Below are 57,020 nucleotides of genomic sequence, written 5' to 3'. Positions count from 1 at the left end.
ACCTGGAGGTGGTAGAGGAGCTGGGAGATCTCCTCGGCGGCGGCCTCGTCGGATTCGTACTCGGCGGCCATCCAGACCTCGGCGGCCTCCTCGACGACCTTCTTGCCGATCGTGTGGACGCCGGCCTGCACCAGCTCGGCGGTACGGGAGGTGGCGGGGTCGCCGGTGGCGGCCTTCTGCTGGAGCTCTGCGAACAGCTCCTCGAACGTCTTCTTGGACATGATGGTGACTACCCTACGCGGTCGCCCCGTCTCCTCAGCGCCAGGGCTCGGACACGGTGCGCAGGGTGGCGGCGGTGGCGACCGCGGCGGTGACCGCTTCGTGGCCCTTGTCCTCGGCCGAGCCCTCCAGGCCCGCGCGGTCCAGCGCCTGCTCCTCGGTGTCGCAGGTCAGCACGCCGAAGCCGACCGGTACGCCGGTGTCCACCGCGACCTGGGTCAGGCCCTGGGTGACGCCCTGGCAGACGTAGTCGAAGTGCGGGGTGCCGCCGCGGATGACCACACCGAGCGCGACCACCGCGTCGTAGCCGCGGCCGGCCAGGACCTTGGCGACGACCGGCAGCTCGAAGGTACCGGGCACCCGCAGCAGGGTGGGCTCGTCGATGCCGAGCTCGGTCAGCGCCCGCAGCGCGCCGTCGACCAGGCCGTCCATCACCCTTTCGTGCCACTGCGCGGCGATGACGGCCACCCGCAGGTCGCCACAGTTCTTCACGGTCAGTTCGGGTGCGCCCTTGCCGCTCACGGTTCTCCTTGTACGGGTGGTGGTGCCGGTTGGTGGTGATGTCGCAGGTGTTGCGGGGTTACTGGTTGTGGCAGGTGCCGGGGTGATCGGCATCGAGCCAGGGCAGGTCGTGGCCCATGCGGTCGCGCTTGGTGCGCAGGTACCGCAGGTTGTGCTCGCCGGCCTGGACGGGCATCGGCTCCCGGCCGGTGACCTTCAGGCCGTGCTGCACCAGGGCGGCGGTCTTGTCGGGGTTGTTGGTCATCAGGCGCAGTGAGCGCACGCCCAGGTCCTTCAGCATCTGCGCGCCGGCCGCGTAGTCGCGGGAGTCGGCGGGCAGGCCCAGTTCGAGGTTGGCGTCCAGGGTGTCCCGGCCGCGCTCCTGGAGTTCGTAGGCGCGCAGCTTGGACATCAGCCCGATGCCGCGGCCCTCGTGGCCGCGGAGGTAGATCACCACGCCGCGGCCGGCCTCGCTGACCCGCTGCAGCGACGCCTGCAGCTGGGGGCCGCAGTCGCAGCGCAGGGAGTGGAAGATGTCGCCGGTCAGGCACTCGGAGTGGACCCGGACCAGGACGTCCTCGCCGTCCCCGAGGTCGCCGGCGACCAATGCGATGTGCTCGACGCCGTCGACGGTGGAGCGGTAGCCGTACGCGGTGAACTCGCCGTGCGCGGTGGGCAGCCGGGTGGCGGCCTCGCGGCGGACGGTCGGCTCGGACGAACGGCGGTAGGCGATCAGGTCCTCGATGGAGATGATCGCCAGACCGTGCTTGCGGGCGAACGGGACGAGTTCGGGCAGTCGCAGCATCGCGCCGTCCTCGCCGGCGATCTCGACGATCGCGGCGGCCGGGCGCAGTCCGGCCAGCCGGGCGAGGTCGACGCCGGCCTCGGTGTGGCCGTTGCGGACGAGGACGCCGCCGGGCCGGGCGCGCAGCGGGAAGACGTGGCCGGGCCGGACGAAGTCGCCGGGGGTGGAGTCGCCGGAGGCCAGCAGGCGCAGGGTGGTGGCGCGGTCCGCGGCGGAGATCCCGGTGGAGACGCCGTGCGCGGCGGTGGCGTCGACGGAGACGGTGAAGGCGGTCCGCATCGACTCGGTGTTGTGGTCGACCATCTGCGGGAGTTCCAGCCGGTCCAGCTCCGGGCCCTCCATGGGCGCGCAGATCAGTCCGCGGCATTCGCTCATCATGAAGGCGACGACCTCGGGGGTGGCCTTCTCGGCGGCGATGACGAGGTCACCCTCGTTCTCGCGGTTCTCGTCGTCCACGACGACGACCGGGCGGCCGGCGGCGATGTCGGCGATGGCCCGCTCGACGGGGTCCAGCGCCAGTGCCTCGGCGTCCTCGTCGTACCAGCTCTGCAGTGCGGTCATGCCGCTGCTCCTTCCAGGACGGTGCGATCTGCGACGGCGCGCGAGCGCAGCCACCAGTCGCGCATGCCCCACACGACGAGGGCGAGGTAGACGACGTAGACGAGGCCGGAGAAGGCGAGGCCGCTGCTGAAGGCGAGCGGGACGCCGACCACGTCGACCAGCAGCCAGGCGAACCAGAACTCGACCAGGCCGCGGGCCTGGGCGACCATCGCGGCGAGCGTGCCGACGAAGATGTAGGCGTCCGGCCAGGGGTTCCAGGACAGTTGCGGGAAGAGGGTGAACAGGCCGCCGACGGCGGCGGTGCCCAGGGCGGTGCCGGCGAGCAGCACTGCGCGCTCGCGCCGGCCGGCGAAGCGTACGGCGATGGAGCCGTCCTGCGCCTGCCGGCGGCCGCGCTGCCACTGCCGCCAGCCCCACAACGCCACGCCGATGACGAGGAGTTGCTTGCCGACACCGCCGCTGAGGTGGGCCGACGCGTAGGCGGCGACGAGGATGAGGCCGGAGAGGAACTGGGCCGGCCAGGTCCATAGCGACCGCCGCCAGCCGAGCGCCAGGGCGGCCAGACCGATGGTGTTGCCGATCATGTCCGACCAGATGACGTGCTGGCCGAACGCCGTGAAGGCCACGCCGTTCAACGGGTCGAGGACGCTCACCGGTCCATCTCCTTGATCTCTTCGATGTCGTGGAGGTCCGCGGCGTCCGCGGAGCCGTGGCCCAGCAGCCGCTCGACGTACTTGGCGAGGACGTCGACCTCCAGGTTCACCGGGTCGCCGGCCTGCTTGATGCCGAGGGTGGTCAGCGCGAGGGTGGTCGGGATGAGGCTGATGGTGAAGTGGTCGTCGGCGGCCTCGACGACGGTGAGGCTGACGCCGTCGACGGTGATGGAGCCCTTCTCGACGACGTAGCGGGACAGCGCGGCCGGCAGCGCGATCTTGACGATCTCCCAGTGTTCGGCGGGGGTGCGCCCGACGATGGTGCCGGTGCCGTCGACGTGGCCCTGGACGAGGTGTCCGCCGAGCCGCCCGCCCAGCGCCATGGGGCGCTCCAGGTTGACCCGGGAGCCGGCGGTCAGCGCGCCGAGGCTGGAGCGGTTGAGCGTCTCGGCCATCACGTCGGCGGTGAATTCACCGTCGGCGGTCTCGACGACGGTCAGACAGACGCCGTTGACCGCGATCGAGTCGCCGTGCTTGGCGTCCTCGGTGACGACGGGGCCGCGCAGTCGGAAGCGGGAGGCATCGCCGAGGTCCTCGATGGCGACGACCTCTCCCAGTTCTTCGACGATTCCGGTGAACACTTCAGTTCTCCTCGGGGAGGGCGGGGCGAAGGGGCGTGGCGGTGATGCGCAGATCGGGGCCGAGCCGTTGGGTGTCGGTCACGTCGAGCCGCAACGCCTGGGTGAGAGTGGTGATTCCGGCGTCGCCGACGGCGGCCGGGCCGGCGCCGAGCAGCACCGGTGCGAGATAGCCGACGACCTTGTCGACGGCCCGGGCGGCGAGGAAGGCCCCGGCGAGCGTGGGCCCGCCTTCGAGCAGTACGGAGCGGACGTCCCGCTCGTACAGGGCCGCGAGCAGGGCGGGGATGGACAGTCCGGGCCCGCCGGCGGCGCGGGGCAGCCGGACGAGCGGGGCGAGACCTTCGAGGTGGCCGGCGTCGGCGTCCTCGGCGACCGCGATCAGGGTGGGTGCGGTGCCGTCCAGGACGCGGGCGCCGGGCCTGACGGCGGTGGCGCCGGAGTCGACGACGACCCGCAGCGGCTGGCTGATCTCGTCGTCGGTGAGCCCGCCGATCCGGGCGCCGAGCTGCGGGTCGTCGGCGCGGGCGGTGCCGGAGCCGACGATCACCGCGTCCGCGGCGGCCCGGAGGCGGTGCACGTCGGCGCGGGATGCGGCCGAGGAGATCCAGCGGCTGGTGCCGTCGGCGGCGGCGATCCGGCCGTCGAGGGTCGCGGCGTACTTCCACAGCACGAAGGGGCGGCCGCGCAGGACGGCGGTCAGCCAGGCCTCGTTGCCGGCCGCGGCCTCGTCGGCGAGCAGGCCGCCCTCGACGTCGAGGCCGGCCTCGGCCAGGGTGACGGCGCCGCCGGTGGCGGTCGGGGTGGGGTCGGAGACCGCGTAGACGACCCGGGCGATCCCGGCGTCGATGAGTGCCTGGGCGCAGGGGCCGGTGCGGCCGGTGTGGTTGCAGGGTTCGAGGGTGACCAGGGCGGTGCCGCCCCGGGCGCGTTCGCCCGCGGCGCGCAGTGCGTGGACCTCGGCGTGCGGGCCGCCGGCGCGCTGGTGCCAGCCCTCGCCGACGGTGTTGCCGTGGGCATCCAGGACGACGCAGCCGACCACGGGGTTGGGGCTGGTGTGCCCGAGGCCGCGGGCGGCGAGCTCGATGGCTCGGCGCATCGCCGCGGTCTCGACGGGGGCTGCGGTGGCCACCGGGTCCTCCTGCCTCTTCGGGCACGGACTCCGGGGCTGTCTGGACGACAGGAAGCGGAACGACGCAACGGGGGCACCGCGCCGGAAAAGGAAGCGCCCGCCCGGATATGACCGGAAGGCGCCGCCGACGGCGGTGTACCGAAGCTCGCCCGCCGCGCACTGCCTCCCATCCGGACTTTCACCGTCGGTGCAGGAATTTCACCTGCTCAACCGGCCGCTGGATGCGGACGGGTCGCGGACTGTTACCGCCGGTTCGGAATTACACCGACCCCGGAGTGCGCTGCTGCTCTTATGTCAGTACAGCTTCAGTCTGCCACGGCCGATCGTCGCCCATGCGGGCGAACCGCTGTGGGCTGTCTCACAGCGTCCGGCGCGCCGCGGCGTCACGAACGGCGGCGGCTGTTCCGTCTTGAGGGGACGGTACGCACCCGGGGACGCAGCTGTCCCCCCGCACGCAAGGACGGATCGACGATGGCGACAATTCTGGTGACCGGCGGTACCGGCACGCTCGGCCGGCCGCTGGTGGAGCGGCTGCTCCGCGACGGGCACGAGGTCCGCTCGGTGAGCCGGCGGCCGCACACCGGCACCGAACGGCCGCGGCTGCGGTCGTACGCGGTCGATCTGCGCGAGGGCACCGGACTGGACGTGGCCCTCGCGGACGTGGACGCCGTGGTGCACTGCGCCTCGACGCCGTCCGGTGGTGACCTGGAGGCGGCCCGGCCGCTGCTCGACGCGGTGACGGCGGCGGGGGTGCCGCATCTGGTCTACATCTCGATCGTCGGGGTGGACCGGGTGCCGCTCGGCTACTACCGGACCAAGCTCGCGGTGGAGCGGCTGATCGAGGACTCCGGCATCGGCTGGACGGTGCTGCGGACGACGCAGTTCCACGATCTGGTGCTCCAGATGGTCAAGGCGGGGGCCCGGTCGCCGGTGGTGCCGGTGCCGACCGGGATCCGGATGCAGCCGGTGGAGGTCCGCGAAGTGGCCGCGCGGCTGGCCGAGTTGGCGGCCGGGGAGCCCGCGGGGCGGGTCACGGACATGGGCGGGCCCGAGGTGCTCCAGGCGCGGGAGCTGGTGCGGGCGACGCTCGATGCGGGTGGGCGGCGCCGGCTGCTGATGCCGGTGCGGGTGCCGGGCAAGGTGGGCGATGCGCTGCGCCGGGGCGGGAACCTCACCCCGGAACACGCCGTGGGGGTGGGGACCTACGCGGAGTTCCTGGCGGAACGGGCGGGTGCCGGGGCGGCGCACTGAGCGCGGGCCGGGTCGCCCGCGGCGGGGCCGGGCCGGGCCGCGCGGAGCCGGGTGCGGCCCGGGTCCGTCCGGAGCGGGTTCAGCCCGCCGGGGCGAACAGCTCGTCCTGCGCCGCGTCCCGGGCGGCGAGGACCGCGCCGCGCAGGACCGCCCGGCCGCCGACCGCGCCGGCCCGTACGTCGGTGCGCAGCGGGGAGAGCCGGGCCAGCCGGCCGGCGACCCGGTCGGCGAGCGCGGCGCCGCCGGCCCGGCCGATCTCGCCGCCGAGGACGACGCAGCCGGGGTCGAGCACCGCGCAGACGGCCGCCGCGCCCAGCGCGACCCGGTCGGCCAGCGCGTCGAGGAAGGCGGTGCCGGCCTCGTCGGCGCCGCCTTCCTCGGCGGTGACCGCGGCGCGGACCAGGGCCTCGGCGGGCGGGGCGTCGGTGGGGTCGGGCCGGCCGGCCCCTTCGCCGGGCGGGGCGGTGAGGCCGTGCTCGGCCGCGAGGGCGCAGAGCGCCGCGGAGCCGGCGAGGGAGTGGAAGCCGCCGTCGCAGCCGGTGGCGGAGGGCAGGGCGCCGGTGCCGGGGACGGGGAGGAAGCCGATCTCGCCGGTGCCGCCCGAGGCGCCGCGCCGCAGTACGCCGTCCAGGACGACCGCGGCACCGGTGCCGTGGCCGAGCCAGAGCAGGACGAAGGTGTCGTGGTCGCGGGCCGCACCCTCGCGCTGTTCGGCGCGGGCGGCGAGGTTGACCTCGTTCTCCAGCAGGACCGGTGCGGCCGTCCGGGTGCGCAGTTCGCCGACCAGGGCGGCGTGCCAGGACGGGATCCCATCGGTGCCGCCGAGCCGGCCGGTGGCGGGGTCGACCAGGCCGGGCGCGCCGACCGCGAGGGTGTGCGGCCGGTCGGCGCCGGCCGCGGCGAGCGCCTCGTCGACCACGGCGAGGGCGGTGGCGACGGCCGCGTCGGGGGTGGCGTTTGCGCCGACGGGGGCGGTGCGTTCGGCGCGCACCCGGCCCAGGAGGTCGGCGACCGCGACCGTGACGCTGTGGGTGCGCAGGTCGAGGCCGACGAGGTGGGCCCGGTCGGCGACGATTCCGTAGAGCCGGGCGTTGGGTCCGCGCCGCTGTGCGCCGCTCTCCCCGACGACGGCGATCAGTCCGGCCTGCTGGAGGCGTTCGACGAGGTCGGCCACGGTCGGCCGGGACAGCCCGGTCAGCGACTTGAGCTGACCCGCCGTCAACGGGCCCTCGGACTGCAGGAGTTGGAGTGCCAGCCGGTCGTTGATCAGCCGGGCGGTGGCCGGGGAGGCGGTGCGGCCGGCGGCTGCCGCGCGCGGTGGATGCATGGCGGGATTCTGTCATCCGGCCGGGCCAACACCCTTATTATCAGGCAGGGTTCCTGATAATTTGCCGCCCATGGCTGGCACCGGCACCCCCGACGGTTCCCTCTCCCCCCTCTCCCCGCTCCCCTCGGACCGGCTGCGCCGCGCCCGTCGGTCCGTTGCGCTGGTCTTCCTCGTCCACGGCTCGGTCACCGGAAACTTCGCCACCCGCATCCCCTGGATCCAGGACCACACCGGCATCTCCGCCGGCCAGCTCGGCCTGGCCCTCGCCTTCCCGGCGATCGGCGCGTCGCTGGCCATGCCGCTGGCCGGCCGGATCAGCCACCGCTTCGGCGCCCGGACGGCACTGCGCGCACTGCTCGCGCTGTGGACCCTCTCGCTGGTCCTGCCCGCCCTCTCCCCCGGCCTGTCCGCGCTCTGCCCGGCGCTGCTGGTGTACGGCGCGGCCTCCGGCACGGCGGACGTCGCGATGAACGCCCTCGGCGTGGAGACCGAGGACCGGCTCGGGCGGCCCATCATGTCGGGGCTGCACGGGATGTGGAGCGCGGGCGCCCTGCTCGGCTCGGCGGCCGGCACCCTGGCCGCGCACGCCGGCTGGGACGCCCGGCTCCATCTGGCCGGTGCCGCACTGGTGTTGACCCTGCTGGGCGCGGCCGCCTGCCGGGGCGTGCTGGACCTGCACAGCGCCCCCGAGGAGCATCCGCCGCCGCGGTTCGCGCTGCCGCCGAAGTCGGCCCTGGTCATCGGGGCCGTCGGATTCTGCGCGGTGTTCGCGGAGGGCGCGGGGCTGGACTGGTCGGCGGTATACCTCCGCGACCGATTGGGCACGGACGCCGGCCTGGCGGCCGCCTCGACCACCGCCTTCTCCTGCACCATGGCGGCCGCGCGGCTGGCCGGCGACAAGGTGGTGGCCCGCTTCGGCGCGGTGCGCACGGTACGGGCCGGGGGCGTCCTGGCGGCGGCCGGCGGACTGCTGATCGTCGCGGCCCGCCACCCGGTGCCGGCGATGGCCGGGTTCGGGCTGATCGGCCTGGGCATCGCGGTGGTGGTCCCGCTGGCCTTCGCGGCCGCCGGGCGCAGCGGTCCGGCGCCGAGCCAGGCGATCGCGGGGGTCGCCACGATCACCTACACGTCCGGGCTGATCGCCCCGTCCGCGATCGGCGGGATCGCCCAGGCCAGTTCACTGACGGTCTCGTTCGCGCTGGTCACGGCGCTGGCCTGCGGTCTGGTCCTGGGCGCCCGGATGCTGCGGGTCCCGGCCCGTACGGCCTCGGGGAAGGCGCCCGCGGTGGCGGACGACCTGGAACGGTCCTGAGCCGGACCGGTCCCGGCCGCGGCCCGCACCCTGGTCCGGTGGATCAGGCCGCGTCCGCCGCCGTCTCCTGCTCGTCCCGTTCCGGCCGGAGCAGTTCCCCGGCGACCGCGCGGGCCCGGTCCGACCACGGCGTGGGCCGCAGCGTGGCGGAGTCGACCCGGACCAGGACGCGGTGGCCGTGGGCGTAGGTCTCGGTGCCGTCGGCCGAGCAGAGCCGGAAGCCGTAGGTGAGGCCGGTGCGGCCGAGGCGTTCGATCCACAGGTGGGCGGCGTAGTGGCCGGGGCGGGTGACCGGGCGCTCGTAGGAGACCCGCATCTCCTTGATGACGTTGCACATGTCGCCGGCCGCGGCCCAGTCGCCGTCGAAGCCGAAGCCCTGGGCGTGCCAGTACGCCGCCCAGGCGCGTTCCACCAGCAGCGGGTAGCGGGAGTTGTGGAGCATGCCCAGTGCGTCGAGGTCGTCGAAGTGGACGGTGACGGGGACGAGCCGGCCGTACGGGAGGGCGGCGGCCGGAAGGGATGCGACGGTCACGGTGTCGACGGTCACGGACGGGGCTCCTGGTGCTGTTGCGGACATGCCGACCCATCCTAAGCGGCTGCTCAGTATGGCTCGCCCGCCGGGTGCCCCTGGGCCCGGCGGCGCCGTGCGCCGCGTCTCACTCCCGTGACCGGAAGCTGGTCAGGGCGGCCGTCATGGCCCCGGCGAGCAGCAGCCCGAGCCAGCAGCCGGCGACCAGGAACGGGTGCTGGCCGGGGAAGCCCGGGCCGGGCTGGACGGGGTTGCCCCACAGGTGGCGGATGGCGTCGGCCACCGCGGTGACCGGGTTCCACTCCACCACCGGGCGGAGCCAGGCGGGCATGGCGGACGCCGAGAAGACCGCGTCCGAGAGGAAGGTGCAGACGACCAGGCCGAGGGCCGCGATCGAGTCGACCGACTCGATGTTGCCCACGGTCATCCCGAGCGCGATGCCCACCCATACGGTCGCGAGGATGAACAGGGCGGCGACGCCGAACCCGGCGAGGACCGACAGCGGGTCGCCGTGCACCCGCCATCCGATCGCCAGGCCGACGAGGCTGATCACCACCAGGACCCCGAGCCCGATCAGCAGGTCACCCAGCGCGTGCGCGGTCAGCACCGCCGCCCGGGAGATGGGCAGCGACCGGAAGCGGTCCATGAGGCCGGCCCGCCGGTCGAGGGCGACGCTGACCGCCGTGGGCCCCACACCGGCCAGGCCTACTTGCGCGGTGATGCCGGCCATCAGGTACTCCTGGTAGGCACCGCCGTGCGGGGAGACGATGGCGTTCTTGAACAGGTAGCCCACGGCGAGCAGCATCACCAGCGGATTCATCACGAGCCCCACCATGCGTCCGGGGGCCCGGCGCAGGTGGCGCAGGCGCCGGCCGGCCAGCGCGAAGGTCTCCCGGACGGCGCCGGCTGCGGCGGACGGTCCGGCTGGGGTGTCGGCGGTGAGGGTGCTCATGCCTGCCTTCCAGGGCGCCGCGACGCGAGGCGGCGCAGGTCGTCGTCGATGATCTTCCCGATCGCCGCTTGGGGCCCGGGGTGCATCAGGTACTCGTGCTCGTGCGGTACGTCGTGCCGGTGCACCGTGCCGGTCACGTGCTGCCGCCAGCGCCGGACGGCGTGCGTGGTGGCGGCCGCGGAGCGTTCGGCGGCGGCGACCACCAGCGTCATCGCGCCCCGGTGGCTGCCGGGCCGGAAACGGGTCGCCAGGTCGGCGTGGTGCCGCATGGTGGCCATCAGCCGCTCGACGTCCTCGGTGGCGAGCCGGGCGAACGTCCCCCCGTGCCGGCGGAGCGTCCGCGCGACGGACTCGGCGCCGCCGTCGGCCGCCCCGGCCGCGTCCTCGTGCCCGAGGTACGCGAGGAAGCGCACCAGGAGTTCCCGGTCGCCCGGCAGCGGCCCGTCGTGGGCGGGGTCGTGCGGGTAGGCGTCGAGGTTGGCCAGGTAGGCCACGCGTTCCCCGCCCTCCCGGAGCCGGACGGCCAGTTGGTGGGCGAGCAGGCCGCCGTAGGACCAGCCCATCAGGTGGTAGGGGCCCTCGGGCTGGATCCGGCGGATCAGCCGGAGGCAGTCGTCGGCCTGCGCCTCCAGGCCGGGCGGTGGCGCGCCACCGCTCGCCTGCGGGGCCTGGAGGCCGTACAGGGGGCGGGCCGGGTCGATGTGGGCGGCCAGGCCGAGGTACGGAAGGCTGAGGCCCAGTCCGCCGTGGAGGCACCACAAGGGCGGCAGCTCGCCCGTGGGCCGGATGGGCAGCAGGGGGGCGAACGGGTCCAGGCCGGCCGCGTCGAGTCCGCCGGCCGTCCACTGCTCCGCCAGGTGCCGGACCGTGCCGTGGCCCGCAGCCGCCGGGCCGCGGCCGGCCAGCGCGGCGAGGGCGGCGAGGGCGGCGACGGTGCGTGCGGTGAAGACCTCCGCGACGGCGACCCGCAGGCCGTCCTTGGCCAGCCGGGAGACCAGTTGGACGCTGCCGATGCTGTTGCCCCCGAGGGCGAAGAAGTCGTCCTCGGCGCCGACCCCGGCCACCCCCAGCACCTCGGCGAAGGCGTCGGCGACCAGCCGTTCGGTCCCGGGCGCGGGCGGCCGGGACGGCGTGCCGCGCCGCTCGGGCACCGGCAGCGCGGCGACGTCCAGCTTGCCGTGCACGGTCAGCGGCAGCTCCGCCAGGGGCACGAGGGCCGCGGGCACCAGGTGGCCGGGCAGCTTGCGGGCGAGCGCGGCACGCAGCGCCGCGAGGTCCGGTGCGGTGCCGGCCTCGGGCACCAGGTAGCCGACGAGCCTCAGGTCCCCGGGGCGGTCCTCACGTGCGACGACGGCCGCCTGGGCCACCCCGGGCTGCTCGGTCAATGCGCTCTCGATCTCGCCGGGTTCGACCCGGAAGCCGCGGATCTTGACCTGCTGGTCGGCCCGGCCCACGTAGTCCAGGTTGCCGTCGGGCAGCCACCGCACGAGGTCTCCGGTGCGGTACATGCGGGAGCCGGGCGGGCCGAAGGGGTCGGCGACGAAGCGTGCCGCGGTCAGCTCCGGGCGGTTGAGGTAGCCCACCGCGAGGCCCGTGCCGCCCACGTAGAGCTCTCCGGTGACGCCGGCCGGAACGGGGGACAGCGCGTCGTCGAGGACGTGGAGCCGGTGCCCGGCGACGGGGCGGCCGATCGGGGGGCGTCCCCCGTCGAGCCGCTCGCTGATCGAGCAGCAGACCGTGGTCTCGGTCGGGCCGAAGGCGTTGACCATCCGGGTGGTCCCGGCCCAGCGCTCGACGAGCTCCGGCGGGCAGGCCGAGCCGGCGACCGCGAGCAGCATGTCCTTCGGCAGCCGGGCGTCCGGCGGGAGGGAGGCGACCACGACCGGCGGGAGCACCGCGAGGTTGACCGCGTGCCGGCCGATCGTGTCGGCCAGCGGCTCGCCGGCCCGCCGGTCGTCGTCGGCCTGGACCAGGGTGCCGCCGCTGAACAGCGAGACGCACAGTTCCCACACGGCCGCGTCGAAGCCGAAGGACGCGAACTGCAGGGCCCTGGTGTGCGGGCCGAGCCCGAGGCGGGCCCGGTGGTCGCGGGCGAGGTCGGCGGCCGTGGCATGGCTGACGGCGACGCCCTTGGGCCGCCCGGTGGAACCGGAGGTGTAGATCACGTACGCGAGGTCCGCGGGGGTGAGCGGCCGGGTGCGCTCGTCGTCGGTCAGCGGCCGGGACGGGTGCGCGGCGACGGACGCCGCGGTCGCGGGGTCGTCGAGCACCACGGTCCGGTCGTCCGGCACGACGTCGCCGGGCAGCGCGCCCGACGCCCGCACCGCGGTGCAGGTGACCTGGAGCGCGGGCCGGGCGTCGGTCAGCATCTGCCTGATCCGCGCGGTGGGGTAGCCGGGGTCGACCGGGAGGTAGGCCGCGCCGGTCTTGAGCACCGCGAACAGCGCGACCACCAGGTCGGCCGAGCGGGGCAGCGCCAGGGCGACCAGGGTGCCCGGGCCGGCGCCGAGGTCCCGCAGACGGCGGGCCAGCCGGCCGGCCCGCTCGTCCAGTTCGCGGTAGCTCAGCCGGTCCCGGTCGGAGACGAACGCGGGGTGGCCGGGCTGCTGCCGCGCCCACTGTTCGAACAGGGCCGGCAGGGTGACGGGCGGGGGCGCGGGCCACCGCGGGTCGGCGCTCCACCGGTCCAGGATCTGCCGGCGTTCCCCGGGCGCCAGGACCGCGAGGGAGCTCAGCCGTTCCGCGGGCCGGGTGACCGCGGCGGTCAGCAGCCGGACGAAGCGCTCCGCGAGCCGTTCGGCGGTGGGGCGGGTGTACAGGTCGGTGGCGAACTCCAGCCGGCCGGTGAGGCCCGCCGGTCCGTCGGCGTCGTGCTCCTCGGCGATCTCGAAGGCGAGGTCGAACTTGACGCCGAGGCCCACCTCCACCGGGGCGCACTCCAGTCCGTCCAGGGAGAACCGCGTGCGCTCGGTGTTCTGGAGGATGAGCATGACCTGGAACAGGGACTGGCGGGCCAGGGAGCGGGTGGGGCCCAGCGCCTCCACCAGGCGCTCGAAGGGCAGGTCCTGGTGCGCGTAGGCACCGAGGTCCGTCTCCCTGACCCGGTGCAGCAGTTCGCCGAAGGTCGGGTTGCCGCTGGTGTCGGTGCGCAGCACGAGGGTGTTGACGAAGAAGCCGACCAGGTCGTGCAGGGCGGCGTCGGTGCGGCCCGCCACGGGGGTGCCGAGGGGGATGTCGGTGCCGGCGCCCAGCTTGGTGAGGGTGACGGCGAGGGCGGCCTGGAGCACCATGAACGGGCTGACGCCGGCGGAGACGGCCAGCGCGGCCAGCCGGCGGTGGGTCTCGGCGGGCACGGTGAAGCCGACCGCGTCACCGGCGTACCCGGCCACCTGCGGCCGCCGGTGGTCGGTGGGCAGCTCCAGCTCTTCGGGCATGCCGCGCAGGGCGGTGGTCCAGTGGTCGAGCTGCCGGTTCTGGAGGCTTCCGGGGTCGTCCTCGGCGCCGAGCAGGCGCCGCTGCCACAGCGTGAAGTCGGCGTAGGTCACCGGCAGTCCGGGAAGCTCGGGGGCCCGGCCGGCGGCCCGCGCCCGGTACGCCCGGGAGAGTTCGCCGGCGAGGACCTCCAGCGACCAGCCGTCGACGGCGATGTGGTGCATCACCAGCAGCAGCACGTGCCGGTCCGGTCCGAGCCGGAACAGCCGGGCGCGCAGCGGGAGTTCGGTGGCGAGGTCGAAGTCGGCCGCGCACTCGGCGGCGAGCCGGGCGGTCAGCTCCCGCTCGCCCCCGGTCACCTCGTACCGCGGCAGCTCCGGCCGGGCCGCGGCGGCGTCCACCACCACCTGGCCGGGGACGCCGGCCAGTTCGGGGTAGACGGTGCGGAGCACCTCGTGGCGGTCGGTGAGGTCGCCCAGGGCCGCGCGCAGCGCCCCGGTGTCCAGCGCGCCGGTGAGGCGGACCGCCGACGCCACGTGGTAGGCGCCGCCGCCGGGGGCGAGGCGGTTGAGGAACCACAGCCGCTGCTGCATGTGCGACAGCGGCACGAAGGACGGCCGTTCCTGCGGGCGCAGGGGTTCCCGGGCGGCCGGCGCGGCGGTGAGGTGGCCGGCGAGGGCGGCCGGCGTGCGGTGGTCGAAGAGGGCGCGGACCGACAGTTCGGCCCCGAGCGCGGCCCGGACCCGGCTGACCAGCCGGGTCGCCAGCAGGGAGTGGCCGCCCAGGACGAAGAAGTCGTCGTCCGGGCCGACGTCGGCGCAGCCCAGGGCGTCGGCGAACAGGCCCCGCAGGATGTCCAGCGCGGGGGTGCCGGTGGCCGGGAGGGGCCGGGCCCGGGGGGTGGCCGGCGGCTCCGGGAGCCGGGCGCGGTCGACCTTGCCGCTGGGGCCGAGCGGCAGCTCCTCCAGGCGGACGAAGACCGCCGGGACCATGTAGGAGGGCAGCGCGGCGGCGACTCCCTCGCGGATCCGCGCGGTGTCCGGGTCCGGGTCGGTGGTGACGAGGTGGGCGACCAGCCGTACGTCGTCCGCCCCGTAGGTGCGGGGCACCACCACGGCGTGGGTCACCCCGGGCTGTGCGACGAGGGCCGCCTCGATCTCGCCGGGTTCGATGCGGTGGCCGCGCACCTTGATCTGGTGGTCGGTCCGGCCGAGGTACTCCAGCTGCCCGTCGGCGTCCCAGCGGGCCAGGTCACCGGTGCGGTACATGCGGGTGCCGGGGGCGCCGTGCGGGTCGGCGACGAAGCGTTCGGCGGTCAGCGCGGGGCGCCCGAGGTAGCCGTCGGCCAGTTGGGAGCCGGCCAGGTAGAGCTCGCCCACGACGCCGGGCGGCACCGGTCGCAGCGCCGCGTCCAGGACGTAGCCGCGGGTGTTGGCCAGCGGGGTGCCGATGGGCGGGGTGCGGTCGACCGGTGCCCGTACCTCGTGGGCGGTGACGTAGACGGTGGCCTCGGTGGGTCCGTAGAAGTTGACGAGGGATCCGGCGTGCCGGAGCAGCCCCTCGGCGAGCGCCGCGCTCAGCGCCTCTCCCCCGGACAGCAGGCGCAGTCCGGCCAGGCAGGCGGGCTGCGAGGTCAGCAGCGCCTGCAACTGGCTGGGGGTGGCCTGCAGGACGGTCGCGCCGTGGGTCCGCACCGCCGCCGCGAGGGCCGCCGGGTCGCGGGTGGTGGCCCGGTCGGCGAGGACCAGGCCGCTGCCGGTCAGCAGCGGCAGGAAGAGTTCCAGCAGGGCGATGTCGAACCCGAAGGTGGTGGTCGCCAGGGTGCGGTCGTCCCCGGTCAGGGGCACTCTGCGCGGCACGTCGTGGAGGAAGTTGGCGAGGGCGCCGTGCGGGACCACGACGCCCTTGGGCCGGCCGGTCGAGCCCGAGGTGTACAGGAGGTAGGCGGGCAGGCCGGGGCGGAGCGGGCCGCCGCGCTCGGCGTCGGTGACCTCGCCGTCGGCGAGGGTGTCCAGCACGTCGTGGACGGCGGGCCGGTCCACCAGGACGGTGGGGCCCGGCCAGCCGATGGCGGCGGCCTCGGCGGTGGCGCTCAGCAGCACGGCGGGGCGGGCGTCGTCCAGCATGTACCGGATGCGGCTGCGCGGGTGGTCGGGGTCGACCGCGAGGAACGCGCCGCCGGCCTTGAGGACGGCGAGCACGGCGATCAGCAGGTCGTCGGTGCGGGGCATCGCCACGGCGACGACGGACCCCGGCCCGACACCGTGGTCGAGCAGGTGCCGGGCGAGCCGGTTGGCGCGACTCTCCAGCGCGCCCGCGGTCAGCGTCCCGTGGTCGCTGACCACGGCGACCCGGTCCGGATCCGCGGCGGCCCGCCGGGCGAGGGCGTCCGGCAGCAGCCGATCGGGGGCGGGCCGGGCGGTGTCGTTGTACCGGGTCAGTACGAGCTCGCGTTCGCCGGGTGTGAGGAGGTCGAGGCGGCCGGCCGGTTCGCCGGCGACGTCGGGGAGGCGCGCCAGCAGCCGGGTGGCGCGTGCCAGCAGCCGGTGGGCGGCCTGCCCGGTGAAGAGTCCGGGGTGGTGCTGCAGGCGCAGTTCGAGGCCGTCGCCGGGGAGGACGACCAGGCTCAGCGGGAACTCGGTGTCGTTGCGGATGTCGGAGGCGAGCAGGCGCAGGCCGGTCAGTTCGGTGAAGGCGTCCTCGCCGGTCCGCGGGTAGTTCTGGAACAGCACCGCGGTGTCCAGGAGGGTTCTGCCGCCGGCGAGTTGCTGGATGTCGGCCAGGCCGAGGTGCCGGTGCGGAAGCAGGTCCGCCTGCCGGTCCATGAAGGCGGTGAACAGGTCGGTCAGGGAGCGGGCCGGGTCGATCCGCAGCCGGGCGGGCAGGGTGTTGGCGAACATCCCGACCAGCGAGTCGACGCCGGGCAGCTCGGCCGGCCGGCCGGAGTCCACCACCCCGAAGGTGACGTCGTCCCGGCCGGTGAGCTGGCCGACGAGGAGTCCCCAACTGCCCTGGACCACCATGCCGGTGGTCAGCTGGTGGCCGCGCGCCCAGTCGGCCAGGCGTGCGGCGGCCGGTGGCGGCAGGTGGCCGCGCACGGTGTGCGGGACGATCGCGGTGCGGCCCGGGTCGTCCGGCGCGACCAGGGACGGTTCGGACAGTCCCGACAGCGCCTCGTGCCACGCCTGCCGTGCCGCCGGGCCGTCCTGGCGGGTCAGCCAGGTCAGGTAGTCCCGGTAGCCGGTCCCCGGACGTACGGCGGAGCCGGCGGCGGTGGACGCGGCGGCGTAGTCCTCGAAGAGGCCGGACAGCAGCAGCGGCATGGACCAGCCGTCCACCACGATGTGGTGCGCGGTGAGCAGGAAGCGGTGCAGACCGTCGGCGCGGCGGACGAGGGTGCACCGCAGCAGCGGCGGGCGGGTGAGGTCGAAGCGTTCGGTCCGGTCGGCCTCGGTGATCCGTTCCAGTTCGGCACGCTGCCCGTCGGGGGGCAGGTGGCCGAGGTCGACCGAGGTCCAGCGCAGGGGCACGGCGGCCGGCACCACCTGTACCGGCTCGCCCGACCTGCGGGTGCGGAAGCAGGCCCGCAGGTTGGGGTGGCGGACGAACTGGGTGCGCACCGCGGCGCGCAGCCGGCCTTCGTCGAGGGAGCCGGCGAGGTCGGCGGTGAACTGCAGGACGTGGATGTCGGGGCCGTCCTGCACGAGGTCGGCGTGGAAGAGGAAGCTGCGCTGCAGCGGCGACAGCGGCAGGAACTCACTGCTCGGCCGGCTCGTGGGGGTGGTCGCCATCATGACTCCAGCTCGGTGTCGAGGTCCGCCAGCTCACCTTCGAGTGCGGCCAGTTCGTCGCCGTCCAGGCCGAGGAGATCCGTCGGGTCCGTCGGGTCCGCGGGGGTGCGGGCCCCGGCCGGGGCGGGCTCCCCGGCGGGTGGCCGGGCGGCGGCGAGGGCGGCGGGGGTGCGCAGCCGGAAGACCTGGCCGGCGGTCAGCAGCAGCCCCTTGGCCCGGGCCCGGCCCACGACCTGGATCGCGCTGATCGAATCCCCGCCCAGCAGGAAGAAGTTGTCCTGCGGGCCCACGTGTCCGAGCCCCAGGACCTCCGCGAACAGTCCGCACAGCAGCTCCACCCCGGCGCCCGCCGTGCCGGGGGCCGGTCCGGTGCCGGCCGGGTCCGTCCCGCCGGCGGGCGCCGGGACACCGCCGCGGGGCAGCAGGTCCTCGTCGGGGCCCGGGACGTCCGGTCCGGTCACGGGCCGGCCGGGGTGCTCCACCAGCCCCAGGAGCAGCCGGCGGAAGGCGGTGGCGAGCGCCTCGACGGTGGCCCGGTCCAGGACGTCGGGTGCGTGGTCGAAGCCGATCTCCATGCGGGGGCCGGTCCGCACCACGAGGCTGAGGGGGTGGTGGCGGGCGTCGCGGGCGCCCGCGTCGGCCGCCCGCAGGCCCGCCCCGGTGGGCAGGTCGTCGGTGGCCACGGTCGGGAAGTTCTCGAAGACCAGGACCGTGTCGAAGGGTTCACCGGCCGCGGCGAGCGCGGGGTTGCCGCCGAGCATCTCGCCGAGCGTCAGGTGGTCGGCGTCGCGCAGCGCCGACTGCTCCTTCTGCAGCCGGTGCAGGAAGTCGGTCGCCGGTTCGTCCGGGCGCAGCGCGGCACGTACCGGGAGGGTGTTGAGGAACGGTCCGACGATGGACTCCACACCGGGCAGTCCGCCGGGGCGGGTGGAGACGATCGAGCCGAACAGCACGTCGTCGCGTCCGGTCGTCCGGCTCAGCAGTGCCGCCCAGGCACCCAGCAGGAGGGTGTTGACGGTGAGTCCCTGGGCGGCCGCGAACCCGGTGAGCGCGGCCGTTTCGGCCTCGGTCAGCAGCAACGGCACCGACGCGGGCTCGACCGGTTCCCGGCCCGGCCCGGCCGCGCAGAGGTACACCGGTCCGGTGAGGCCCTCCAGCGCCGAGCGCCAGACGGCCCGGGCCGCCGCCCGGTCCTGTGCGGCGAGGTGGGCCAGGTAGGCGCGGAACGGCACCGGGGCGGGCAGGCCCTGGGCGTCGCCGCCGTCCGCGTAGCAGGTCAGCAGTTCCCGGACGAGGACGGGCATGGACCAGCCGTCGACCAGGATGTGGTGCAGGGTCCAGATCAGCCGGTGGCGTCGGTCGTCGAGGCGGACCAATGTCCAGCGCATCAAAGGCGGGCGGGCGAGGTCGAAGTGGCGCTCCCGGTCGGCCGCGGCGAGGCGGGACAGTTCCGCCGCACGCTCCTCGGCGGCCAGGGCGCGGCAGTCGGCCCGGGTGAGCGGCACGGTGACGCCCTCGCGCAGTACGGCGACCGGGTCGCCGGTGTCGCGGTGGCGGAAGCCCGCCGCCAGCTGGGGGTGCCGGTGCAGCAGGGCGGCCATCGACCGTTCCAGCGCCGCGGGGTCGAGGGGGCCGTCCAGGTCGGCGCTGATCTGGAGGGTGTAGAGGTCGGGTCCGTCACCGCGCAGGTGGGCCTGGAACAGCAGGCCGCGCTGGAACGCGGTCAGCGGCAGCACGTCCGTCAGGGCGCCGGCGCTCTCCTGCGCCAGGTGGTCGGTCTCCTCCTGGGTCAGGGAGACCAGCGGGAAGTCCGACGGGGAGTGCCCGCCGGCGTCCGGCAGGGCGAGGTGGCGCACCACGGCCCGCAGCGCCTCGAACCAGCCCTGGGCGATCTCCTCGGCGTCCGCGGCGGTCAGCACGCCGTCGGCCCACAGCCACTCGGCGGCCAGCCGCGGTCCGGTCCCGAGGTCCTCGGTGACGGCGGTGACGGCCAGCGGGTGGCGCAGCGGCATGCCGGGGTGGACGCCGGTGCCGACGACCGCGTGCGCGCCGTCCATGGTCCACGGGCCGGCCGCGCCGTCCGCGGTGAACCGCCCGAGGTAGTTGAAGCCGATCTCCGGGGTGCCGCCCGCCGCCAGCAACCGGGCCGTCTGCGGGTTGAGGTGGCGCAGCAGGCCGTGGCCGAGGCCGCGGTCGGGCACCGCGCGCAGCTGCTCCTTGGTGCGCTTGACGACGGTGGCCAGGGCGGGGCCGGCGGCCCAGGCGTCGGCGGCGTCGAACTCCCCCGGGTCGAGCAGGACGGGGAAGACGGAGGTGAACCAGCCGACCGTGCGGGACAGGTCGGCCGCTTCGTCGAGTTCCTCGCGTCCGTGGCCTTCGAGTTCGACCAGGACCCGCGGGCCCGCGTCCGGGGTGTGGCGGGACCGCCAGCGGCCGACGGCCAGGGCGAGCGCGGCCAGCAGGAGGTCGTTGATCTCGCCGTGGAAGGCGGCGACGGCGGAGGTGAGCAGGGCGGCGGTGGTGTCCTCGGGGAGGTGCAGCCGCAGCCGGCCGGCCCGGCCGTAGGTGTCGCGGGCCGGGTCGAGGGGGCGCCGGCCGAGACCGGCGGCCGGGTCGCCGGTCTGCCGCTGCCAGTGGTCGAGTTCGGCGATCCGCCGGCCGGAGCGGGACTCGCGGGCCAGCAGGGACGCCCAGCGCCGGTAGGAGGTGGGCACCTGCGCCGGCTCCGGGCGCTTCCCAGCATCGACCGCCTCGCAGGCGGCGCGAAGGTCGGCGAGGAGGATGCGCCAGGAGACGCCGTCGACGACGGTGTGGTGGGCGAGCAGCAGCAGGCGGCCGGTGCCGTCCGGTCCGCGGCCGAGGAGCACCGCCTGCAGCATGACGCCGGTGCGCGGGTCGAGCCGGGAGCGGGCCGCCTCGACCTGGGCCGCCACGGTCCGTTCGAGGGCGGCCGGGTCGGGCAGGGCGCCGTCCGCGGTGTGGAGCAGGCCGGCGGCGTCGACCGTGCCGGGCTCCCCGGTGCGCAGCGTCCAGACGCCGGGCACGGGTTCGCCGAGCCGCAGCCGGAGCACGTCGTGGCGGTCGACGAGGGCCTGCAGGGCGGGGAGGAGGCATTCGGCGGTCAGTTCCGGGGGTGTGCGGAGGACCACGTACTGGCTGTACTGCGCCGCGGGCCCGTCGAGCGTGGTCAGGTCCTCGCAGAGCTGGGCGATGATCGGGGTGGGTTCGACGTCCCCGACGCCGTCGTCGGCCGCCGTGGTCCGCGGCGCGGAGGCCGCCGAGGCGTTCTCGCCCCCGTCCACGGGGTGGTGCGCGGCGAGGGCGGCGGGGGTGCGGTGGTCGAAGATCGCCCGGGGGGTGAGGGTCACCCCCCGGGTCCGTGCCCGGCTCACCACCTGGATCGCGGTGATGGAGTCGCCGCCGAGGGCGAAGAAGCTGTCGTCGACCTGGACCTCGGCCAGGTGCAGCACCTCGGCGAAGGTCTCGCAGAGCACCGTCTCGGCCCCCGGCCGCGGCCCGCGGCGCCGCCGGGTGACCGGGGCGGTGCCGGCGGTGCCGCCGGGTGCGGGGTCGGGCAGCGCCCGCCGGTCCACCTTGCCGTGCGCGGTCAGCGGCATCCGGTCCAGCGCGACCCAGCCCGACGGCACCATGTACTCCGGCAGCGCCGAGGCGACCGCGTCGCGTACCGCGTCCGTGGGCAGGTCCGGCGCGACGACGTAGGCGATCAGGCGGGTGGTGCCGGACGGGCCGGCGACCGCCCGCACCGCCGCGTCGGCCACCTTGTCGACGGCGCGCAGCGCGGCCTCCACCTCGCCCAGTTCGATCCGGTGTCCGCGCACCTTGACCTGGTGGTCCAGGCGCTCGACGAACTCCAGCCGGCCGTCGGGGCGGCGCACCACGCGGTCGCCGGTGCGGTACATCCGTGCCCCGCCCCCGGCGAAGGGGTCGGCGACGAACGAGGCGGCGGTCTTGACCGGGTCGCCGAGGTATCCGCGGCCCACTCCGGCGCCGCCCACGAAGAGTTCGCCCACCTGGCCCACCGGGACCGGGCGCAGGTCGCCGCCGAGCACGTGCAGGACGGTGTTGCGCACCGGCCGGCCGATGGGGACCCGGGCGCCCAGCTCCTCCCCCGGCCGCAGCACGGCATGGGTCACGTCGTCCGAACACTCCGTGGGGCCGTAGGCGTTGACCATCGGCACCCGGGCGATCCGCCACCACCGTGCGCACAGGTCCGCCGGGAGCGCCTCACCGGTGACCATCAGCCAGCGGAGCGGGGCGGTGTCGGGGCCGGTGCCCGAGACCTGCCAGAGGTCCAGGGCGGCGCGCAGCAGGGACGGCACGACCTCCAGGACCGTCACCGCGTGGTCCGCGACGGTGCCGAACAGGGCCTCGGGGTCGGCCGCGACCTCGTGCGGGACGCTCTGCACGACGCCGCCGGCCAGCAGCGGGCCCAGCATCTGCCACACCGACACGTCGAAGGTCACCGGTGCGTTCCACACCACCGTGTCGGCGGGCCCGAGGCCGAGGTCCTCGATCTTGGCGAGGAGGTGGTTGAGCATTCCGCGGCGTTCGACGACGGCGCCCTTGGGCCGGCCGGTCGACCCCGAGGTGAAGATCACGTAGGCCGGGTCGTGCGGCCGGCCCACCGGAGCGGCCGGCGCGGTGGGCGCGGGCGCCGCGGCCGCCGCGTTGAAGTCTTCGTCCGCCGCCAGCCGCCGCACCGGGTGGCCGGTCAGCGCGGTCACCTCGTCGGCCGGCGCGGCGCATCCGGGCCCGACCACCAGGTGGCCCACGCGGGCGTCGGTGAGCAGCCCGGCGGCCCGGGCCGCCGGGGCCCGTACGTCCAGCGGAACCCAGGCCCCGCCGGCCTGCAGGACGGCCAGCACCGTGCCGAGGAAGACCGCGCCGGGTTCGGCCAGGACGCCCACCAGCGAGCCGGGTCCCACACCGGCCCCGGTCAGCCGCCGCGCCATCGCATCGGCCCAGGCCACCAACTGGCCGTAGGAGACGGTCCGTTCGCCCTCCGCCAGGGCCTTCGCCGACGGGTCCTGCGCGGCGCGCTCCCGTATCCGCTCCACCACGCCGCCGTGCACCGGGCCGGTGGCTCCGGTGCCGGCGGCGAGCAGCTCGGCGCGTTCGTCCTCGGTGACCATCTCCAGCCGGCCGAGCGGGGTGTGGGCCGGGGCCGACGCCAGCCGGCGCAGGAACGCCTCGAACCGGCCCAGGTGGTCCCGGATCTCCTCCGGGCGGTAGAGCGCGGGGTTGCCGTTCATGTGGAGTTCCAGGCCGCCGCCGGTGGCGTCCAGGACGGTGATCATCAGGTCGTCGACGATGCCGGTGGAGAGGTTGTGCAGCTCCGCCCGGCAGGGGCCGAGGCGGATCTCCGGGTTCTGCGGCAGGACGTTGACGAACGGTCCGAACGGCCGCCGGTCGCCCGCCGTCAGCACCCTCGCCCGGCGCAGCCGCTCGGCCGGGTAGCGCTGGTGCCGCAGCGAGCGGGCGAGGGTCCGCGAGGTCGCGGTGAGCAGCTCGGCCACCGTCGTGGCGGCGGGGAGCCGGGCCGGGAACGGCAGGTAGTTGGCGACCATGCCGGGGACGGTGCGGGCGAGCGCGGACTGCCGCGCGGTCACCGGGAGGGTCAGCAGCACCTCGGGGTTGCCGGTGGCCTTGGCGACGTAGGCGGCCGTGGCGGCGATGGCGAAGGTGGGCCAGGTCACCCCGGCGTCCGCCGCGGCAGTGCGCCAGGCGGTCGCGGCGGCGGCGTCGACGGTGCGGCTGACCCGCAGGAACGCGGTGCCGGGTGCCGGGTCCTCGGTGGCCAGGGTGGTCGGTTCGGCGTCCTGCGGCAGGTGGCGCTCCCAGAAGAGCCGGTCGCGCTCGACCGCGGGCGAGGCCAGGTACGCCGCCTCGCCGTCCAGCAGCACCCGCAGCGGGGGCAGCGGGGTCCCCGGCAGGCCGCCCCCGTCGGCGGCCGGGCCGCCGTAGACCTCGCTGAGCCTGCGGTAGACCGCGAGCCGGCTGTATCCGTCGGCGAGCAGGTGGTGCATGGCCAGGTGGAGCAGGTGGCGGTCGGCGGCGACGCGCACCAGCGTCAACCGGAACAGCAGGCCGCCGGTGAGCCGGAAGGGCCGGTGCAGGTCCTCGTCGAAGAGCCGCAGTGCCTCGGCGACGGGATCGGCGGTGCCGCTGAGGTCCAGGTGCCGCAGCGGCAGTTCGCCGAGCGGCCGCACGTGCTGGACGGGGACGCCGTCCGTCTCGGAGAACCGCGCCCTGGTGCACTCGGCCTCGTGCAGCACCGTCTCCAGCGCCCGGCGCAGCAGGGCCGCGTCGAGCGGGCCGGAGATGTCGAGGTAGTCGGCCATGTTGTAGGCCAGTCGCCCCTGCGAGAGCCGCTCGTCGAACCAGATGCCCAACTGGGCGCCCGTCAACGGCAGGGCGGTGTCGGCGGGTTGGGTCATGGTGTCTCCTGGACGCGTCACGGTGGAAGGGCGGGGCCGCTGCTACGGGGGCGCCTTTGCGAGGGTGGGAGCGAAGGGCGGCGGGAGGCTCAGCCGACCCGGGCGGGCACGTCGTCGTCCAGGGTCCGCGGGCCGTACAGGTCGACGACCCACTGCTCCTGGTACACGGTGTCCAGGTAGCGCTCGCCGAGGTCGGGGGCGATGGCGACGGCCCGGCCGCCGGGCGGCAGCGGATGCCGCGCGAGCCAGGTGAGGGCGCCGCTGACGACGGTGCCGGTGGACCCGCCGAAGAGGAAGCCGCGGCGGGCCAGCCGGCGGCAGCTGCGGATGGTGTCGGGCTCGGCGACCAGCACCACGTCGTCGACGAGCGACTCGTCCAGCAGGGGCGGTCGGACGCCGGTGCCCAGCCCCGGGATCATGCGGGTCCGGGCGGGGCCGCCGAAGGTGACCGACCCCTCCGCGTCCACCGCGACCACCCGGACCTGCGGCTTGTGGTCGCGCAGGTAGCGGGCGCAGCCCATCAGGGTGCCGGTGGTCCCGGCCCCGACGAAGAGGACCGACAGGTCGGGGAAGGCCTTGAGGATCTCCGGGCCGGTGGTGTCGTAGTGTGCCTGCCCGTTGTCCGGGTTGGCGTACTGGTTGAGCCAGAGGAAGTCCTCGTTGCCGGCGCACAGTTCGCGGACGTGTGCGAGGCGCGCGCCGAGCAGCCCGTCCACCGGGTCCGGGGTGGTGATGACGTGCACCTCGCTGCCCAGCGCCTGCATGAGCTGGCGGGCGCCGAGGGTGCAGCGGGAGTCGGTCACGCAGAGGAAGCGGTAGCCCCGGGCGGCGGCCAGCAGGCTCAGGGCCACACCGAGGTTCCCCGAGGAGCTCTCCACCAGGGTGGAGCCGGGACGCAGGCGTCCTTGGCGTTCGGCGGCGTCCACCATCGCGCGGGCGGCCTTGAGCTTGATGGAACCGGCGAAATTGAATCCCTCGCATTTCAGCATCAACGGTTCACCGACGAGGGGTTCCAGATCGACGAAGAGGTCGTCGGCATTGAATTCGTGGGGAGCGGTGATGATGTGAATGGGACACCTGCCGCCTTGATGGGTAGGGGCTTCTTCAGATGCGTGCGCGATCCTGCCAAATCGCACTGACTACCGGTTGACGGGCCGCTGACCGGAATTTGCCAACTTGCCGCTCTTACAGGGGCGTTGCTAGGTTCTGGGCGGCCCGGCCCGACGTCGTGGTCCGGGTGGTGGCCGAATGGGGGGAAGGCAGCCATGCGCATCGTGCTCGCCGAGGACCAGTTCTTGTTGCGGGAGGGTCTGATCCGGCTGCTGGAACCGCACGGTTTCGAGGTCGTCTCGGTCGTCGGCAGCGGCCCGGAGCTGGTCCGGGCCCTGGACGTGGAACGCCCCGACCTGGTCCTGGCGGACATCCGGATGCCGCCGACCCACACCGACGAGGGGCTGCGCGCGGTGCTGGAGGCGCGCCGCCGCCACATCGGCCAGCCGTCACTGCTGCTGTCGCAGTATGTCGACCAGCTCTACGCCCGGGAGTTGCTCGCGGACGGCGAGGGCGGCGTGGGCTATCTGCTGAAGGACCGGGTCTTCGACGCCACGCAGTTCGTCTCGGCGCTGCGCCAGGTGGCCGGCGGAGGCACGGTGATGGACCCGGACGTGGTCACCGCGATGATGTCCGGCAGCGGGCGGGACGAGAAGGTCACGCGCCTCACCGACCGGGAACGCGACGTCCTGCACGGCATGGCCGAGGGCCGGTCCAATGCCGGGATCGCCGCCCTGCTGGTCATCACGGAGAAGGCGGTCACCAAGCACATCGGCAACATCATGCAGAAGCTGGATCTGCCGCCGTCCAAGGACGACAACCGCCGGGTGCTGGCCGTCCTGACCTATCTCAACCATTCCTGACCGCGGCGGTCAGTCTCCGGCCCGCCCGGACAGCAGCGCCGGGAAGAGGTTGAGGTGCTGGATGTTGCGGGTGCCCTCCATGAACTCGACGCCCCGGGCGTCCCGCGCCAGCTTGTCCAGCAGCGGGTGGCCGGCCCGGGCGGCGGGCGCCAGCAGTTCGCAGGCGGCCAGCGTGACCTCCTCGGCCAGTGCGCACGCCCGCGCCTTGGCGGCCGAGGCGAGGTGTCCGTCGCCGGTGGCGTCCACCTCCGCGGCGGCCCGGAGCACCAGGGACCGGGTGGCCTCGATCCGGCGGCCCAGTTCCTCGATGCGGTCCCGGGCGGCGCCCCGGGCGGCAGGCCGCTGCTCGACGACGTAGGCATGGGCCGCCCCGGCGATGCCGAGGGCCAGCGCCGCCACCCCGGGCCGCAGCCGGTGGAACACCTGGACGCAGGCCCACATGCCGCGGCGGACGGGCGACAGATGGCGGCCGAGCACCCGCTCGGGCTCGACGGGGACGTCGTCGAGGGTGACGGCGCCCAGTTGCGCGCCGCGCAGTCCGAGCGTGTCCAGCGGCTCGGCCCGCCAGCCGGCGCAGCCGGTGTCCACCAGGACGGCCGTCACGCCGAGCGGTCCGCTGCCGGTGCGGGCGAAGACCACGGCGAGCTGGGCGCGGGCGGCGTTGCCCACGTAGCGTTTGCGGCCGGTCAGGACGAGCCGGCCGTCGGCCCCGGGGCGCAGTGTGGTCTCCATCGCCGAGGCGTCGGAGCCGTGGGCGGGCTCGGTCAACGCGAAGCAGGTCCAGGTCGGTTCGCTCACCAGCCGGGTGTAGTACTCCGCGCGCTGTGCCGGGTCGGCCAGCTTGTCCACCAGCACGCCCGACATCGACGGCCCGGGCGCGGCGAGGGTCAGCCCCGCGTCTCCGCGCGCCAGTTCCTCCAGCACCACGACGTGTTCCACGGCGCCGGTGCCTTCGAAGACGTACGGGCCGACCCGCAGCGGCCGGCCGCCGTACTCGCGCGGTGTGCCGTAGGTGCGGAGGTGGCGGACCCCGGGCAGGTCCAGGTGGCGGTGGACGGCGTCCGGGTCCCGGTCCAGCTCCAGTGCGGCGGCCCGGAACTGGTCGCCCCACTCGCGGGCCCGGTCGCGCAGCGCGGCCAGCCGTGCGTCACCGTTCACCGTTCCTCCTCCGCGTTCTGGTAGACGTCGGCCAGCAGTTCCGACACCTCGGCGACGCCGCCGGGGCCCTCGCGCAGGAATCCGTGGGCGCCCAGCAGCCGCAGCCAGGCCCGGTCGGTGCGGGTGACCCGGGAGTGCAGATGCCGCAGCTGCGCCGGCGTCGCGCCGGTGGGGGCGAGCGAGGCGGCGTGGGCCGTGAGCTCCAGCTCGCCGGCGTACGCCTCCGCGGCCTGGGCCTTGACCAGTTGGTGCATGAGGATGGTGCCGTCCCCGCTGGCGCGGTGGCCCAGCCGGGCCAGGGTGGCGGTGCGGAGTCCGGCGGTGAGGCCGCACCGGATCCAGAGCAGGGCCGGCAGGTCGGCGGGGGCGGGCGCCGGGGCGTCCGGGGTGCGCCGGACCAGGACCACGGGCCCGCCGGGCAGCGGGTACCGGCGCAGCACCCGGCCGGCCATCGGGCCCGCGGGTTCCGGCAGGACGGCGTGGCCGGCGGCGCCGCCGTCCAGGGCGTGCGGGCCGTGCCGGGTCAGCAGGGCCCGCAGGGCGGCCGCCGGGCCCTCGTCCCGGGCCGCGGCGTACAGCGGGCGGTGGTCGGGCGGGGCGCTGACCCCGGCCGCGGCGCTCATGCGGCCACCGGGCCGACGCGGCAGACCGACAGGTCACCGAGGGACCGGTCGTACTCGGCGAGCAGTACCGGCGCGTCGTCCGGTGCCGGGCGCAGGGCGGCCAGCGCTCCGAACAACGCGGTGCACGGCCACCCCTCCGGGGTGTGCCGGAGCGCACCGTACGGGATCCGCGGCTGCCAGCGCTCCCCCACCCCGGCGCCGACCAGGACCGTGGAGGCGCCGTCGGCGGCGAGTTCGGCCGCGAGGGCGTCGAGGGTGCGCGGCACCTCCTCGGCGGGGACGCCCGCCCGCTGGCGCACCCGGAGCCCGTCCGGGGCGCCGTCCGGCGCCGGCTCGACGACCAGCGCCACCGCGGCGTCGCCCGCCACCCGCCGGTCCGGTGGCGGCGAGGCGTCGTACGGCAGGTCCGACTGGTCGAAGGCGAACGCCAGCACCCGCCGGAGGCGGTGCCGGAGCACGCTGGAGCGGGCCAGCGCCAGCATGGTGAAGGGCGCCGAGACGCCGGTGTCGGTGACGCCGAAGAGCCGGGGCCGGCCGGGCAGGCGGGCGGCCAGCGTGGGCCCGGTGAGCGTCAGCGGGTGCAGGTCGGGCGTCGCGTAGGCCAGCAGCAGCAGGTCGACGGGGCGGTCCCGGGCGCCGAGCGGGTCCAGCAGGGCGACCGCCATCTCCTCGAAGGTGGACCCGGTGACGGTCGGCCGGACGGCTTCGCGCAGGGGCACGCCGGCGCCGGCGGCGGCCCGGGCGTGGTACCGGTCGTCGTCGTCGGCGCCGGCGCGGGTGGCCCCCGCCGGGAAGCGGCGGTGGGCCGTCGCGGACACCGTCAGGGCGAGCGTCACCGCTGCGCTCTCAGCTCGCCCAAGAGGTGGCCGGCCAGCGAGCCGACGGTGGCGAAGTGGCTCATCTCCAGGTTCTCCGTGTCGAACTCGCAGTCCAGCAGCTCCTCCAGGGCGAGCAGCAGGTCGAGCACGCCGGTGGAGTCGAGGCCGAGTTCGTCGAAGAGCCGGGTGCCGGGCGCAAGGCCGGTCAGCTCGCGCTGGAGGACGTCGCCGAGGGCTTCGGTGACGGCTGCGGTGACCCGGTCCTGCTCGGTCGTGGGCTGCTGGATGGTCGCTTCGGTCATGTCCGTGTCCTTCGATAGCGGGCCGGCCCGGGTGCCGGACCTAGGCGGTGGGGAGCGAGTCGAGCGGTGGGCGCACGGCGGACGACGCCGGGTCGTACAGGTGCTGACGGGCCAGCAGGTCCCTGGGCGTGTCGGCGTCCCGGACCAGGTGCGCCCGCCCGCGGTGGACCAGCACCTCGGCGGGGTGGCCGTGGGAGAGGAAGAACACCGGTGACGCGCTCGGGCCGTACGCGCCGGACCGCCGTACGCCGAGGAGGTCACCGGTCCGCAGCGGCGGCAGCGGCACCTTCTTGCCGAGGGTGTCGTTGGGCGTGCACAGCGGTCCGGTGATGTTCCACGGTTCGGTGGCGCCGGCGCCGGGCCGGTTGAGCAGTTCGATGGGGAAGTTCCGCTTGACGAACGACCCGATGCCCACGGCGGCCATGTGGTGGTTGGTGCCGCCGTCGGCGACCGCGAAGTTCTCCCCGGCCGAGGTCTTGGTGTAGCCGACCCGGACCACGTACGTCCCGCTGTCGGCCACCAGGTAGCGCCCGAGTTCCATGATCAGCCGGGTGTCGGGGTGGGCTTCGGCGAAGGCGTCCAGGACCGGATTGACGCCGGCCGCCAGCCGCGCCAGGTCCAGGTCGCGCTCGCCGTCGAAGTAGGCGACGCCGAGGCCGCCGCCGACGTCGACCATCTCCAGGGGGAAGCCGTGGTGCGCCGCGATGCGTTCGGCGAGGTCGAGGATGCGCTCGGTGTTGAGCACGACGGCCTCCTCGCTGAGGATGCGGGTGCCCATGTACACCTGCACGCCGGTCAGCCGCACGTGCGTGAGCTGCTTGCCCAGCGGTTCCGAGCCCAGCAGCTGTTCCTCGTCGATGCCGAACTGGCGGGGCTTGCCGCCCATGGTGAGCCCCGAACCCTTCACGGTGAAGCTCGGGTTGACGCGCAGCGCGACCGGAGCGGTCAGCCCCAGCTCCCCGGCCAGCTCCTCGATCGCCGCCAGTTCCTGGAAGGACTCGCAGATGACCGCGTAGACGCCGTGCCGGAGGCAGGCGGCGAGTTCCGCGCGGCTCTTGCCGGGGCCGAGGAAGACGATGTCGCGGGCAGCCACCCCGGCCGCCCGTGCGGTGAGCAGTTCGGTCAGCGAGGAGACCTCGGCCCGGGCCCCGTGCGCGTGCAGCAGCGCGCAGACGGAGACGTTGGGATTGGCCTTGAGCGAGTAGAAGACCTCCAGCCGGGGGTGGAGCAGCTCGCGGAGGGCGTCCATGCGGCCGGTCAGGCGGTCGCCGTCGTAGAGGTACAGCGGGGTGCCGAACTGCTCGGCGAGGGTGGTGATCCCGAGGTTCTGCACGGTGAACTCAGCGGGCATCGGCGGGCTCCTCCGTAAGGGTGGCCAGTTGCTTCGAGACGGCCTCGTCCAGCGCGGGGAGCCGTTCGGGGGCGCCGACCAGCAGTCCGTACAGCCGCCCCTGGTGGGGCCCGGAGCCTGCGCCGGCGTTGACGGTGGCGAAGTTGTTGACGACCAGCCCCTCCTCCCCCGGTGCCCGCAGCAGCAGGCCGTCCAGCAGCCGGCGCACGGCGGCGAACGGCAGCTCCTGGCGCAGCCGGAGGGGGTAGTGGCGGGCGAGGGCCGACTGTCCCGGGGCGAGCACGCGTTCCTGGAGCCGGACCTGGTAGGTGGACATGTTGTTGCGGGCGTTGATCTCGATCACCGGGAAGACGCCGCCGTCGGTGTCCACGAGCGCGTCGATGCCGGCCACGCCGAAGAACCCGTCGGACGCCAGCTGCTTGCCGAGCAGCCGGGCGGCGTGCCGGATCTCCCCGAGCTGACTGGGCGTCAGATCGGGTGGGAAGCGGTGGCCCTTGTGCACCCCGCCCTCGGTGAGGGCCTCCTTGACGAAGTCCAGCCGCACGGTGCCGTCCCGGCCCACGGTGATCTGGTAGTTGAGGTCCCGGTCCTTGGCCACCCTCTCCTCGATCACGAAGGCGGCGCGGTCAACGCCTGCGGCGCGGGCGCTCCGGGTGATCACGGTGTGCAGCCGGTCGAGCCGGCGCCGGCCGTCGACGACCGCGATGCCCTTGCCGGAGACGCCGAACGCCTCCTTGACCATCAAGGGGACGCCGCGCCCGCACAGTTCGGCGGCGTGCGGCAGCACGGCGTCGAGTTCGTCGAGCGTTTCGCAGGCCCAGCCGCGCGGCTGCCGCAGCCCGGCCGCGTCCGCGGCGCGCCGGCTGTAGACCTTGCTGTTGACGGCCTTGCACAGCGGTGCCGGCGGGGCGGCCAGCGGGATCCCGGCCCGGGCGGCGAGGTCCTCCTCCAGGGCGGAGACCCCGTGCGGGGCCAGCAGCGCGCCCCGGTCCGCCAGTTGTCCGAGGGTGGCGATCAGCGCGTCGTCCGCCAGGGCGTCCCGGGTGACCATGTGGTCCGGCCGCTGGTCGGCCACCACGTGCACGGTGGGCAGGGCCAGGCCCAGCCCGCGCAGGTGGTCCAGGTAGTCCTCGTCGGGCCGGGACTTGAGGACGACGTGGTCGTCGGCGTCGCCCAGCAGCAGCGCGAACTCCTCCATGCGGTTGACCACGGCGCTGTTGCCGGCCGACGAGAGCCGGGGCAGTCCGGTCTCGCCGACGGCCCACTCCTCCTCGACCTCGAAGTTGCCCAGGAACACCAGGGACGCCCCCGGGTCACCGGCCACCGCGGTCTTCAGCCGCCGGCTGAAGTTCTCCTCCACCGCATCTCCGTCCTCCCCGTACACCCGGGGTGCTCAGTGCTCCACGACCATCGCGGCGAAGCACGCCCCGAGCCCGACGGCCACCATCAGGTAGTGGTCACCGGGGCGGAGCCTGCCCAGCTCGCAGGCCGTGACGTAGTTGACGAACGGGTCGGCCCCGAAGCAGTGCCCGGTGCGCGGGACGTTGTCCAGGAGCACCCGTTCGGTGCGGGTGCCCAGCCGGTCCGCGAGCCTCGTCCACGCGACCCGGTTCACGTTGTGCGGCAGCACCAGGGCGATCCCGTCCATGGTCAGCCCGGCGACGCCGACCGCCTCGTCGATGACCTCGGTGAGGACGTCGGCGTACATCCCGCGGAAGGCCCGGGCCGCCTCCGGCGTCATCACCATCTTCGGATGGCCGGTGGACACGGTCCGGGTGGCGAAGCCGCGGACCCGGTCCCTGGTCCCGGACGCCGCCACCAGTACGGCGGCGGTCGCCTCTCCGGTGGGGCCCACGCCGGGCACGAACTGGGTCTCCCGGGTCGGCGCCTTCTCCCCGGTCAGGATCAGCGCGAGCGCCTCGGGGTCGCCCTCCTCCGCAAGCAGCGTCCCCGCGACCTCCACCGCCAGCAGGCCGGAGGCGCAGGCGTGCTCGGTCAACGCGAAGGTGCGGGCGTGCCGCAGCCCGGCCTCGCGCCGTATCTCCTGGAGCACGCTGTGCGGATACGGCGACGGCGCACGCAAGGTCCTGGCGCGTATCAGGAAACGCACCCGCTCTTCCGCACCCCGCAGCGACGGCAGTTTCTCCAGGGCGGAGAGGAGCAACTCCTTCTCCGGGACCTCCTCGTCCCAGCAGATCCGGGAAAGTCCGAACCCCCGGATGTAGCGGCGCAGTTCCGCGTCCGAGAGTCCCAGGTCGTGCTGACGCTCCGCGAGGGAAACCGGTGACGGCCAGTGCGTGGATACCTCTGCTATTGAGGTCACAGCCCGCCGACTCCTTTCGAGCCCGACTGTCCCCGAATTGGGTGCGGGGAACGGGCCCCAAAGTAATCGCGCCGATTGACGAGGCACTGACTGGGCACTGACCGCGCCGATCAACGGCCGGTGGTATTCCCCGGGTGAGCATCCGGCATCCAGGCCGTGCACCGGCCCATTTCGAGCCATCACGCGTCTTTTCTCTCCGCGCGACGAGGAAAGGCCGCGGCCAAGGAGAATCCACCCTTCCGCAACCTCCCCGCCGTACGGGGCGCCGGCGCCCTCGCCCGGGCCCGTACGGGTCCGCCGCCCCGCGCCTTCCCCGGGCCCGGCCGGACCGGTCCGGCCCGGCACCCCGGGCGGCGCCCGGCCCCGGAATTTTCCGTAAGGGGAAGGCAAAAGCACCTCTCGCGCGATATCACTGACCAGTACGGCGTGTGTTAGCTTGGCGTGGCCGAAAAGCATGGACCCACGCTCAGCACGTAGTACGCGCACGGTGATGGTCAGCAGCTCAGGCCCAGGGGGGACCAGCTCATGCAGCAATGCCGGACCGTTGTCCAGTGGGGAATCTCCCGGAGGCTCGCTCGTTCGCGAGCCTGACCTCATCGCCCCTCGCACGGAATTCTCCCGTCCGTTTTTCCGGGGGAAGTAGTGGTTCTTGGTCGCATGCCCACGCATGCGCCGTTCTGCACCCGCAACGACCAGGCGGGATCACGCGTTTGCGCCCGTCCGGCGACGCCGAAGTGAGTACAGGGGAAGACGCCGAATGCCGAGTACAGGGAGCAGGCGCCGAACGCTGACCACCGGGAGAAGAAGAATGGAAGACAGATGGCTCCGCACATCCTGAACGGGGACAACATGGACACGGGCGAGGTGTCGGTCGGATTACTGGGCCCCTTACAAGTCGCCCATCGGGGGAAGTCCTACGGCGTCGGGCCCAACCGTGCCCGGGCCCTGCTCGCCGTGCTCGCCCTCTCCGCCGGAGAGGTCGTCTCCATCGACTTCCTCATCGACGAACTCCTCACCGACCGGCCCTGGAAGAACCCGAAGAACGCGCTGCAGGCCGGGGTCCACCGCCTGCGCGACGCTCTGGAACGGATCACCGGGACGCCGGGCACCCTGATGGTGCGCACCTCGGCCAACGGCTACCTGCTGGACGTCCCGCCGGCCCGGGTCGACGCCCACCGGTTCGACACGCTCGCCGCGCAGGGGGCGGCCCTGCTCCCGCACGCGCCCGACGAGGCCGTCGCCGTACTGGAGCAGGCGCTCGCCCTGTGGCGCGGGGACGCGCTGCTGGACGTACTGGGCGGCCTGCGCTGCCAGAACCAGATGAGCCGGCTGGCCAGCCAGCGCCTGAGCACCCTTGAGGACCTCTACGAGGCCAAGCTGGTCGGCGGCGGCTACCGCGTGGTGAACGGGCTGGAGCAACTCGCCCTGGAACACCCCGAACGCGAGCGGCTGACCGAGCTGCTGATGGTCGCGCTCTACCGTTCCGGGCGGCAGCAGGAGGCCCTCGCCACCTTCCAGCGGGTCCGCTCCTGGCTGCAGGACGAACTCGGCGTCGAACCGGGCCGGAAACTGCGGAGCCTGCAACGGGCGATCCTCACCCAGGACGTGGCCATCGACGCGCGTCTGCCCCAGACGTCGGCGTCATGATGTCGCGTCAGAATCTTTGCAATTCAAGGGAGTTGACGGTCGGCTGACGCCAGGCGTCGTCAGGGAGGCGGCCGGCGTACGCCCGACCGCCTCCCGGCCGTCGTCGAGAGGGTGCTCCAGGAACCGCTCCTCGACCCGCACCGAGCGGCCGCGCACCGCCAGCGCCCCGGCGTACCCGGGGCCCGGCTCCAGGTCGAACAGGGCGAACGGCCCGGCGGCGTACGGTCCCCGCCACTCCACCAGCGCCGCGGGACGGCCCGGGCCGGAGACGGTGATGTCGCGCTTGGGCACGACGATGCCCAGCCCGACCGCCTTCAGCAGGGCCTCCTTCCGCGTCCAGTACACCGCGTAGGCCACGTTCCGCCGGTGGTCGGGAAGCGCCTGGAACGCGCGGAACTCGTCCTCGGCCAGCACCCGCGGGGCCAGCCGCCGCACGGACCGGGCGGGGACCCGCTCGACGTCCACCCCCGGCTCCGGGCCCTCGGTGACGGCGAGTACCACCCGGCCGCCGGCATGGGCGAGCGAGAAGCGCACCCCGGCACCGGGCACGAACGGCTTGCCGTGCGGACCGCCGCAGTGCCGGCACCGCCGGTGCAACACCACCCGTTGCGGCGGCGTCCCGGTGAGCCGGCCGATCACCGTCCTGATCAGCGCCCGTCCGGTCGTCAGACGGGCCCGGTCCGCCGCCCGGTGCAGCCGTTCGCGGCGGGCCCGCTCGTCCGCGTCGAGCAGGGCCCGGGCAGCCGGATCGTCGACGGCCGGGGACCACCACACCCGGCACACGGGGGCTTCCGCCACGGCCCCGGTCACCCCTGCCCGTCGACGGCCTGCCGGCCGGTCAGGCCGAGGAACACGTCGTCCAGCGAGGGCCGCCGCCGCGCGAAGTCGGCCACCTCGATCCCGGCCTCGTGGAGCGCGGACGCGGCGGCGGCGATCCCGGCGAGTCCGTCGTCGAGCTGCCATCCGAGTACGCCGCGCTGTGCGTCCTCCGTCAGTTCGCCGGTCACCACGGTGCGCAGGGTCCGGCGTGCCGCGGCCAGGCCCGCGGCGTCGGCGAGGGTGATCTCCAGCCGCTCCTGCCCGACCTTGCGCTTGAGCGCGTCCGCGGTGCCCTCGGCCACCACCACGCCGTCCGCGATCACCGAGATGTGGTCGGCCAGTTGGTCGGCCTCCTCCAGGTACTGCGTGGTCAGCAGGACGGTGACGCCCTGCGCCACGAGTTCCCTGATCACGTCCCACAGCGCGATCCGGCTGGCCGGGTCGAGGCCGGTGCTGGGTTCGTCGAGGAAGATGACCTCGGGCGAGCCCACCAGGGTGCTGGCCAGGTCCAGGCGCCGGCGCATCCCGCCGGAGTAGGTGCTGAGCGGCCGTCCGGCCGCCGCGCCCAGACCGAAGCGTTCCAGCAGTTCCCCGGCCCGGGCCCGGGCGTCCCGGCGGCCCATCCCGAGCAGCCGCCCGAGCAGCGTCAGGTTCTCCCAGCCGGTCAACTGCTCGTCGACCGCGGCGTACTGGCCCGACAGTCCGATCCGGCGCCGCACCTGCCGGGCCTCGCCCGCCACGTCGTACCCGGCGACCCGCACGGTGCCGGCGTCGTGCCGCACGAGGGTGCTGAGCACGCGCACGGTGGTGGTCTTCCCCGCGCCGTTGGGACCGAGCAGTCCCAGTACGCTGCCGGCCGGCACCCGCAGGTCCACGCCGCGCAGCACCTCGACGCCCTGGTAGCTCTTGCGCAGTCCCTCGACCTCGATGGCCGCCGTCGCGTCCGGCACGTCGTCAGGCTCCCCGGGAACCGAGACGGGCGGGGTCCAGGTCCGTCCAGTGCTCCTCGACGTAACCGGCGGCCTCCTGCCGGGTCACCGAGGAGAGCACCGGCCGCCAGCCCTCGGGGACCTCGGCGAACGCCGGCCAGAAGCTGTGCTGGTTCTCGTCGTTGACCAGCACGTGGAAGGTTCCTTCTGTGTCGTCGAACGGGTTACTCATGGGCCGCCCCTCGTCCTCTCGCCTGCCGGCGTGGTCCTGCTCACTATGCTCAAGCGCGCTGACGCGGGACTGACGAACGGCTGAGCACGGCCGTCGGCCCGCCCACCGGGTACTCGGGCCGGGTCCGTCCGGAGAGCAGCCGGTCGGGGCGCGGTGCGGCGGACCGGCCCGTGATCCGCCCGAGGAAGCCCGCCGGGCCGCTGCCCGACTCCCCGCAGTCCCCGTACGTCCCGCGCCAGGCGCACCAGGCGGGCAGGGCGACCACGCCGACGAGCAGTTCGACGGCGACGGCGGAGACCGCGGCCACCACGGCCGCCGACCGCAACCCGGCCATCGGCCCGGCAGCCGGGAGCCAGCCGGCCGCCACCACTACGGCGGCCACCGCGGCGAGCGGCAACCCGGCGCGGCAGCAGCCGTCCTGGGCGGCGGCGCCGGCCGGCATGCCCAGCCGCCGGTTCTCCCGGATCCGTCCCGTCGCCCGGACGTACCGGGGCAGGACGAGCGCCGACAGCACCAGCCAGGCGGCCACCGGTGCGCCCGCCGGCGGGCCCTGGCCGGCCGGCGGGCCGCCGAGCACCGCCCACGTCACGGAGATCACCAGGGCCTGGGACAGGACGACCAGCGGACCGAGCACCCAGGACCGCAGGGCGAGCGCCGCGCCGGCCGCGGTGAGGACCAGCAGGACCGCTCCCTGGGCCGACCACGGCCACGGCGCACCGGAGGCCACGTGGGCCGATGCCCCGGCGAGGAGGGCGAGCAGCCCGGCGGTGAGGACGAGGCCGGCCGCCGCACGGTCCGTCACCCGGCCGAGCACCGCCCGGTGCAGCCGGGACGCCCGGGAGGACTCCGCCCGGCGGGGCGCGCGGCGCGGAGCGGTGCGGCGGCACCGGTCGCCGAGCACGAGCGCGGCGGGCACCGCGACGGTCGCCGTCACCGCCGCCACCACGGCCACCACCGCCGCCCCGAGCGCGACCGAGGGCAGTGCCGGGACCCCGGTCACCGCGAGCCCGGCCGCGGTCAGCAGCAGCAGGCCGGCGCTGCGCACCACGGCCCGCCCGGAGGTGCCGGCCACGAGGGTGAGCGCCGCGGCGGGACGGTACCCGCGCGTGCTCTCCTGGCGGTAGCGGCGCACGTGGGCGGGGAGCAGGTCCAGGCCCAGCACCAGGCCCACCATGGCCACCGCCGCGGCGGCCGGGGCGGTGCCCGGCGTCACCAGAGCGCCGAGCGCCGCCAGCCCCCCGCCCCAGGCGAGCGTCGCCAGGTGCCGCAGGCGCGCCCCGCAGGCCGTGGCGAGGGCACCGGTGACCAGTGCCAGCAGCGCCGCCGGGGGCCCGAACCGGCCGGCCACGCCGAACGACCGGACCACGGTGCCGAAGAAGACCGCCAGACCGACGACGACCAGCCAGCCGCGGACCGCCCGTTCCGGATCGCCGACGGCCCACCGTGCCGTACGGACGACTCCCCACCGAGGTAACGCCATCTGCATGCCACCCTTCTCCCTCGGGCCGGCGGGGAGCACCCCCCGCGGTACGCAGGGGCTGCTCCCCGTGGCTCGATGTGTCACCTCGTCGCCGCTCGGTCGTCGGCCGGGTCGGCGAGGTCGCAGGGGATCTCGAAGGCCACCGTGGTGGGGCCGCCGTCGGGGCTGGTGATCGCGAGGGGCCCGTCGAAGACCGCCAGCCGGCGTTCGACCCCCTTCAGACCGTTGCCCTTCTTCAGGTCGGCCCCTCCCGCGCCGTTGTCGTGCACCGCGACGCGCAGCGCACCGTCGGCGTGCCGGATGTCGACGTGCGCCTCGCGGGCCCCCGCGTGCTTGGTGACGTTGGCGAGGAGTTCGGCGATGGAGAAGTACGCGGCGGACTCGACCGGCTCCGGCAGCCGCCCCGGCAGGGAACCGGTGACCTGGATCTTCAGCGGGATGCCGAGGGCGAGGGTGCGGACCGCGTCGACCAGGCCGCGGTCGGCGAGCACCGGCGGGTGGACGCCGTTGACCAGGTCCCTGATCTCGTTGAGCGTCTTGGTGGAGTCCTGCTTGGCCGCCAGGAGCAGGGCGCGCGCCGCCTGCGGGTTCTCCTCCAGCAGGGACTCGGCCGCCGAGAGCGTCATGCCGAGGGCGACCAGCCGCACCTGCGCTCCGTCGTGCAGGTCCCGCTCGATGCGGCGGATCTCCCCGGCCTGCATGCGCATCGCGTCCGACCGTGAGTGCGTCAGGTGGTCGACGCGGGCCGATAACACGGTCCGGGAGGTCCCCAGTACGGCACGCACCCAGCGGCCGTGCAGCGGCAGCATCAGCCGGGGCAGGTAGCGCAGCGAGACCACGATCTCCACGACGCCCAGGGCGGCCGCCCCGATCGCCGCGGGCAGGCTCGCGACCGGCAGGAAGAGGAACCAGGTGTTGTCCCAACTCTCCACCACCGGCTGCCAGATGAACGGCAGGATCAGCCCGAACAGCCCGTGCACCAGGGCCACCGCGGGCAGCAGCGCCAGAACCGGTCCGATGCAGGGGTTGACCAGCAGCCAGAGCAGATCACGCCAGGTGGCCGGATCGCCGATCATCCGGTGCACCCGGCGCAGACCCGGCAGCCGGGCCTGACCGGGCGGTTCGGGCGCGTACGGCTCGGGCACCCGCACCCCGGTCCACCCCAGCGCGAGCCTGCGCTGGAGCCGCGCGTCGGCGCGCACGGTGTCCAGCGCCCCGGGCAGCAGCGGGACCCCGACGCCGACGCAGGCCAGGGCGACCACGAGGGTCACCCAGACCAGGAGCAGGACCTCGGCCAGCGCCAGTCCGCTCAGCACCACGCCTCGCCATAACAGGGCGGCGGATCCGCCCCAGCCGGGCCTGAGGCCCACCTCGGCACCATGCTCGTTCATCGTCGCCTCGTTTCCTGTCAGCGGAAGGTGGATCAAGCATCCCCCGAGGCACACCGCGGACACAGGGGAGCTAACTCCCCTCTTTCGGGCCCGGTTCCGGTGCCGGACCTCCGTGCGGCACCCGACGGCCCGGTACGGCCCCGGACCTTTACGGCGCCTCTTCGTCGTTCCGGTCGGCGGATCCGTCGTAGCCGCTGGTCCCCGCGTCGAGGAGCGGCATCCGGCGCTGGCCGGCGGCCCGGGAGAGCCAGCGCAGGGAGTGGTAGCCGGTCAGCACGATGAGCGTCCCGAGGGCGATGCCGCTGAGTTCGAAGTGCGGCGTGAACTTCAGCGAGACGCCTCCGACGGCGATGATGATGCCGGCCGCCGCGGGGATGAGGTTCAGCGGCACGGTGAAGTCCACCCCGTTCCGGATCCAGATCTGGGCACCCAGCAGGCCGATCATGCCGTAGAGGATGACCGTGATGCCGCCCAGCACCCCACCGGGGATCGCGGCCACCATCGCACCGAACTTCGGGCACAGGCCGAACAGCACCGCGAAGGCCGCCGCGGCGGAGTAGGCGGCGGTGGAGTAGACCCGGGTGGCCGCCATCACGCCGATGTTCTCGGCGTACGTCGTGGTGGCGGGGCCACCGACCGCGGTGGAGAGGACGGTGGCCGTGCCGTCGGCGACGATGGCCATTCCCATCTTGTCCTCAAGGGGGTCGCCGGTCATTTCCCCGACCGCCTTGACGTGTCCGGCGTTCTCCGCGACCAGCGCCACCAGGACGGGCAGCGCCACGAGAATTGCGGAGGCCGAGAAGTTCGGGGCGTGGAAAGTCGGAAGTCCGATCCAATCGGCCTTCTCCACACCGGAGAAGTCGATGCGCCAATGGTCGGTGATCTTCCCCGCCCCATTGGCCGAATGAATCATTCCCGCGGTGCGGTCGAGAACCCAGGACAGGACGTATCCGAAAACCAGGCCCAGGAAAATGGCGATACGCGACCAGAACCCGCGCAGGACAACGAGGGCGAGACCAGTGAACAACATGGTCGCCAGGGCCGTCCATTGGTCCTGCGGCCAATAGACGGACGCCGTCACCGGGGCGAGATTGAAGCCGATGAGCATCACGACCGCGCCGGTCACCACGGGCGGAAGAACCGCGTGGATCACCCGGGCGCCGAGGAGGTGAATGACGATCCCGCAGCCCGCCAGAGTGGCACCGACCACGAGCATCGCACCCGTCAGCGTGCCGGCATTCCCGCCCTGACCGGCGATCACGGCGGACACCCCGACGAAGGAGAGCGACGACCCCAGGTAGCTGGGAATGCGTCCGCGGGTCATCACCAGGAACAGCACCGTGGCCACGCCCGAGGCCATCAGGGCGAGGCTGGGGTCCAGGCCCATGAGCACGGGGGCGACGAAACACGCGCCGATCATCGACACGACGTGCTGGGCGCCGAGCGCGAGGGTGCGGCCCCACGTCAGGCGCTCGCCGGGCCGGACCACCTCCCCCGGATTCAGGTGCCGCCCGTCCCCATGAAGCTTCCACCCGAAGCCGGCCATGATCACTCTCCACTTCCGCGACGCCCTGCACGTCACAGAGCCGAGGTGATTCAAGTCGAACGACTGCGTCAGGACAAACCGCGCCGACGCCCCGGCCGCCGCTGCCGTGCGCGGGCACGCCGCCGGACGGGGGACCTCGTCGTACGGCCAGGACCGGGGGAAGGACACCCCCGGGAGCTGCGCTCCGCCGTACCACGAGGTCCCCGGGCGCCCCGGGCCTCAGTGGCCGTACTTCTTGACCGCCTGGTAGTACGTCCAGGCCAGGGCCTTGCAGGAGGCTTTGCGGGCACCCGAGTAGCCGCCGCAGACCCGCTTCAGGTCCTCGTACAGCGCCTTGTCCAGCCGGGCCTTGTTCGCCTTGAAGGTGCCCAACTGCTTGTAGTTGCGATAGCCGAAGTCATGGCGCGCACAGCGGAGGTGGAAGGGAAAGCCGAGGGGGTTGTCCGGCGACTTCGAGCAGTAATCGGTGTTCCAGTTGAAGCGGTACGCGGCCCATTTCGACCGGTGGTCCCGGGCGGCGGCCCACTGGGTGTAGCTGGCCGCGCCGGTCTGGGTCCAGTTCGACAGCACCCGCGGTTTGTCGGCGGGGACGGCCTGGGCGGCCGGGGCGGGAGCGGCTGCGGTCAGCAGCGCCGCTATGGCCAGGAGCGGGGCGGTGAGTGCGGGGATATGTCTTCGGGACATGCGCCAACCTCCGGAATTCTGCACCACGTTCACCGCGGTGCTTCCTGGAACGCGAAAGGACAGGGGTTTCTCAAAGGCCGTTGCCGCTCTTGTGGCTCTCCGGAGAGCCACAAGAGGGCGCGCCGATTATTACCCCGTTCCGGTCAACGCCGCCCGGGAAACGCGGATTTCACCGAGGCAGCTGTCACGCTGGGCGGATGACGACTATTCAGGAATCCGGCGAACCGGGTCGGATCGGCACCGCGGCGCCCCGTCAGGAGCCGCCCGGCGACGTGGCCGGGGTGCTGGCGCGGATGCGGGCGCTGGACGCGGCGCTGCCCGCCGGGGACGGGGTGGCGGTCTTCAACGGCGTGTACCTGACCGTCACCGAGGCGGTGGCGCGACGCCTCGGTGACGGGGCCTTCCGGGACCCGGCGGCCGCCGGGGAGCTGGACGTCCGGTTCGCCCGGCGCTATTTCGCCGCGGTGGACGCCGCGGCCGCCGGGCTGCGGCCGCCGGCCTGCTGGCGCCCGCTGTTCCAGCTGCGCCGCCACCCCGGCGTGCACCCGCTGCAGTTCGCACTGGCCGGGATCAATGCGCACATCGGCCACGACCTCGCGCTCGCCGTGCTGGACACCTGCCGGGCGCTGCGCTGCGAACCGGCGGCGCTGGAGGGCGACTTCGACCGGGTGGGCGGGGTGCTGACGAGCCTGGAGGAGCGGATCCGCGAGCAGCTGATGCCCGGCCCCGATCTGCTCGACATCGCCGATCCGCTGACCCATCTGATCGGTTCCTGGAGCCTGGACAAGGCCCGGGACGGCGCCTGGGTGGCGGCCCGGGCCCTGTGGAGCGTGCGCCGGCTGCCGGAGGTGACGGAGGAGTTCACCGAGCGGCTGGACGCCGGCGTCGGCCTGGTGGGCCGGATGCTGCTGACCCCGCTGCCCGGCTGAGCCCGCCCGCTGCCCGCCGTAGGTCCCGCGGCGCGAACTCCCTTGCCACATCGGTAAGTTGAAGGGGGCACGAACAAGGGAACGGCACCGACGCGACACCTGACACCCCCACCGGCACCAAGGAGTGCGCCGCATGGCCATCCGACTCGGTCTGAGCCTTCCCCAGATGCGGCAGTACGACATCGGACGGGACGTTCCCGACGTGGCCCGGGCCGCGGAGGAGACCGGCTATCAGAGCCTGTGGGTCTTCGAGCGGATCCTGTTCCCGGAGCCCGCCACCCAGGGCCTCTACGGCATCCCGGGGCTGCCCTGGCCCGATCAGTACCGCTCGGTCGCCGACCCGCTGGTGACGCTGGCACTGGCCGCGGGCGCCACCCGGCGGGCCCGGCTGGGCACGAGCGTGCTGGTCGCCCCGCTGCACGTGCCGTTCCAGCTGGCCCGCCAGCTGGCCTCGCTGGACGCGGCGAGCGGCGGCCGGGTGGTCGCGGGCCTGGGTACCGGCTGGTCGCTGGACGAGTACGCGGCCGCCGCGGTCGCCCCGTTCGCACGGCGCGGGCAGGTCCTCGACGAGCTGATCGACGTCTGCCGCGCGGTGTGGGGCCCGGACCCGGTGGCGTACGCGGGGGAGCTGACCACCCTCGCCCCGTCCGAGGTCGGGCCCAAGCCGACGGGGCCGCTGCCGATCCTGCTGCCCGCCAACAGCCCGCGGGCGCTGCGCCGGCTGGTGGACCGGGCGGACGGCTGGATGCCGGTCGGCACGGGTGCGGAGCAGCTCGCCGCGCAGTGGAAGCGGCTGCAGGAGGTGGCCGCCGAACGGGGCCGCGAGGAGCCGGTGCAGAGCGTGCTGCGGGTGAACACCGCGCACACCGGCGCTCCGTACGAGGGCCCGGACCGCCGGCCGTTCCAGGGCAGCGTGGCGCAGATCGTCGAGGATCTCGCCGCGCACGCCGCGGTGGGCGTGGAGGAGATCCTGATCGATCTGCAGGGGCCACGCCCGGGACGCCGAGGAGCTCAAGGACCTCGCGGCGGAGGTGTACACGGCGGCGCGGGCGGCCGGGGTCTGACCGGCCGCCCGCGCGGGCTCGTGGGGGGCTCCCGGTGGGAGGTACCGGGGGTCAGTCCTCCGGCAGTTCGACCGGGGCGATCTCGTCGTACACGTCGCCCGGGCCCGGGTTGGTGGCGTCCGTCGAGCCGCCGAGGTGGTGCATCACGCCCCACACCGCGTTCAGCGCGGTCTGGACGGCGCCCTCGGCCCAGCCGGCGGTCCAGGAGATGTCGTCGCCGGCGAGGAAGATGCCGCGCTTGTCCTCGGGGAGGCGGTCCTGCATGAAGTGGGTGAACAGCCGCCGCTGGTAGCGGTAGTGGCCGGGCAGGTTGGCCTTGAACGCGCCCATGAAGTAGGGCTCGTTCTCCCAGGAGACGGTGACCGGGTTGCCGATGATGTGCTTCCGGATGTCGACCTTCGGGTAGATCTCGCCGAGCGACTTCAGCATGACCTCCATCCGCTCGTTGGCGTCCAGCGGCAGCCACTTGAGGCTGTCGTCGCACCAGGTGTACGAGAGGCAGATGACGGCCGGCTGGTCGGGGCCGTTGTCCAGCAGGTAGGTCCCACGGGTCATCCGGTCGGTCAGCGTCATGGACATCACGTCGCGGCCGGTCTCCTCGTCCTTGTCCAGCCAGAACGGCCGGTCGACGGGGACGAAGAGCTTGGACGACTCCATGTAGTGGGTGCGCTCGATCGCCGTCCAGTGGTCGATCGGGAACAGCTCGTCGTCACAGGCGATCTTGGACAGCAGCATCCACGACTGGGCGGTGAAGACGACCGCCTTGTAGGAGCGGATGTCGCCGGAGGCGTCGGTGACGGTGACGCGGTTGCCGGCGGTGCGGTGCAGCCGGGTCACGGCCGGGCGGGGCGTGCCGTCGTGCAGGCTGGACAGCGAGGTGCCCGGCGCCCAGTGCACGATCTTGGCCGGCTCGCGCTCCCACAGGCGCAGCGGCAGCTGCTGGGAGCCGCCGACGATGCCGCGGTGGTGGTCGTCGGCCTCGGTGTAGACGACGCGCAGGATCTCCAGGATGGAGTTCGGGAAGTCGGTGTCCCAGCCACCGGTGCCGAAGCCGACCTGGCCGAAGATCTCGCGGTGGCGGAAGGACTTGAAGGCGTCGGAGTCGCAGAGGAAGCCGTAGAAGGTCTGGTTGTCCAGCTTCTCGACGAGCTTCGCCCAGATCTCGCGGATGCGCGGTACGTCGCGCTCGCGCATGGCCTGGTTCATGTCGGAGAAGTCGGCGCCCTCGTCCAGGCACTTGTTCCAGGCGGCGGCGACGTCCCGGTAGACCTGCGGCAGGTCGTCGACCGTCTCGGCGTAGTGCGACTCGCCCTTGAGGTCGACGACGGTCGACGGGGTCGACTCGGCGAGCGGGTTGGGGAACGGCTTGGTCGTCAGGCCCACCATGTCGATGTAGTGCTGCAGCGCCGTCGAGGACGGCGGGAAGCGCATCGCGCCCAGCTCGCAGTTGAGGCTCTCCTCGCAGCCGTCGAAGCCGACGGTGCGCAGCCGGCCGCCGATCTGGTCCGCCTCGTACACGACGGGCTTGAGGCCCATCTTCATCAGCTCGTAGGCGGTGATGATGCCGGAGAGGCCGCCGCCGATGATCGCGACCTCGGTGCCGTGCTCGGTCGCCGGTATCTGGCCGAGGCCCGCCGGGTGGGCGAGGAAGTCGTCGTACGCGTACGGGAAGTCCGGGCCGAACATGGTGATCGGCGGCTGCGCTTCGGTGTGCGGGACGGCGGGGGGCACCGTGGACGTCATGGGGTACGGACTCCTTGCGGGGAAAGCTGAAGGCGGGGCGGGGCGGGGCGGTGGGGGGAGGGTCAGAGGAGGGACCCGTAGAGCTCCGGGCGGCGGTCGCTCAGGTAGGGGTTGGTCTCGCGGGAGGCGGCGAGGAAGGCCGGGTCGACGGCGGCACAGACCAGCTCCTCGCCGCGCCCTGCGCGGGCCCGGGGGACGCCGTCCGGGCCGACGAGCGTGGAGAGCCCGACGAACTCGAACTCCCCTTCCGGACCGGTGCGGTTGACGTACGCGATGTACATCTGGTTCTCGAAGGCGCGGACCGGGACCAGCGATTCCGCGACGAACTGGAACGGGTGCATCTGCGCGGTGGGCACCAGCAGCAGGTCGGTGCCGGCCAGCGCGTGCGCCCGGACGTTCTCCGGGAACTCCACGTCGTAGCAGATCATCAGGCCGACGCGGAGGCCACCGAGCTCGGCCTGGACGACCGGCCGGTCGCCCGGCGTGAACCACTCGCGTTCGAAGCAGCCGAAGAGGTGGGTCTTGCGGTACGTGGCGAGGCGCTCGCCCCGGGCGTCGATCAGCTGGACCGCGTTGTAGACCGTGTCGCCGTCCCGCTCGGGGAAGCCGTAGGCGATCGCCAGGCCGTGATCCGCGGCGATCCGGGCGACGGCGTCCGCGGACGGGCCGTCGGCGGCCTCGGCGAGCCCTGGCACGTCCGCGCCGATGGCGTAGCCGGTGAGGAACATCTCGGGCGCGGCGAGCAGTCCGGCGCCCTGCGCGGCGGCCGCGCGGGCCGCGTCCTCGAGCACCCGCAGATTGTGGGCGACATCGCCGGGCCGGCCCGAACTCTGGAGCAGGGCGGTGTGCAGCGATGTCATGGGACCCCTCGGCGAACGGTTCGGGCGGGACGCAATGACGGTACGGGCCGGTGACGATTCCGGACAAGGCGCCACCGTTGCGCGCGGCCGGACGATTCATTGCGCGTTCAAGCGCCTCCGCGGCGATTCGTTGCGCGGGTGGTCATCGGGCCTCCGGCGGGGGTCCGGCGGCGATCGTTTCCCCGACCACCCGGCGGACGACTCCGCGCAGCCAGACATGGCCGGCGTCCGCCTCCTGGCGGGGGTGCCAGGCCATCGCCATGCTCATGGAGGGCAGGTCGAGCGGGATGGGCAGGGTGCGCAGGCCCAGGGCGCGGACCGTCGAGGCGGCGATCACCTCATTGGCGAAACCGACCGCGTCGGTGTCGCGGACCATCATCAGCGAGGCGGCGAAGGTGGGAACGGTGGCGATCACCTTGCGGCGCAGTCCGAGGGCGGCCAGCGCGGTGTCGATGGGGCCGGTGAGCCGGCCGCGGCGGGTGAAGTTGAGGTGCGGCGCGGCGGCGTAGCGGCGGGCGGTGAGCCGGCCCTCGGTGAGCGGGTGGCCGTCGCGGACCACCGCGACCCCGCGGTCGGTGAACAATTCCTCGGAACGGATCTCCGGCTCGGTGCTGTCGATCACCCCGAGTTCCAGGTCGGCGGCGCCGTCCCGGAGCAGCGGCAGGTCGACGTGGCTCTCGCCGAGGAAGCGCAGCACGACCTGCGGGGCCTCCTCGGCGACCCGGGCGACCAGGCGCGGGCCGACGGCGGTGACGAGGAGGTCGTTGGCGCTGATGGTGAAGGCCCGGGCCAGCTGTGCCGGGTCGGCGGGGGCGGCGGGGGCGAGCACGCCGTGCGCGGCGTCCACCAGCCGGCGCACCTCGGCCCTGATCTCCAGGGCGCGCGGGGTGGGGACCATGTGGCGGCCGGCGCGGACCAGGACGGGGTCGCCGAGGGTGCGGCGGATCCGGCCGAGGGCGCGGCTCATGGCCGGCCCGGAGAGCCCGAGGCGGTCGGCGGCCGCGGTCACGCTCTCTTCTTCGAGCAGTGCGTCGAGGGCCGTCAGCAGGTTGAGGTCGATGTTTGCGTTTCGCGCAATCATGGAGTGCACACCTTGCATTTGAGGTTAATCCACGGCGACCCTAGCGTCCCGCCCATGACCTCGACCCTGTCTGAGTCCTCTTCCTCGGATGCGCTCCGCAGACCCGCGGCCGGCCCCGGCCGGCGGCGTGCGGTGACGGCCGCGATGTGCGTCTGCGTGCTGGTCGCGCAGTCGCTGGTGGCCGCGATGAACCTCGCGATCCCCCGGATGGCGGCGAGCGGACTGCATCCGTCCGCCGCCCAGCTGCTGTGGATCGTCGACATCTACGTCCTGGTCTTCGCGGGGCTGCTGATCCCCGCCGGTGCGCTGGGCGACCGCTGCGGCCGCAAGGGCGCTGGGCGCACCGGGCCGGTGAGGCCACGGCGGTGGGTGCGGGGCTGGGGCTGATCGCGGTGGGCCTGCTGCTGATGTCCACCGCCGATGCCGGCACGCCGTATCCGCTGTACCTGGTGTACCTGCTGGTGATGTCGGTGGGTGCGGGGCTGACGATGCCGACGCTGTCGCATGCGATCGTGGCGTCGGTGCCGGCCCACCGGTCGGGCATGGGCTCCGGACTCCAGGGCGCCGCACGGGAGTTGGGGGCGGCGCTGGGGATCGCCGTGGTGGGGACCGTGCTGTCGGTGCGGTTCGCCGCGGGCACCGGGCACGGCGCGGCGGTGACCACCGCGTTCACCGAGGCCACCGCGCTGGGGTACCGGATCGCGGCGGGCGTGGTGCTGGTGGCCGGGACCGCCACGGTGGCCGGCCTGCGGACCCGCGCACGCTCCGGGCACCCCGGCGCCCGACCTCCGAGAGGCTAGCGGGGCGCGCCCGAGCCGTACCGGCGGAGCAGCGGGGAGAGCACCAGCACGGACTTGGTCCGTTCCACGAACGGCTCGCCCGCGATCCGCTCCAGGACCCGCTCGAAGTGCCGCATGTCGGACGCGAAGACCTGGACCAGGGCGTCCGCCTCACCGGTGACGGTGGAGGCGGACGCCACTTCCGGGTAGCGCGACAGGCCGCGGTGGATCGCCTCGGGCGAGGTGTTCCGGCGGCAGTAGATCTCGATGAACCCTTCGGTCTCCCAGCCGAGCGCGGCCGGGTCCACCCGTACGGTGAAGCCGGTGATCGCACCGTCGGCCCGCAGCCGGTCCACCCGGCGCTTGACGGCCGGGGCGGAGAGCCCGACCTCCTGGCCGATGTCGGCATAGCTGCGGCGGGCGTCCTCGGCGAGGGCGTGGACGATGCGTTCGTCGAGATCGTTCAGTCGCACTGCGGGTGGATCACTTCTCTGACGTGGCCAATCGGGAGCGGCGCAAGCCGTAACCGAAGTAGACCACAAGGCCCACGACCATCCAGACACCGAAGACCACCCAGGTCACCGCCTCCAGGCTGTACATCATCCAGAGGCAGAGCAGGAAGCCGATCGCCGGGAACAGCGGGGAGAGCGGCGTACGGAAGGTGCGCTTCATCTCCGGGCGGGTCCGGCGCAGCACGATCACCGCCACGTTGACCAGCGCGAACGCGAACAGCGTGCCGATGCTGGTGGCGTCGGCCAGCTGGCCGAGCGGCACCGCGGCGGCCAGGATGCCGCAGAACAGCGAGACGATCACGGTGTTGACCCGCGGCACCCCGCTCTTGGCGTGCACCTTGGCGAACGTCTTGGGCACCAGGCCGTCGCGGGACATCGCGAAGAGGATGCGGGTCTGGCCGTAGAGCACGGTCAGCACGACGCTGGCGATGGCGATGACCGCGCCGAACGCGAGCAGCACGGCCCACCAGCTCTGCCCGGTGACCGACTTCATGATCCCGGCCAGCGCGGCCTCGGAGCCCTTGAACTTCTGCCACGGCATGGCGCCCACGGCGATCGCCGCGACCAGGCAGTACAGCGCGGTGACGATCACCAGCGACAGCATGATCGCGCGGGGCAGGTCGCGCTGCGGGTTCTTGGCCTCCTCGCCGGCGGTGGAGGCGGCGTCGAAGCCGATGTACGAGAAGAACAGGGTGGCGCCCGCGGCGCTCACACCGGCCATGCCCATCGGCATGAAGTTGGCGTAGTTGCCGGACTTGATGCCCTGGAAGGCGACGCCGCAGAACAGCAGCAGCGCGGCGATCTTGACCAGCACCATGATGGTGTTGGCCCGGGCGCTCTCCTTGGCGCCGCCCAGCAGGAACGCCATGGCCAGCAGCACCACCAGCAGCGCCGGCAGGTTGAAGTAGCCGCCGTCGCCGGGCGGCTGGGACAGCGCGTCGGGGAGGGTGAAGCCGAACGTGCCGGCGAGCAGCTCGTTGAGGTACTGGCCCCAGCCCACCGCGACGGCCGCGACCGAGACGCCGTACTCCAGGATCAGGCACCAGCCGCAGACCCAGGCGACCAGCTCGCCGAGGGTGGCGTAGGCGTAGGAGTACGAGGAACCGGAGACCGGGATGGTGCCGGCCAGCTCGGCGTAGGACAGCGCCGAGAACAGCGCGGTGACGCCGGCGATCACGAACGAGATGATGACCGCGGGGCCGGCGGCCGGCACCGCGTTGCCGAGCACCACGAAGATGCCGGTGCCGAGGGTGGCGCCGATGCTGATCATGGTCAGCTGCCAGACGCCCATCGAACGGCGGAGCTCACCGCCCTGCCCCTGCCCGCCCTCGGCGACCAGCCGCTCGACCGGCTTGCGCCGCATCAGCCGGGTGCCGAGGCCGCCGGGGCCGCCGGGAGAGGGCGGCCGGGTGTCGCTGGCCCCTACGGGCGGGGCTGCGCCGTGCTCCAACACTGGGGAGGCTCCTTCATCGCTGCCTGTCAGGTGACGGCGACCGACGGCGGTCAGGAAACGGGCATGCGAAAGCACCCCGTGCGGGAGACCGCCGAGCAGGCGGTCTCCGCCACTCCACGTACTGACGCAGACCTTACGGGGCGCCGTTGAGCTGCCGTAATGCAGGTTCCTTGCGCAACCACGGCTGATCGTTGCGCACCGGCGACCCGGACGGTGGATCGTTGCGCCGTTGCGCCAGGAAACCCCGTAAGACCCCGGAAACGCAAACCGGCCCCGCACCGGGTCGGTGCGGGGCCGGTCAGGCGCTCCCCAGGGCCGTGGGCGGCCCGTGACGCGTCAGTTCCAGCTGTCGTGCAGCGGCTTGCCCTCGGCGTAGCCGGCGGCGCTCTGCACGCCGACCACGGCCTTCTCGGCGAACTCCTCCAGGGTGGCCGCGCCCGCGTACGTGCAGGAGCTGCGGACGCCCGCGATGATCGAGTCGATCAGGTCCTCGACGCCCGGCCGGGCCTGGTCGATGAACATCCGGGAGTGCGAGATGCCCTCCTCGAAGAGCGCCTTGCGGGCCCGGTCGTAGGACGACTCCTCGCTCGTCCGGCGCTGCACCGCACGGGCCGAGGCCATGCCGAAGCTCTCCTTGTACGGCCGGCCGTCGGCGGTGTGCTGGAGGTCGCCGGGCGACTCCAGCGTGCCGGCGAACCAGGAGCCGATCATGACGTTGGACGCGCCGGCGGCCAGCGCCATGGCGACGTCGCGGGGGTGCCGGACGCCGCCGTCGGCCCAGACGTGCTTGCCGTACTTCTTCGCCTCGGCGGCGCACTCCAGCACCGCGGAGAACTGCGGCCGGCCGACACCGGTCATCATCCGGGTGGTGCACATCGCGCCGGGCCCGACCCCGACCTTGATGATGTCCGCGCCGGCCTCGATCAGATCGCGCACGCCCTCGGCGGCGACGATGTTGCCCGCCACGATCGGGACCTGCGGGTCCAGCGCCCGGACGGCCTTGATCGCGCTGATCATGCTCTCCTGATGGCCGTGCGCGGTGTCCACGACGAGCGTGTCCACACCGGCCTCCAGCAGCGCCTTGGCCTTGCCGGCCACGTCGCCGTTGATGCCCACCGCGGCCGCGATCCGCAGCTTGCCGTCGGCGTCGGTGGCGGGGGTGTACAGCGTGGCGCGCAGCGCGCCCTTGCGGGTCAGCACGCCGACCAGCATGCCGTCGGCGTCCACCGCGGGCGCGAGCTTGCGGTTGGCGGCGTCGAGGCGGTTGAAGGCCTCCCGCGGGTCGATGTCCGCGTCGAAGACCAGCAGGTCCTTGGTCATGACCTCGGCGACCTGGGTGAAGCGGTCCACCCCGGCCAGGTCGTGCTCGGTGACGATCCCGACCGGGCGGCCGCCCTCGACGACGACGCCCGCGCCGTGCGCCCGCTTGGGCAGCAGCGCCAGGGCGTCCGCGACGGTCGCCACCGGCGACAGCACGATCGGCGTGTCCAGTACCAGATGACGGCGCTTGACCCAGGTCACGACGTCGGTGACGACGTCGATCGGAATGTCCTGCGGGATGACGACCAGGCCACCGCGGCGGGCGACGGTCTCGGCCATCCGGCGGCCGGCGATCGCCGTCATGTTGGCGACCACGAGGGGGATCGTGGTTCCCGTCCCGTCGGGCGTGGCCAGGTCGACGCCCTGGCGGGAGCCCACGGCGGAGCGGCCGGGCACCATGAACACATCGTCGTAGGTCAGGTCGTAGGGCACCGAAGAACTCTCTTCGAGCGCGCCGTTCTTCGGATTCAGGAATCGCATATAGCCCAGGATACGGGCCCTGACCAGGGCTCATACGATTGTCCTAGCCCCCGCTGGGCCATGTGTGCGATCCGCCAAGAGGGCCGCGGAGCAGCCGCCCGGCCCGGCCTCAGGGCGCTTCGCGGCGGCCCCGGCCCCTGGCCAGGACCACCGCGAGCCCGGTGCCGGTGTCGCGCCAGAAGCCCACCGCGTCCGCGAGGACCGACTCCACCACGGCCCAGTCCTCGGGGGCGGCGGCCGCATAGCCGTGCCAGCCCGTGAGGGCCAGCAGCCGGCCGCGGTCGGCCGGGCACCAGGACAGGTCGGTCAGGCAGTCGGCGAGCGCGTCCCAGTTGCGGCCGAACCAGTCGGGCAGCCGCAGCGCGGCCGCGCACCGGTCCATGAAGGCGGCCTTGTCCACGACGCCCGCCAGGTCCAGCGCCGCACCGGTCCAGCCGGCGTCCCGCGCGGCGGCCAGCGCCTCGGCCACCGGCCGGTCGGCGGGCCAGGGCAGTACCCCGGGCGGCGTCCGCCCGTCGAGCACCGCCGCGAGCGGCCGCGGCACGGCCTCCGGCTCCGTCATCGCAGCACCGCCTCGAAGGTCCGGGAAAAGGCCCGCGGGTACGGGAACGGCCCGCCGTCGGCGGTGGCCTGCCGCGCGGCGGCCGAACTCCCGTTGCCGGCCCGGCCGGTGGCACCTCCGGTGAGCACCGGCGGCAGCCCGGCGGGCAGCGCGCCGCGGACGGCGGCGGCGCGGCGCGGGACGGGGCGGATCACCATGGGCCGATGCTGTCACAGGCCCGCCCGGGCCGCCCGCCGATGACCGCCGGGCGGTACGGCCGGCCGGCGGCGGGGCTCACGTCCCGTCGGGGTCCGCCCGGTCCAGCGCGGGGCGCGGCCCGGGACCGGTCTCCAGCAGCAGGTGGTCGGCCGCCGCGGTGTCCGTGACCAGGCTCGTCACGAGCCCGGAGCGCAGCACCGCGCCGATCGCCGCGGCCTTGCGCCGGCCGCCCGCGATGGCCACGACCTCCGGGATGCGGCGCAGCCGGTCCGCCTCGACGGTGATGCACCGCTCGCCCAGGTCCCGGCCGATCCGGCGGCCCTCGGCGTCGAAGAGGTGCGCGGACATCTCGGCGGCCGCGCCCAGCGAGGCGTAGTGCTCGCGCTCCTCCTCGGACAGCATGTCGTAGACCGTGGAGACGCCCGGCTCCCAGGAGCCGATGGAGACGCAGGCGACGGTGACCTTGTCGAAGTAGTCGAAGGCGCGGGCGATGCCGGTCTGCCGGCGCAGCGCCTCGGCGGTCGCCGAGTCGGGCAGCAGCATCGGCGCGTAGATCGGGTGCGCCTCACCCCCGGCGACGTCGGCCGCGCGGCGCACCGCCTCGACCGAGCCGCGGTCGGCGGTGCCCGCGTCGTAGACGCCGGTCAGCTGGACGACCGTGCACGGCGGCAGCCGGTGCAGCGCGGCCGCCATGTGGATGGTCGAACGGCCCCAGGCGAGCCCGAGCACATCGCCTTCGTTGACCAGCTCGCCGAGCAGGTCGGCGGCGACCTCACCGAGGTTCTCGGGGTCGGCGGCATCGTCGGGCGGGGTCTGGCCGCCGAAGGCGGGGGGAGCGTCCGCGGGGGACTCGACGACCACGGCGTGCCGCAGGCCGTAGCGGGCCCGCAGCGCGTCGGAGCGCTCGGCGTCCAGCTCGGAGGGCACCCGGATCTCGATCCGTACGAGATCACGCTCCAGGGCGGTCTCCAGCACCCGGGCGACCTTGAACCGGCTGACGCCGAACTCCTCCGCGATCTGGATCTTCGACTTGCCCTCGAGATAGAAACGGCGGGCCATGGCCGCGGCCTGCACCAGCTCGGCAGGGCCCATTCCGGACTGTGGGCGGCTGGCTACCACGAAATTCTCCCCTTTTGCGCATCTGATCGAGTCTTTGCTCATCCTTTCAGAAACCCGGCGGCAACGGGGACCTTGACCGCCGCGACCGTCGTGAACGCTTGGTGGCGCCACGGACAATTGGCGGCTCGGCCACGCCACGGGACCCTTCCCGTGGCCGGCAACGGCCGTGCCGTCCGCCCCCGTTGGCCGGAATTCAGTGTGCGCAGGCCCAGCCGGCCCCCGCGCTCGCCGCCTCGGCCTTCTCGCGCAGATCCCGCACCGCCTTGGCGGGGTCGTCCGCGCCGTAGACCGCGGAACCGGCCACGAAGACGTCGGCCCCGGCCTCCGCGCACCGCTCGATGGTGGCGTCGGAGACACCACCGTCCACCTGGAGCCACAGTTCGAGGCCGTGCCGGGAGATCAGCTCACGGGTGCGGCGGATCTTGGGCAGCATGATGTCCAGGAACGCCTGGCCGCCGAAGCCGGGCTCCACGGTCATGATCAGCAGCATGTCGAGCTCGGGGAGCAGGTCCTCGTACGGCTCGATGGGGGTGGCCGGCTTGAGCGCCATCGACGCCCGCGCCCCCTTGGCCCGGATCTCCCGCGCCAGCCGCACCGGCGCGGCGGCCGCCTCGGCGTGGAAGGTCACCGACCCGGCCCCGGCCTCGATGTACTGCGGCGCCCAGCGGTCCGGGTCCTCGATCATCAGGTGCAGGTCGAGCGGGGTGTCCGTCGCCCTGCTCAGCGACTCGACGACCGGCACCCCGAGCGTGAGGTTCGGCACGAAGTGGTTGTCCATCACGTCGACGTGCAGCCAGTCGGCGCCCTCGACGGCCTTCGCCTCCTCGGCGAGCCGGGCGAAGTCTGCGGACAGGATGCTGGGGTTGATCAAGGCCATGCCCCCAGTATGGCGCCCCGCTCCCCGGCGGACGGAGGCGGGACGGGTCGGGGCCGGCCCGTCCCCGGCCCGTCCGGTGCGCCCGCCGTCAGCCGGTGCGGCGCAGCAGTGCCAGGTACATCGCGTCGGTGCCGTGCAGATGGGGCCAGAGCTGGACGTCCGGGCCGTCGCCGAGGGCGGGGACGCCGGGCATCAGCGGGCGGGCGTCGACCCATTCGACCGCCACCGCGGGGCCGCCGCGGCCCTTGATGACGTCCTCCACCACGGCCCGGGTCTCGGCCGGGTGCGGTGAGCAGGTCGCATAGCCGACCACGCCGCCCACCCGCACCGCGGCGAGCGCCTGGCGCAGCAGCTCGCGCTGGAGCGGGGCGAAGCCGTCCAGGTCCTCGGGGCGGCGGCGCCAGCGGGCCTCCGGGCGGCGGCGGAGGGCGCCCAGGCCGGTGCACGGGACGTCCATCAGGACCCGGTCGAAGCTGCCGGGGCGCCAGGCCGGGCGGGTGCCGTCGGCGGTGATCACCGCGTACGGGCCGGGGTTGCCGTCCAGGGCCCGGGCGACCAGGCGGGCGCGGTGCGGCTGCTTCTCCGACGCGAGCAGAGCGGCACCGCGCTCGGCGGCCAGCGCGGCCAGCAACGCGGCCTTGCCGCCGGGCCCGGCGCACCCGTCCAGCCAGGCCCGGTCGGGGCCCTCGACGGGCGCGTTCGCCAGTGCCATGGCGACCAGCTGGCTGCCCTCGTCCTGCACGCCGGCGCGGCCCTCGCGCACCGCGTCCAGTGCGCCGGGCTCACCGCCCTCGGCGAGCCGGACCGCGTACGGCGACCAGCGGCCCGGCAGCGCGCCCCGCTCGCCGGCCGCGGCCAGCAGCTCCTCGGCGGTGGCCCGGCCGGGCCGCGCCACCAGCGTCACCTCGGGGCGCTCGTTGTCCGCCTCCAGCAGGTCCTCGATGCCGGCCCGGCCGCCGCCGAGGGCGTCCCACAGCGCCGAGACGATCCAGCGCGGATGCGCGTGCACCAGGCCGAGGTGGTCCTCGGGGTCCTCGTCGTAATCCGGGGCGATCCGCGCCAGCCAGCCGTCCAGGTCGTCGGCCGCGACCTTGCGCAGCACCGCGTTGACGAACTTGGCGCGCCCGTCACCCAGCACCACCCGCGCCAGCTCGACGCTCGCGCTGACCGCGGCGTGGGTGGGGATGCGGGTGCCGAGCAGCTGGTGGGCGCCGAGCGTGAGCACGTCCAGGACCGGCGGGTCGACCTCGCGCAACGGCCGGTCCACGCACTGCGCGAGGATCGCGTCGTACGTGCCCTGCCGCCGCAGCGAGCCGTAGACCAGCTCGGTCGCCAGCGCCGCGTCCCGGGCGTCGAACTCCCCGCCCTCGCGCGCCTTGCGCAGCAGCGGCGGCAGGACGAGGTTCGCGTAGGCGTCCCGCTCGTCGACGGCCCGCAGCGCCTCGAAGGCGAGGATCCTGACCGGGTCCTTCTTCGGGCGGCGATGCGGCTTGCCGGGGCGGTGGCGGGGCTGGGGCTGGCTCACAGAAAAGGTGCTCCGGAGGTACGACATGCGGTCTGGGGGTCCCGGATGAGGGATCCGTCCCAGCCTACGCGGGCCCGGGGCCGCCGCGGTACGCCTGCCTGCGCGGGCCCGGGACCGCGGCGGTACGCCTTCCCCGCGCCTACGCCCTCCGACGCGGTACGCCTGGCTACGCGGCCCGCCGCTCGTGGCCGACGAGCCGGACGCAGACGGCGAGGCCCTCGATCGCCTGCTCCAGCTCCGCGAGGCCGGGGTAGCTGGGTGCGATCCGGATGACCGCGTCGCGCGGGTCGTCGCCGTACGGGTGGGTGGCGCCGGCCGGGGTGAGGACGATGCCCGCCTCGGCGGCCCGGCGGACGACCTCCTTGGCGCAGCCGTCCGGCACCTCCAGGGTCACGAAGTAGCCGCCCTTGGGCGTGGTCCAGCTCGCGAGCCCGGTCCCGCCGAGCTCCCGCTCCAGGATCCGGCCCACCGCCTCGAACTTGGGCCGGAGCACGGCGCGCTGGCGCTCCATGTGGGCGCGCACCCCGTCGGCGTCGCGCAGGAACATCACATGCCGCAGCTGGTTGACCTTGTCGGGGCCGATCGACCGCTTGGCGTTGTGGCCGAGCAGCCACGTCACGTTCGCGGGCGAGGAGCCGAAGAAGGCGACACCGGAGCCGGCCGCGGTGATCTTGGAGGTGGAGCCGAAGACGAACGCCCGGTCCGGGTTGCCGGCGTCGGCGCAGGCGGCGAGCAGGTCGGCGATCTCCACCGGCTCGTCGGTGAGGTGGTGGGCGGCGTACGCGTTGTCCCAGAAGATCCGGAAGTCGGGGGCGGCGGTGGGCATGGCGGCGAGCCGCGCCACGGTCGCGTCGCTGTAGCTGACACCGGTGGGGTTGCTGTACTTCGGCACGCACCATATGCCCTTGACCGCGGGGTCCTCGGCGACCAGCCGCTCCACGGCAGCCATGTCCGGGCCCTCGTCGGTCATCGGCACCGGGATCATCTCGATCCCGAAGCGCTCACAGAGCGCGAAGTGCCGGTCGTAGCCGGGCACCGGGCACAGGAACGCGATCCGCTCCTGGTCCGCCCAGCGCGACGCGGCGCCCGGCAGCACGCCCAGCAGGGCGTGCACCAGGCAGTCGTGCATCAGCTCCAGGCTGGAGTTGCCCGCCGCGAGCAGCTGCCCGGCCGGGACCTGGAGCAGCTCGGCGAAGATCTCCCGGAGCTCGGGCAGGCCCTGCAGCCCGCCGTAGTTGCGTACGTCCGTGCCGTCGGCGGAGGTGTACCGTCCGCCGGGCAGGCTCAGCAGGTCGGCGGAGAGGTCGAGCTGTTCCGGTGCCGGCTTGCCGCGGGTGAGGTTGAGCGAGAGCCCCCGTCCGGCGAGTTCCTGGTAGTCCTGACGGGCCCGCTCGACGAGACCGGCCGGCGCGTCGGGGCTCAGCTCGGTGGTCATGGTGCTTCCTTTCCCAGGGGCCGCGCCGCGGGGGCGGCGCGTCGTGCAGGTGGCGCCGCCGAGGATACAAACCGCCCCGGAGGACCGGCCCGGGAATTCCACCCACTGGGATCCGCGGGGCCGCGCGGGCCCCGGTGGCGTCAGCCGCCGAGCCGTTCGCCCGCCTCGATGCGTACGCCGCGCGCCCAGTCCGCGGCCTGCATCGGCTTCTTGCCCTGCGGCTGGACCCAGATCAGTTCGACCGGGTGGCTGCCGGTGCCGACGTACACGGCCTTCTTGGTGACGGCGAGTTCGCCGGGTGCCAGG

At 74.1% G+C, this 57,020-nt stretch carries 46 protein-coding genes, 1 pseudogene and 1 riboswitch (2 of these 48 cut by a window edge); of the genes and pseudogenes, 8 read left to right on the top strand and 39 right to left on the bottom strand.

All coding sequences use genetic code 11. From position 1 onward, the window contains the following. The 6 genes in view from ACZ7MX_RS10160 to ribD are tightly spaced (at most 58 nt apart) and all read right to left on the bottom strand, a layout consistent with a single transcriptional unit that may run on beyond the window. A protein-coding gene (locus tag ACZ7MX_RS10160) for a phosphoribosyl-ATP diphosphatase (RefSeq protein WP_046929067.1) crosses the window boundary here: on the bottom strand, positions 1-221 show its 5' portion. It extends 52 nt beyond the left edge of the window; the window shows 221 of its 273 coding nt (coding positions 1-221); the start codon lies at positions 219-221; its stop codon lies beyond the left edge, outside the window. A gap of 34 nt (positions 222-255) precedes the next feature. Further along, positions 256-741: a 6,7-dimethyl-8-ribityllumazine synthase gene (gene ribH, locus ACZ7MX_RS10155; protein ID WP_472131090.1), complete on the bottom strand. Its 486-nt coding sequence runs from the start codon at positions 739-741 to the stop codon at positions 256-258. 58 nt (positions 742-799) lie between these two features. Beyond that, positions 800-2,086 carry a bifunctional 3,4-dihydroxy-2-butanone-4-phosphate synthase/GTP cyclohydrolase II gene (locus ACZ7MX_RS10150; protein WP_472131088.1) on the bottom strand — a complete coding sequence of 429 codons (1,287 nt, stop codon included), beginning with the start codon at positions 2,084-2,086 and terminating at the stop codon, positions 800-802. Then, positions 2,083-2,739: a nicotinamide mononucleotide transporter family protein gene (locus ACZ7MX_RS10145; protein ID WP_472131086.1), complete on the bottom strand. Its 657-nt coding sequence runs from the start codon at positions 2,737-2,739 to the stop codon at positions 2,083-2,085. The genes ACZ7MX_RS10150 and ACZ7MX_RS10145 overlap by 4 nt, the downstream gene beginning before the upstream one ends. Beyond that, positions 2,736-3,380: a riboflavin synthase gene (locus ACZ7MX_RS10140; RefSeq protein ID WP_472131085.1), complete on the bottom strand. Its 645-nt coding sequence runs from the start codon at positions 3,378-3,380 to the stop codon at positions 2,736-2,738. Before ACZ7MX_RS10140 ends, ACZ7MX_RS10145 begins: the two co-directional genes overlap by 4 nt. A gap of 1 nt (position 3,381) precedes the next feature. Next, positions 3,382-4,476 carry a bifunctional diaminohydroxyphosphoribosylaminopyrimidine deaminase/5-amino-6-(5-phosphoribosylamino)uracil reductase RibD gene (gene ribD, locus ACZ7MX_RS10135; protein WP_472131370.1) on the bottom strand — a complete coding sequence of 365 codons (1,095 nt, stop codon included), beginning with the start codon at positions 4,474-4,476 and terminating at the stop codon, positions 3,382-3,384. A gap of 185 nt (positions 4,477-4,661) precedes the next feature. Then, positions 4,662-4,792: riboswitch (FMN riboswitch) on the bottom strand. A gap of 188 nt (positions 4,793-4,980) precedes the next feature. Here ribD and ACZ7MX_RS10130 point away from each other — a divergent pair. Next, complete coding sequence (locus ACZ7MX_RS10130; RefSeq protein WP_472131083.1) at positions 4,981-5,760, top strand: SDR family oxidoreductase; 780 nt, start codon at positions 4,981-4,983, stop codon at positions 5,758-5,760. Positions 5,761-5,839: 79 nt separating this feature from the next. On the opposite strand, the gene ACZ7MX_RS10125 is transcribed toward ACZ7MX_RS10130, so the two are convergent. Further along, entirely contained in the window at positions 5,840-7,087 is a 1,248-nt protein-coding gene (locus ACZ7MX_RS10125; RefSeq protein ID WP_472131081.1) for an ROK family transcriptional regulator, read from the bottom strand. Positions 7,088-7,157: 70 nt separating this feature from the next. Between ACZ7MX_RS10125 and ACZ7MX_RS10120 the strand changes: the two genes are divergently transcribed. Beyond that, positions 7,158-8,399, top strand: a complete 1,242-nt coding sequence (locus ACZ7MX_RS10120) for an MFS transporter (protein WP_472131080.1) — start codon at positions 7,158-7,160, stop codon at positions 8,397-8,399. 43 nt (positions 8,400-8,442) lie between these two features. On the opposite strand, the gene ACZ7MX_RS10115 is transcribed toward ACZ7MX_RS10120, so the two are convergent. The 5 genes from ACZ7MX_RS10115 to sbnA all read right to left on the bottom strand — a co-directional run bounded on the left by ACZ7MX_RS10115 (position 8,443) and on the right by sbnA (position 24,631). Further along, entirely contained in the window at positions 8,443-8,931 is a 489-nt protein-coding gene (locus tag ACZ7MX_RS10115; RefSeq protein WP_472131369.1) for an acyl-CoA thioesterase, read from the bottom strand. Between the two features lie 124 nt (positions 8,932-9,055). Then, positions 9,056-9,880 (bottom strand): ABC transporter permease, encoded by an 825-nt coding sequence (locus tag ACZ7MX_RS10110; RefSeq protein WP_472131078.1) that lies wholly within the window; start codon positions 9,878-9,880, stop codon positions 9,056-9,058. Continuing rightward, a complete protein-coding gene (locus ACZ7MX_RS10105) occupies positions 9,877-17,106 on the bottom strand; it encodes an amino acid adenylation domain-containing protein (RefSeq protein ID WP_472131077.1) in 7,230 nt (2,409 codons plus the stop codon). Before ACZ7MX_RS10105 ends, ACZ7MX_RS10110 begins: the two co-directional genes overlap by 4 nt. After that, positions 17,103-23,561, bottom strand: coding sequence for an amino acid adenylation domain-containing protein (locus ACZ7MX_RS10100; RefSeq protein WP_472131075.1), 6,459 nt, complete (start codon positions 23,559-23,561; stop codon positions 17,103-17,105). The genes ACZ7MX_RS10105 and ACZ7MX_RS10100 overlap by 4 nt, the downstream gene beginning before the upstream one ends. A gap of 89 nt (positions 23,562-23,650) precedes the next feature. After that, positions 23,651-24,631, bottom strand: coding sequence for a 2,3-diaminopropionate biosynthesis protein SbnA (gene sbnA, locus ACZ7MX_RS10095; protein WP_472131368.1), 981 nt, complete (start codon positions 24,629-24,631; stop codon positions 23,651-23,653). A gap of 195 nt (positions 24,632-24,826) precedes the next feature. Between sbnA and ACZ7MX_RS10090 the strand changes: the two genes are divergently transcribed. Next, on the top strand, positions 24,827-25,474 hold the full coding sequence (locus ACZ7MX_RS10090) for a response regulator transcription factor (protein ID WP_472131073.1): 648 nt from the start codon (positions 24,827-24,829) through the stop codon (positions 25,472-25,474). Positions 25,475-25,483: 9 nt separating this feature from the next. Here the strand turns inward: ACZ7MX_RS10090 and ACZ7MX_RS10085 are convergent, their stop codons facing one another. From ACZ7MX_RS10085 to ACZ7MX_RS10055, 7 genes are read right to left on the bottom strand one after another with little or no spacing between them, the layout of a single operon-like run. Continuing rightward, positions 25,484-26,632, bottom strand: coding sequence for an acyl-CoA dehydrogenase family protein (locus tag ACZ7MX_RS10085; RefSeq protein ID WP_472131071.1), 1,149 nt, complete (start codon positions 26,630-26,632; stop codon positions 25,484-25,486). After that, the gene (locus ACZ7MX_RS10080; protein ID WP_472131069.1) at positions 26,629-27,255 is read right to left on the bottom strand and encodes a hypothetical protein; all 627 of its coding nucleotides are present in this window, start codon (positions 27,253-27,255) and stop codon (positions 26,629-26,631) included. The genes ACZ7MX_RS10085 and ACZ7MX_RS10080 overlap by 4 nt, the downstream gene beginning before the upstream one ends. Continuing rightward, entirely contained in the window at positions 27,252-28,091 is an 840-nt protein-coding gene (locus tag ACZ7MX_RS10075) for a hypothetical protein (protein WP_472131067.1), read from the bottom strand. The genes ACZ7MX_RS10080 and ACZ7MX_RS10075 overlap by 4 nt, the downstream gene beginning before the upstream one ends. After that, positions 28,088-28,375 (bottom strand): phosphopantetheine-binding protein, encoded by a 288-nt coding sequence (locus ACZ7MX_RS10070; RefSeq protein WP_472131065.1) that lies wholly within the window; start codon positions 28,373-28,375, stop codon positions 28,088-28,090. Before ACZ7MX_RS10070 ends, ACZ7MX_RS10075 begins: the two co-directional genes overlap by 4 nt. Before the next feature lie 40 nt (positions 28,376-28,415). Further along, entirely contained in the window at positions 28,416-29,726 is a 1,311-nt protein-coding gene (locus ACZ7MX_RS10065) for a type III PLP-dependent enzyme (RefSeq protein WP_472131063.1), read from the bottom strand. Beyond that, positions 29,716-31,086, bottom strand: a complete 1,371-nt coding sequence (locus tag ACZ7MX_RS10060; RefSeq protein WP_472131062.1) for a preATP grasp domain-containing protein — start codon at positions 31,084-31,086, stop codon at positions 29,716-29,718. Before ACZ7MX_RS10060 ends, ACZ7MX_RS10065 begins: the two co-directional genes overlap by 11 nt. Before the next feature lie 33 nt (positions 31,087-31,119). Continuing rightward, positions 31,120-32,049, bottom strand: coding sequence for a 3-oxoacyl-[acyl-carrier-protein] synthase III C-terminal domain-containing protein (locus tag ACZ7MX_RS10055; RefSeq protein WP_472131060.1), 930 nt, complete (start codon positions 32,047-32,049; stop codon positions 31,120-31,122). Between the two features lie 819 nt (positions 32,050-32,868). Here ACZ7MX_RS10055 and ACZ7MX_RS10050 point away from each other — a divergent pair. Continuing rightward, a complete protein-coding gene (locus ACZ7MX_RS10050; protein WP_472131058.1) occupies positions 32,869-33,696 on the top strand; it encodes an AfsR/SARP family transcriptional regulator in 828 nt (275 codons plus the stop codon). Here the strand turns inward: ACZ7MX_RS10050 and ACZ7MX_RS10045 are convergent. The 7 genes from ACZ7MX_RS10045 to ACZ7MX_RS10015 form a co-directional block, all read right to left on the bottom strand. Beyond that, entirely contained in the window at positions 33,691-34,494 is an 804-nt protein-coding gene (locus tag ACZ7MX_RS10045; RefSeq protein WP_472131056.1) for a 4'-phosphopantetheinyl transferase family protein, read from the bottom strand. The two genes, ACZ7MX_RS10050 and ACZ7MX_RS10045, sit on opposite strands and share 6 nt — an antisense overlap. 8 nt (positions 34,495-34,502) lie before the next feature. Then, a complete protein-coding gene (locus tag ACZ7MX_RS10040; RefSeq protein ID WP_472131054.1) occupies positions 34,503-35,465 on the bottom strand; it encodes an ATP-binding cassette domain-containing protein in 963 nt (320 codons plus the stop codon). A 4-nt stretch (positions 35,466-35,469) separates the two neighbouring features. Beyond that, positions 35,470-35,676 (bottom strand): MbtH family protein, encoded by a 207-nt coding sequence (locus ACZ7MX_RS10035; protein WP_472131052.1) that lies wholly within the window; start codon positions 35,674-35,676, stop codon positions 35,470-35,472. A 49-nt stretch (positions 35,677-35,725) separates the two neighbouring features. Next, positions 35,726-37,156 carry a hypothetical protein gene (locus ACZ7MX_RS10030; protein WP_472131050.1) on the bottom strand — a complete coding sequence of 477 codons (1,431 nt, stop codon included), beginning with the start codon at positions 37,154-37,156 and terminating at the stop codon, positions 35,726-35,728. Positions 37,157-37,236: 80 nt separating this feature from the next. Continuing rightward, positions 37,237-38,547, bottom strand: a complete 1,311-nt coding sequence (locus tag ACZ7MX_RS10025; protein WP_472131048.1) for a sensor histidine kinase — start codon at positions 38,545-38,547, stop codon at positions 37,237-37,239. 148 nt (positions 38,548-38,695) lie between these two features. Beyond that, the gene (locus tag ACZ7MX_RS10020) at positions 38,696-40,093 is read right to left on the bottom strand and encodes a uracil-xanthine permease family protein (RefSeq protein ID WP_472131046.1); all 1,398 of its coding nucleotides are present in this window, start codon (positions 40,091-40,093) and stop codon (positions 38,696-38,698) included. Positions 40,094-40,312: 219 nt separating this feature from the next. Further along, positions 40,313-40,777, bottom strand: coding sequence for a phospholipase (locus tag ACZ7MX_RS10015; RefSeq protein WP_472131044.1), 465 nt, complete (start codon positions 40,775-40,777; stop codon positions 40,313-40,315). A 197-nt stretch (positions 40,778-40,974) separates the two neighbouring features. Between ACZ7MX_RS10015 and ACZ7MX_RS10010 the strand changes: the two genes are divergently transcribed. After that, positions 40,975-41,706, top strand: a complete 732-nt coding sequence (locus ACZ7MX_RS10010; RefSeq protein WP_472131042.1) for a DUF5995 family protein — start codon at positions 40,975-40,977, stop codon at positions 41,704-41,706. Between the two features lie 133 nt (positions 41,707-41,839). Then, positions 41,840-42,770: pseudogene (locus ACZ7MX_RS10005) on the top strand (LLM class F420-dependent oxidoreductase). A gap of 51 nt (positions 42,771-42,821) precedes the next feature. Here ACZ7MX_RS10005 and ACZ7MX_RS10000 read toward each other — a convergent pair. The 3 genes from ACZ7MX_RS10000 to ACZ7MX_RS09990 all read right to left on the bottom strand — a co-directional run bounded on the left by ACZ7MX_RS10000 (position 42,822) and on the right by ACZ7MX_RS09990 (position 46,454). Then, positions 42,822-44,513 (bottom strand): flavin monoamine oxidase family protein, encoded by a 1,692-nt coding sequence (locus tag ACZ7MX_RS10000; protein WP_472131040.1) that lies wholly within the window; start codon positions 44,511-44,513, stop codon positions 42,822-42,824. Positions 44,514-44,575: 62 nt separating this feature from the next. Then, complete coding sequence (locus ACZ7MX_RS09995; RefSeq protein ID WP_472131038.1) at positions 44,576-45,373, bottom strand: carbon-nitrogen hydrolase family protein; 798 nt, start codon at positions 45,371-45,373, stop codon at positions 44,576-44,578. A 142-nt stretch (positions 45,374-45,515) separates the two neighbouring features. After that, on the bottom strand, positions 45,516-46,454 hold the full coding sequence (locus tag ACZ7MX_RS09990; RefSeq protein WP_472131036.1) for a LysR family transcriptional regulator: 939 nt from the start codon (positions 46,452-46,454) through the stop codon (positions 45,516-45,518). Positions 46,455-46,508: 54 nt separating this feature from the next. Between ACZ7MX_RS09990 and ACZ7MX_RS09985 the strand changes: the two genes are divergently transcribed. Further along, positions 46,509-46,841, top strand: coding sequence for a hypothetical protein (locus ACZ7MX_RS09985; RefSeq protein ID WP_472131034.1), 333 nt, complete (start codon positions 46,509-46,511; stop codon positions 46,839-46,841). Beyond that, the gene (locus ACZ7MX_RS09980; protein WP_472131032.1) at positions 46,820-47,254 is read left to right on the top strand and encodes a hypothetical protein; all 435 of its coding nucleotides are present in this window, start codon (positions 46,820-46,822) and stop codon (positions 47,252-47,254) included. The genes ACZ7MX_RS09985 and ACZ7MX_RS09980 overlap by 22 nt, the downstream gene beginning before the upstream one ends. On the opposite strand, the gene ACZ7MX_RS09975 is transcribed toward ACZ7MX_RS09980, so the two are convergent. The 10 genes from ACZ7MX_RS09975 to fmt all read right to left on the bottom strand — a co-directional run. After that, positions 47,251-47,706 carry an Lrp/AsnC family transcriptional regulator gene (locus ACZ7MX_RS09975; protein WP_030412031.1) on the bottom strand — a complete coding sequence of 152 codons (456 nt, stop codon included), beginning with the start codon at positions 47,704-47,706 and terminating at the stop codon, positions 47,251-47,253. The two genes, ACZ7MX_RS09980 and ACZ7MX_RS09975, sit on opposite strands and share 4 nt — an antisense overlap. A gap of 10 nt (positions 47,707-47,716) precedes the next feature. Beyond that, positions 47,717-49,198 carry an amino acid permease gene (locus ACZ7MX_RS09970; RefSeq protein WP_472131030.1) on the bottom strand — a complete coding sequence of 494 codons (1,482 nt, stop codon included), beginning with the start codon at positions 49,196-49,198 and terminating at the stop codon, positions 47,717-47,719. A 336-nt stretch (positions 49,199-49,534) separates the two neighbouring features. Then, positions 49,535-50,998, bottom strand: a complete 1,464-nt coding sequence (locus ACZ7MX_RS09965; protein ID WP_310725668.1) for a GuaB1 family IMP dehydrogenase-related protein — start codon at positions 50,996-50,998, stop codon at positions 49,535-49,537. Between the two features lie 109 nt (positions 50,999-51,107). Next, positions 51,108-51,560, bottom strand: coding sequence for a barstar family protein (locus tag ACZ7MX_RS09960; RefSeq protein ID WP_472131028.1), 453 nt, complete (start codon positions 51,558-51,560; stop codon positions 51,108-51,110). Then, positions 51,557-51,757: a hypothetical protein gene (locus ACZ7MX_RS09955; protein ID WP_472131026.1), complete on the bottom strand. Its 201-nt coding sequence runs from the start codon at positions 51,755-51,757 to the stop codon at positions 51,557-51,559. Before ACZ7MX_RS09955 ends, ACZ7MX_RS09960 begins: the two co-directional genes overlap by 4 nt. A 76-nt stretch (positions 51,758-51,833) precedes the next feature. Then, positions 51,834-52,850 carry a sugar-binding transcriptional regulator gene (locus ACZ7MX_RS09950; RefSeq protein WP_030799885.1) on the bottom strand — a complete coding sequence of 339 codons (1,017 nt, stop codon included), beginning with the start codon at positions 52,848-52,850 and terminating at the stop codon, positions 51,834-51,836. 220 nt (positions 52,851-53,070) lie between these two features. Then, complete coding sequence (rpe, locus tag ACZ7MX_RS09945; RefSeq protein WP_472131024.1) at positions 53,071-53,754, bottom strand: ribulose-phosphate 3-epimerase; 684 nt, start codon at positions 53,752-53,754, stop codon at positions 53,071-53,073. A gap of 88 nt (positions 53,755-53,842) precedes the next feature. Then, the gene (locus tag ACZ7MX_RS09940) at positions 53,843-55,279 is read right to left on the bottom strand and encodes an RsmB/NOP family class I SAM-dependent RNA methyltransferase (RefSeq protein ID WP_472131022.1); all 1,437 of its coding nucleotides are present in this window, start codon (positions 55,277-55,279) and stop codon (positions 53,843-53,845) included. Positions 55,280-55,445: 166 nt separating this feature from the next. Next, positions 55,446-56,714 (bottom strand): aspartate aminotransferase type Ic, encoded by a 1,269-nt coding sequence (locus tag ACZ7MX_RS09935; RefSeq protein ID WP_472131020.1) that lies wholly within the window; start codon positions 56,712-56,714, stop codon positions 55,446-55,448. 140 nt (positions 56,715-56,854) lie between these two features. Then, positions 56,855-57,020 carry the final stretch of a methionyl-tRNA formyltransferase gene (gene fmt / locus ACZ7MX_RS09930; RefSeq protein WP_472131018.1) on the bottom strand. It continues 773 nt past the right edge of the window, so only the last 166 of its 939 coding nucleotides appear in the window; its start codon lies off the right edge, out of view; the stop codon is at positions 56,855-56,857.

Source organism: Streptomyces sp. NPDC107765 (assembly GCF_055657085.1).
The sequence above is the reverse complement of the archived record's forward strand: the minus strand, read 5'-3'. Positions and strand labels throughout refer to the sequence as shown.

What these genes read in the sequence shown, in the direction of transcription:
- ACZ7MX_RS09995 (WP_472131038.1), bottom strand. Translation starts at nt 45,373, where the DNA reads ATGACATCGCTGCACACCGCCCTGCTCCAGAGTTCGGGCCGGCCCGGC.
- ACZ7MX_RS10000 (WP_472131040.1), bottom strand. Translation starts at nt 44,513, where the DNA reads ATGACGTCCACGGTGCCCCCCGCCGTCCCGCACACCGAAGCGCAGCCG.
- ACZ7MX_RS10070 (WP_472131065.1), bottom strand. Translation starts at nt 28,375, where the DNA reads ATGACCGAAGCGACCATCCAGCAGCCCACGACCGAGCAGGACCGGGTC.
- ACZ7MX_RS09960 (WP_472131028.1), bottom strand. Translation starts at nt 51,560, where the DNA reads ATGACGGAGCCGGAGGCCGTGCCGCGGCCGCTCGCGGCGGTGCTCGAC.
- ACZ7MX_RS10130 (WP_472131083.1), top strand. Translation starts at nt 4,981, where the DNA reads ATGGCGACAATTCTGGTGACCGGCGGTACCGGCACGCTCGGCCGGCCG.
- ACZ7MX_RS10100 (WP_472131075.1), bottom strand. Translation starts at nt 23,561, where the DNA reads ATGACCCAACCCGCCGACACCGCCCTGCCGTTGACGGGCGCCCAGTTG.
- ACZ7MX_RS10050 (WP_472131058.1), top strand. Translation starts at nt 32,869, where the DNA reads ATGGCTCCGCACATCCTGAACGGGGACAACATGGACACGGGCGAGGTG.
- ACZ7MX_RS10080 (WP_472131069.1), bottom strand. Translation starts at nt 27,255, where the DNA reads ATGAGCGCCGCGGCCGGGGTCAGCGCCCCGCCCGACCACCGCCCGCTG.
- ACZ7MX_RS09985 (WP_472131034.1), top strand. Translation starts at nt 46,509, where the DNA reads ATGACCTCGACCCTGTCTGAGTCCTCTTCCTCGGATGCGCTCCGCAGA.
- ribD (WP_472131370.1), bottom strand. Translation starts at nt 4,476, where the DNA reads ATGCGCCGAGCCATCGAGCTCGCCGCCCGCGGCCTCGGGCACACCAGC.
- rpe (WP_472131024.1), bottom strand. Translation starts at nt 53,754, where the DNA reads ATGGCCTTGATCAACCCCAGCATCCTGTCCGCAGACTTCGCCCGGCTC.
- ACZ7MX_RS09935 (WP_472131020.1), bottom strand. Translation starts at nt 56,714, where the DNA reads ATGACCACCGAGCTGAGCCCCGACGCGCCGGCCGGTCTCGTCGAGCGG.
- ACZ7MX_RS10030 (WP_472131050.1), bottom strand. Translation starts at nt 37,156, where the DNA reads ATGGCGTTACCTCGGTGGGGAGTCGTCCGTACGGCACGGTGGGCCGTC.
- ACZ7MX_RS10110 (WP_472131078.1), bottom strand. Translation starts at nt 9,880, where the DNA reads ATGAGCACCCTCACCGCCGACACCCCAGCCGGACCGTCCGCCGCAGCC.
- ACZ7MX_RS10035 (WP_472131052.1), bottom strand. Translation starts at nt 35,676, where the DNA reads ATGAGTAACCCGTTCGACGACACAGAAGGAACCTTCCACGTGCTGGTC.
- ACZ7MX_RS10025 (WP_472131048.1), bottom strand. Translation starts at nt 38,547, where the DNA reads ATGAACGAGCATGGTGCCGAGGTGGGCCTCAGGCCCGGCTGGGGCGGA.
- ACZ7MX_RS09965 (WP_310725668.1), bottom strand. Translation starts at nt 50,998, where the DNA reads ATGCGATTCCTGAATCCGAAGAACGGCGCGCTCGAAGAGAGTTCTTCG.
- ACZ7MX_RS10065 (WP_472131063.1), bottom strand. Translation starts at nt 29,726, where the DNA reads ATGCCCGCTGAGTTCACCGTGCAGAACCTCGGGATCACCACCCTCGCC.
- ACZ7MX_RS09955 (WP_472131026.1), bottom strand. Translation starts at nt 51,757, where the DNA reads ATGGTGATCCGCCCCGTCCCGCGCCGCGCCGCCGCCGTCCGCGGCGCG.
- ACZ7MX_RS10120 (WP_472131080.1), top strand. Translation starts at nt 7,158, where the DNA reads ATGGCTGGCACCGGCACCCCCGACGGTTCCCTCTCCCCCCTCTCCCCG.
- ACZ7MX_RS09950 (WP_030799885.1), bottom strand. Translation starts at nt 52,850, where the DNA reads ATGGGCCCTGCCGAGCTGGTGCAGGCCGCGGCCATGGCCCGCCGTTTC.
- ACZ7MX_RS10020 (WP_472131046.1), bottom strand. Translation starts at nt 40,093, where the DNA reads ATGGCCGGCTTCGGGTGGAAGCTTCATGGGGACGGGCGGCACCTGAAT.
- ACZ7MX_RS10150 (WP_472131088.1), bottom strand. Translation starts at nt 2,086, where the DNA reads ATGACCGCACTGCAGAGCTGGTACGACGAGGACGCCGAGGCACTGGCG.
- ACZ7MX_RS10090 (WP_472131073.1), top strand. Translation starts at nt 24,827, where the DNA reads ATGCGCATCGTGCTCGCCGAGGACCAGTTCTTGTTGCGGGAGGGTCTG.
- ACZ7MX_RS10125 (WP_472131081.1), bottom strand. Translation starts at nt 7,087, where the DNA reads ATGCATCCACCGCGCGCGGCAGCCGCCGGCCGCACCGCCTCCCCGGCC.
- ACZ7MX_RS09990 (WP_472131036.1), bottom strand. Translation starts at nt 46,454, where the DNA reads ATGATTGCGCGAAACGCAAACATCGACCTCAACCTGCTGACGGCCCTC.
- ACZ7MX_RS10010 (WP_472131042.1), top strand. Translation starts at nt 40,975, where the DNA reads ATGACGACTATTCAGGAATCCGGCGAACCGGGTCGGATCGGCACCGCG.
- ACZ7MX_RS10015 (WP_472131044.1), bottom strand. Translation starts at nt 40,777, where the DNA reads ATGTCCCGAAGACATATCCCCGCACTCACCGCCCCGCTCCTGGCCATA.
- ACZ7MX_RS10105 (WP_472131077.1), bottom strand. Translation starts at nt 17,106, where the DNA reads ATGATGGCGACCACCCCCACGAGCCGGCCGAGCAGTGAGTTCCTGCCG.